General features: G+C 54.8%; 51 protein-coding genes (1 of these 51 only partly in view). 21 read left to right on the top strand and 30 right to left on the bottom strand.

What is annotated here, in order from left to right; genetic code table 11:
• Window positions 1-49 precede the first annotated feature (49 nt).
• The 3 genes from disA to F556_RS0126845 form a co-directional block, all read right to left on the bottom strand.
• Entirely contained in the window at window positions 50-1,126 is a 1,077-nt protein-coding gene (gene disA, locus F556_RS0126855) for a DNA integrity scanning diadenylate cyclase DisA (protein ID WP_020620107.1), read from the bottom strand.
• 10 nt (window positions 1,127-1,136) lie between these two features.
• A complete protein-coding gene (gene radA, locus F556_RS0126850) occupies window positions 1,137-2,504 on the bottom strand; it encodes a DNA repair protein RadA (RefSeq protein WP_026297518.1) in 1,368 nt (455 codons plus the stop codon).
• Between the two features lie 128 nt (window positions 2,505-2,632).
• Complete coding sequence (locus tag F556_RS0126845; RefSeq protein ID WP_020620105.1) at window positions 2,633-4,186, bottom strand: ATP-binding protein; 1,554 nt, start codon at window positions 4,184-4,186, stop codon at window positions 2,633-2,635.
• A gap of 198 nt (window positions 4,187-4,384) precedes the next feature.
• On the opposite strand from F556_RS0126845, the gene F556_RS0126840 reads away from it, so the two are divergent.
• Together F556_RS0126840 and F556_RS0126835 are read left to right on the top strand one after the other, a co-directional pair.
• On the top strand, window positions 4,385-5,281 hold the full coding sequence (locus tag F556_RS0126840) for a manganese catalase family protein (protein WP_020620104.1): 897 nt from the start codon (window positions 4,385-4,387) through the stop codon (window positions 5,279-5,281).
• Window positions 5,282-5,626: 345 nt separating this feature from the next.
• A complete protein-coding gene (locus tag F556_RS0126835; protein WP_020620103.1) occupies window positions 5,627-5,845 on the top strand; it encodes a hypothetical protein in 219 nt (72 codons plus the stop codon).
• 54 nt (window positions 5,846-5,899) lie between these two features.
• Here the strand turns inward: F556_RS0126835 and F556_RS35360 are convergent, their stop codons facing one another.
• The 3 genes from F556_RS35360 to F556_RS36680 form a co-directional block, all read right to left on the bottom strand.
• Entirely contained in the window at window positions 5,900-7,237 is a 1,338-nt protein-coding gene (locus F556_RS35360; RefSeq protein WP_020620102.1) for a putative bifunctional diguanylate cyclase/phosphodiesterase, read from the bottom strand.
• 138 nt (window positions 7,238-7,375) lie between these two features.
• Complete coding sequence (locus tag F556_RS0126825; protein WP_026297517.1) at window positions 7,376-8,086, bottom strand: response regulator transcription factor; 711 nt, start codon at window positions 8,084-8,086, stop codon at window positions 7,376-7,378.
• Window positions 8,087-8,209: 123 nt separating this feature from the next.
• Window positions 8,210-11,329: a response regulator gene (locus F556_RS36680; protein ID WP_020620100.1), complete on the bottom strand. Its 3,120-nt coding sequence runs from the start codon at window positions 11,327-11,329 to the stop codon at window positions 8,210-8,212.
• A 158-nt stretch (window positions 11,330-11,487) separates the two neighbouring features.
• Here F556_RS36680 and F556_RS0126815 point away from each other — a divergent pair, with 158 nt between their 5' ends.
• The 3 genes from F556_RS0126815 (at window position 11,488) to F556_RS0126805 (ending at window position 14,252) form a co-directional block, all read left to right on the top strand.
• Window positions 11,488-12,414 (top strand): DoxX family membrane protein, encoded by a 927-nt coding sequence (locus F556_RS0126815; RefSeq protein ID WP_245583143.1) that lies wholly within the window; start codon window positions 11,488-11,490, stop codon window positions 12,412-12,414.
• A 99-nt stretch (window positions 12,415-12,513) separates the two neighbouring features.
• Entirely contained in the window at window positions 12,514-13,392 is an 879-nt protein-coding gene (locus tag F556_RS0126810; RefSeq protein WP_020620098.1) for an aldose epimerase family protein, read from the top strand.
• A gap of 101 nt (window positions 13,393-13,493) precedes the next feature.
• A complete protein-coding gene (locus F556_RS0126805) occupies window positions 13,494-14,252 on the top strand; it encodes a tryptophan-rich sensory protein (RefSeq protein WP_040718398.1) in 759 nt (252 codons plus the stop codon).
• A gap of 227 nt (window positions 14,253-14,479) precedes the next feature.
• Here the strand turns inward: F556_RS0126805 and F556_RS37355 are convergent, their stop codons facing one another.
• The 6 genes from F556_RS37355 to ftsE all read right to left on the bottom strand — a co-directional run bounded on the left by F556_RS37355 (window position 14,480) and on the right by ftsE (window position 20,872).
• Window positions 14,480-14,782, bottom strand: a complete 303-nt coding sequence (locus F556_RS37355) for a hypothetical protein (protein WP_211222643.1) — start codon at window positions 14,780-14,782, stop codon at window positions 14,480-14,482.
• A gap of 40 nt (window positions 14,783-14,822) precedes the next feature.
• Window positions 14,823-16,115 (bottom strand): PDZ domain-containing protein, encoded by a 1,293-nt coding sequence (locus F556_RS0126800; RefSeq protein ID WP_157272978.1) that lies wholly within the window; start codon window positions 16,113-16,115, stop codon window positions 14,823-14,825.
• A 160-nt stretch (window positions 16,116-16,275) separates the two neighbouring features.
• Entirely contained in the window at window positions 16,276-17,748 is a 1,473-nt protein-coding gene (locus F556_RS0126795) for a S41 family peptidase (protein WP_020620095.1), read from the bottom strand.
• A 216-nt stretch (window positions 17,749-17,964) separates the two neighbouring features.
• Entirely contained in the window at window positions 17,965-19,269 is a 1,305-nt protein-coding gene (locus F556_RS0126790) for a murein hydrolase activator EnvC family protein (protein ID WP_020620094.1), read from the bottom strand.
• A 12-nt stretch (window positions 19,270-19,281) separates the two neighbouring features.
• Window positions 19,282-20,196 carry a permease-like cell division protein FtsX gene (gene ftsX / locus F556_RS0126785; protein ID WP_020620093.1) on the bottom strand — a complete coding sequence of 305 codons (915 nt, stop codon included), beginning with the start codon at window positions 20,194-20,196 and terminating at the stop codon, window positions 19,282-19,284.
• Window positions 20,186-20,872, bottom strand: coding sequence for a cell division ATP-binding protein FtsE (ftsE, locus tag F556_RS0126780; RefSeq protein ID WP_026297516.1), 687 nt, complete (start codon window positions 20,870-20,872; stop codon window positions 20,186-20,188). Before ftsE ends, ftsX begins: the two co-directional genes overlap by 11 nt.
• 201 nt (window positions 20,873-21,073) lie before the next feature.
• Here ftsE and F556_RS0126775 point away from each other — a divergent pair, with 201 nt between their 5' ends.
• Window positions 21,074-22,534, top strand: coding sequence for a VanW family protein (locus tag F556_RS0126775; protein ID WP_020620091.1), 1,461 nt, complete (start codon window positions 21,074-21,076; stop codon window positions 22,532-22,534).
• A gap of 107 nt (window positions 22,535-22,641) precedes the next feature.
• Here F556_RS0126775 and F556_RS35350 read toward each other — a convergent pair whose 3' ends face one another.
• The 3 genes from F556_RS35350 to F556_RS0126760 form a co-directional block, all read right to left on the bottom strand.
• Window positions 22,642-24,456, bottom strand: coding sequence for an LTA synthase family protein (locus tag F556_RS35350; RefSeq protein ID WP_083938147.1), 1,815 nt, complete (start codon window positions 24,454-24,456; stop codon window positions 22,642-22,644).
• 399 nt (window positions 24,457-24,855) lie between these two features.
• Complete coding sequence (locus F556_RS0126765) at window positions 24,856-26,736, bottom strand: LTA synthase family protein (RefSeq protein WP_020620089.1); 1,881 nt, start codon at window positions 26,734-26,736, stop codon at window positions 24,856-24,858.
• Between the two features lie 85 nt (window positions 26,737-26,821).
• Window positions 26,822-28,276, bottom strand: a complete 1,455-nt coding sequence (locus tag F556_RS0126760) for a PDZ domain-containing protein (RefSeq protein ID WP_020620088.1) — start codon at window positions 28,274-28,276, stop codon at window positions 26,822-26,824.
• Between the two features lie 233 nt (window positions 28,277-28,509).
• Between F556_RS0126760 and F556_RS0126750 the strand changes: the two genes are divergently transcribed.
• Complete coding sequence (locus tag F556_RS0126750) at window positions 28,510-28,833, top strand: LytTR family transcriptional regulator DNA-binding domain-containing protein (RefSeq protein ID WP_020620086.1); 324 nt, start codon at window positions 28,510-28,512, stop codon at window positions 28,831-28,833.
• Between the two features lie 114 nt (window positions 28,834-28,947).
• Here F556_RS0126750 and F556_RS35345 read toward each other — a convergent pair whose 3' ends face one another.
• Complete coding sequence (locus F556_RS35345) at window positions 28,948-29,892, bottom strand: DMT family transporter (RefSeq protein WP_020620085.1); 945 nt, start codon at window positions 29,890-29,892, stop codon at window positions 28,948-28,950.
• Between the two features lie 247 nt (window positions 29,893-30,139).
• Here F556_RS35345 and F556_RS0126740 point away from each other — a divergent pair, with 247 nt between their 5' ends.
• From F556_RS0126740 to F556_RS0126725, 4 genes are read left to right on the top strand one after another with little or no spacing between them, the layout of a single operon-like run.
• A complete protein-coding gene (locus F556_RS0126740; protein ID WP_020620084.1) occupies window positions 30,140-31,303 on the top strand; it encodes a Gfo/Idh/MocA family protein in 1,164 nt (387 codons plus the stop codon).
• 32 nt (window positions 31,304-31,335) lie between these two features.
• On the top strand, window positions 31,336-32,409 hold the full coding sequence (locus F556_RS0126735) for a Gfo/Idh/MocA family protein (RefSeq protein ID WP_020620083.1): 1,074 nt from the start codon (window positions 31,336-31,338) through the stop codon (window positions 32,407-32,409).
• A 15-nt stretch (window positions 32,410-32,424) separates the two neighbouring features.
• Complete coding sequence (locus F556_RS0126730; protein ID WP_020620082.1) at window positions 32,425-33,297, top strand: sugar phosphate isomerase/epimerase family protein; 873 nt, start codon at window positions 32,425-32,427, stop codon at window positions 33,295-33,297.
• A gap of 37 nt (window positions 33,298-33,334) precedes the next feature.
• Window positions 33,335-34,192 (top strand): helix-turn-helix transcriptional regulator, encoded by an 858-nt coding sequence (locus F556_RS0126725; RefSeq protein ID WP_157272977.1) that lies wholly within the window; start codon window positions 33,335-33,337, stop codon window positions 34,190-34,192.
• An 87-nt stretch (window positions 34,193-34,279) separates the two neighbouring features.
• Here the strand turns inward: F556_RS0126725 and F556_RS0126720 are convergent, their stop codons facing one another.
• Together F556_RS0126720 and F556_RS0126715 are read right to left on the bottom strand one after the other, a co-directional pair.
• Complete coding sequence (locus tag F556_RS0126720; RefSeq protein ID WP_020620080.1) at window positions 34,280-35,095, bottom strand: undecaprenyl-diphosphate phosphatase; 816 nt, start codon at window positions 35,093-35,095, stop codon at window positions 34,280-34,282.
• A gap of 127 nt (window positions 35,096-35,222) precedes the next feature.
• Window positions 35,223-36,131 (bottom strand): LysR family transcriptional regulator, encoded by a 909-nt coding sequence (locus F556_RS0126715; RefSeq protein ID WP_020620079.1) that lies wholly within the window; start codon window positions 36,129-36,131, stop codon window positions 35,223-35,225.
• Window positions 36,132-36,318: 187 nt separating this feature from the next.
• On the opposite strand from F556_RS0126715, the gene F556_RS0126710 reads away from it, so the two are divergent.
• From F556_RS0126710 to F556_RS35340, 4 genes are read left to right on the top strand one after another with little or no spacing between them, the layout of a single operon-like run.
• Window positions 36,319-37,419: an extracellular solute-binding protein gene (locus tag F556_RS0126710; RefSeq protein WP_020620078.1), complete on the top strand. Its 1,101-nt coding sequence runs from the start codon at window positions 36,319-36,321 to the stop codon at window positions 37,417-37,419.
• A gap of 12 nt (window positions 37,420-37,431) precedes the next feature.
• Window positions 37,432-39,120 (top strand): ABC transporter permease, encoded by a 1,689-nt coding sequence (locus tag F556_RS0126705; protein WP_020620077.1) that lies wholly within the window; start codon window positions 37,432-37,434, stop codon window positions 39,118-39,120.
• Window positions 39,121-39,157: 37 nt separating this feature from the next.
• Window positions 39,158-40,285 carry an ABC transporter ATP-binding protein gene (locus F556_RS0126700; protein ID WP_020620076.1) on the top strand — a complete coding sequence of 376 codons (1,128 nt, stop codon included), beginning with the start codon at window positions 39,158-39,160 and terminating at the stop codon, window positions 40,283-40,285.
• Window positions 40,286-40,303: 18 nt separating this feature from the next.
• Window positions 40,304-40,948: a metallophosphoesterase gene (locus tag F556_RS35340; protein WP_020620075.1), complete on the top strand. Its 645-nt coding sequence runs from the start codon at window positions 40,304-40,306 to the stop codon at window positions 40,946-40,948.
• 4 nt (window positions 40,949-40,952) lie between these two features.
• On the opposite strand, the gene F556_RS39120 is transcribed toward F556_RS35340, so the two are convergent.
• A complete protein-coding gene (locus F556_RS39120) occupies window positions 40,953-41,084 on the bottom strand; it encodes a hypothetical protein (protein WP_281167924.1) in 132 nt (43 codons plus the stop codon).
• A 76-nt stretch (window positions 41,085-41,160) separates the two neighbouring features.
• Between F556_RS39120 and F556_RS0126690 the strand changes: the two genes are divergently transcribed.
• Both F556_RS0126690 and F556_RS0126685 read left to right on the top strand, forming a co-directional pair.
• Window positions 41,161-42,057 (top strand): aldo/keto reductase, encoded by an 897-nt coding sequence (locus F556_RS0126690; RefSeq protein WP_026297515.1) that lies wholly within the window; start codon window positions 41,161-41,163, stop codon window positions 42,055-42,057.
• 109 nt (window positions 42,058-42,166) lie between these two features.
• Window positions 42,167-43,147: an aldo/keto reductase gene (locus F556_RS0126685; RefSeq protein WP_020620073.1), complete on the top strand. Its 981-nt coding sequence runs from the start codon at window positions 42,167-42,169 to the stop codon at window positions 43,145-43,147.
• 983 nt (window positions 43,148-44,130) lie between these two features.
• On the opposite strand, the gene queF is transcribed toward F556_RS0126685, so the two are convergent.
• The 5 genes from queF to F556_RS0126660 form a co-directional block, all read right to left on the bottom strand.
• Window positions 44,131-44,613 carry a preQ(1) synthase gene (queF, locus tag F556_RS0126680; protein ID WP_020620072.1) on the bottom strand — a complete coding sequence of 161 codons (483 nt, stop codon included), beginning with the start codon at window positions 44,611-44,613 and terminating at the stop codon, window positions 44,131-44,133.
• Between the two features lie 159 nt (window positions 44,614-44,772).
• The gene (gene queE, locus F556_RS0126675; RefSeq protein WP_026297514.1) at window positions 44,773-45,501 is read right to left on the bottom strand and encodes a 7-carboxy-7-deazaguanine synthase QueE; all 729 of its coding nucleotides are present in this window, start codon (window positions 45,499-45,501) and stop codon (window positions 44,773-44,775) included.
• Complete coding sequence (locus F556_RS0126670; protein ID WP_020620070.1) at window positions 45,498-45,932, bottom strand: 6-pyruvoyl trahydropterin synthase family protein; 435 nt, start codon at window positions 45,930-45,932, stop codon at window positions 45,498-45,500. Before F556_RS0126670 ends, queE begins: the two co-directional genes overlap by 4 nt.
• Window positions 45,929-46,603 carry a 7-cyano-7-deazaguanine synthase QueC gene (queC, locus tag F556_RS0126665; protein WP_020620069.1) on the bottom strand — a complete coding sequence of 225 codons (675 nt, stop codon included), beginning with the start codon at window positions 46,601-46,603 and terminating at the stop codon, window positions 45,929-45,931. The genes F556_RS0126670 and queC overlap by 4 nt, the downstream gene beginning before the upstream one ends.
• A gap of 224 nt (window positions 46,604-46,827) precedes the next feature.
• The gene (locus tag F556_RS0126660; RefSeq protein ID WP_020620068.1) at window positions 46,828-48,294 is read right to left on the bottom strand and encodes an MATE family efflux transporter; all 1,467 of its coding nucleotides are present in this window, start codon (window positions 48,292-48,294) and stop codon (window positions 46,828-46,830) included.
• A 163-nt stretch (window positions 48,295-48,457) separates the two neighbouring features.
• On the opposite strand from F556_RS0126660, the gene F556_RS0126655 reads away from it, so the two are divergent.
• Window positions 48,458-49,363, top strand: a complete 906-nt coding sequence (locus F556_RS0126655; protein WP_020620067.1) for a helix-turn-helix transcriptional regulator — start codon at window positions 48,458-48,460, stop codon at window positions 49,361-49,363.
• A gap of 21 nt (window positions 49,364-49,384) precedes the next feature.
• On the opposite strand, the gene alr is transcribed toward F556_RS0126655, so the two are convergent.
• The 4 genes from alr to infC form a co-directional block, all read right to left on the bottom strand.
• Complete coding sequence (gene alr, locus F556_RS35335; RefSeq protein ID WP_020620066.1) at window positions 49,385-50,548, bottom strand: alanine racemase; 1,164 nt, start codon at window positions 50,546-50,548, stop codon at window positions 49,385-49,387.
• Window positions 50,545-51,960: a UDP-N-acetylmuramoyl-tripeptide--D-alanyl-D-alanine ligase gene (locus F556_RS0126645; RefSeq protein ID WP_020620065.1), complete on the bottom strand. Its 1,416-nt coding sequence runs from the start codon at window positions 51,958-51,960 to the stop codon at window positions 50,545-50,547. The genes alr and F556_RS0126645 overlap by 4 nt, the downstream gene beginning before the upstream one ends.
• Window positions 51,957-53,024, bottom strand: a complete 1,068-nt coding sequence (locus F556_RS0126640; protein ID WP_020620064.1) for a D-alanine--D-alanine ligase family protein — start codon at window positions 53,022-53,024, stop codon at window positions 51,957-51,959. The genes F556_RS0126645 and F556_RS0126640 overlap by 4 nt, the downstream gene beginning before the upstream one ends.
• A 358-nt stretch (window positions 53,025-53,382) precedes the next feature.
• On the bottom strand, window positions 53,383-53,871 hold the full coding sequence (gene infC / locus F556_RS0126635) for a translation initiation factor IF-3 (protein ID WP_020620063.1): 489 nt from the start codon (window positions 53,869-53,871) through the stop codon (window positions 53,383-53,385).
• A 321-nt stretch (window positions 53,872-54,192) separates the two neighbouring features.
• On the opposite strand from infC, the gene F556_RS37350 reads away from it, so the two are divergent.
• Window positions 54,193-54,378, top strand: a complete 186-nt coding sequence (locus F556_RS37350; protein WP_083938144.1) for a cold-shock protein — start codon at window positions 54,193-54,195, stop codon at window positions 54,376-54,378.
• A gap of 66 nt (window positions 54,379-54,444) precedes the next feature.
• Here the strand turns inward: F556_RS37350 and hprK are convergent, their stop codons facing one another.
• Window positions 54,445-55,359: an HPr(Ser) kinase/phosphatase gene (hprK, locus tag F556_RS0126630; RefSeq protein ID WP_020620062.1), complete on the bottom strand. Its 915-nt coding sequence runs from the start codon at window positions 55,357-55,359 to the stop codon at window positions 54,445-54,447.
• Window positions 55,360-55,606: 247 nt separating this feature from the next.
• Between hprK and F556_RS35330 the strand changes: the two genes are divergently transcribed.
• Together F556_RS35330 and F556_RS0126620 are read left to right on the top strand one after the other, a co-directional pair.
• Window positions 55,607-56,596 (top strand): hypothetical protein, encoded by a 990-nt coding sequence (locus F556_RS35330; protein WP_020620061.1) that lies wholly within the window; start codon window positions 55,607-55,609, stop codon window positions 56,594-56,596.
• Window positions 56,597-56,678: 82 nt separating this feature from the next.
• Window positions 56,679-57,086 (top strand): organic hydroperoxide resistance protein, encoded by a 408-nt coding sequence (locus F556_RS0126620; RefSeq protein WP_026297512.1) that lies wholly within the window; start codon window positions 56,679-56,681, stop codon window positions 57,084-57,086.
• A gap of 540 nt (window positions 57,087-57,626) precedes the next feature.
• Here F556_RS0126620 and F556_RS35325 read toward each other — a convergent pair.
• Window positions 57,627-57,671 carry the 3' end of an N-acetylglucosamine-6-phosphate deacetylase gene (locus F556_RS35325; protein WP_020620059.1) on the bottom strand. It continues 1,140 nt past the right edge of the window, so 45 of the gene's 1,185 nt are visible here — the last part of the coding sequence; its start codon lies off the right edge, out of view — the gene reads right to left on this strand; the stop codon is at window positions 57,627-57,629.

Genomic DNA, 57,671 nt, shown 5'->3' with positions numbered 1-57,671 from the left:
TTCGGAATTGCCAGCAAGCACACGAAAGCATTCTAATATTGTATGGGAATTAAATTTGTCTGTCAATCAATACCTGCTCTTGAATTCGTTTCAAACCTTCCTTGATGGCACGTGCCCGGACCTCGCCAATTCCGTCTACCTCATCCAATTGCTCAATGCTTGCATTGACCACATCAGGCAAATGCTTGAAGCGTTCGACCAGGTTATGGATGATAATGATCGGCAGTCGCGGAATTTTGTGCAACAGCCGATAGCCGCGCGGAAGGATCGCTTCATCTGCTATCGTATTGGTGTAAGGGAAGCCTAACAGCCTGACGATATGATGAATATCCAGCAGCTCCTCGGAGCTCATCTTCTTCAATCCCGCCCGAATCTCGCGGATCCGTTCGTCCCCGTTGTCCCTTGCATAATCTTTGAGCAGGAACCACGCATCCTCCTCTACACCGCCGACCAACTCATCCATCTGCATGCTGATGAGTCGTCCTTCAGTGCCGAGTTCATTGACGTATCGTTTGATCTCCGTTTTGATACGCAGCACCATCTCTACGCGTTGGATGACAGCCGCCACTTCCTGCAGCGTAACCAGTTCCTCAAACTCGGCAGCCGACAGATTTGTCAGCCCCTGGCTTAGTACCGCTTTATATTTTTCGAGCGTCTGAATGGCCTGATTGGCCTTGGTGAGAATGACGCCCATTTCCTTCAGCGAATAACGGAGCTGACCCTGGTACAAGGTGATGACATTGCGCCTCTGCGAGATGGAAACGACCAGTTTGCCCGTTTGCTTGGCCACGCGTTCTGCCGTCCGGTGACGGATTCCTGTCTCGATGGAAGGAATCGAACTATCCGGAATAAGCTGTGTGTTCGCAAACAAAATGCGGCGCAGATCTTCACTCAGGATGATAGCGCCATCCATTTTGGCCAGTTCATACAGGTAGTTGGGCGAGAAGTCACAGTTGATGGAGAAGCCGCCGTCCACCACCTCCATCACTTCAGGGCTGTAACCGACGACGATGAGCGCACCCGTCTTGGCACGCAGGACATTCTCCACCCCCTCGCGAAATGCTGTACCGGGTGCGACCAGCTGCAGCAGTTGATTGGTGATGTCTTGTTGGTTGGTTTCTTTCATATGGCCTCCTCTAGCCAAGCGCTGCCGAGAGCGCTTCTGAGACGGTATTCACGCCGATGATTTCAATTCCTTCGGGCGGCTTCCACCCTTTCAGACTTTTCTGCGGCATGATCACACGCCGGAAGCCGAGCTTTTGAGCTTCCTTAACCCGTTGTTCTGCCCGTGACACCGCACGGACCTCTCCCGTAAGCCCGATTTCGCCAAAGGCGACGTCGTACGGGCGTGTCGGGACATCTCGAAAGCTGGACGCCAGCGAGATCGCCGCCCCCAAATCAACGGCTGGTTCGTCAAGCTTGACGCCACCCGCGACATTGAGGTAAGCATCTTGATTCTGCAGAAACATGCCCATGCGTTTTTCCAATACTGCGATAATGAGTGCCATTCGATTATGATCGATCCCGGTCGTTGTACGGCGAGGGGACGGGAAATTGGTCGCCGTCACAAGCGCCTGCAATTCAATAAGCATCGGCCGCGTGCCCTCCATGCTCGCCACAACCGTGGAGCCCGCGACACCCAGCGGCCGTTCGGAGAGAAACAGCTCGGAAGGATTGGTCACTTCCCGCAAGCCAGCTTCCTCCATCTCGAAAATACCGATCTCGTTGGTCGAGCCGAAGCGGTTCTTGACCGCACGCAGCAGACGATACGTGTGATGCCGTTCCCCTTCGAAATAAAGCACACAATCCACCATATGCTCCAGCAGACGCGGCCCCGCGATCGCCCCTTCCTTGGTCACATGACCAACAAGAACGGTAGCGATGCCTTTTACTTTGGCGATCCGCATGAAATGCGCTGTGCACTCCCGAACTTGAGCCACACTGCCCGGCGCGGATTGGACATTGGGTTCATAGACCGTCTGAATGGAGTCAATGACGAGAAAATCGGGCTTGGTAGCTTCGATTGCATCGCTGATGTGATCGAGACTGGTCTCGCACAAGACATACAGTGTTTCGGTCAACGCCCCCAAGCGATCAGCGCGCATGCGAGTTTGTCTGACCGATTCCTCACCTGACACATATAGTACTGTTAATCCCTTGGAGGCGAGGGCATGCGAGGTTTGTAACAGCAACGTGGACTTGCCGATGCCCGGATCGCCGCCAACCAAAATGAGGGAGCCCGGAACTACGCCCCCGCCCAACACGCGGTTCAACTCATTCAGCTTGGTGGCGATGCGCGGTTCCTCTTCCCCTTTAATACTTATGATCGGAAGCGCTTTTTCTTTCGCATGAAGATTCGACAAGCCGATTCCCTGGGTGCGGACAGTGGTTTCCTTCTCCTCTACCATCGTGTTCCAAGCCCCGCACCCTGGACACTTGCCGAGCCACTTCGGAGACTCGGTCCCGCATTCCGTACAAGCAAACTTGATTTTTATTTTAGCCATCACAGGCTCCTTTAATGTGTCAGATTACAACTTCCCTAGTTAACCCATCATTAAAAGTGTACCATTTCCTCCCCTGGTGAGGAAGCCCCATAAGTAACGAACCTCATATTCCCCCTTCCTAACTTGGATCACGATTGATTCTCTCGAAGCGGCAGCCTTAGCGTAAATGTACTGCCCTCGCCGCGCCGGCTGTGAAGCGTTAGCGTCCCCCCTAGCAGATGGGCAAGCTGCAGACTGATCGACAGACCCAGTCCGGTCCCCCCGTATTTGCGCGTGGTCGCTCCGTCAGCCTGCTGGAATGCCTCGAATATTTGCTGCTGCTTCTCTTCATCAATGCCAATGCCCGTATCCTGAACCGCGAACACAATCCATTGTTGGGGCATCACTCTCTGCAAGACATCGGATTCCGTACGCTGCCCCCGCCGAATGGCCCGGTTGACTGCGGAGTTGAAGCCACCATACCAAGCCGCATTGTTCCATGAGAGAAAGCGGCGCTTGTTCATGCGCAGCGGCTTTCCTTCCTCCTGGGAGCTGTCTTCGACCGACACTTGCAGGGTAACGCCCCCCTCCTCCGTGAACTTGAACGCATTGACCAACAGATTACGCAAAATCTGATTGACCCGAAGTGCATCAATATACAGCCCGCCTGGCAAATTCTGACCAAGCATCACCTCGAAGTGCAAACCTTTTTGCTGGGCCAGCGCCCTGAATTGATGCTCCGTCATCTGCAACAGCTCGTCCATCGCAACATATTCAATGTTAATATCCATTTTGCCAGCTTCTACCTTGGACAGGTCAAGGATATCATTAATCAGATAAAGCAAATCATTGCCAGCAGCCAGGATGATGTCGGCATAATTAACCTCGCCTGGTGCATGTGTCTGTTTCTCTTCTTCGTTTTCTTTCATCATTTGGGAGAGCAAAATAATGCTGTTAAGCGGTGTTTTTAACTCATGCGACATGTTGGCCAAAAACTCGGACTTGTACCGGGACGCTTGCATCAGTTGTCTGGCCTTCTCTTCCAGTTCGCGCTTGGCGGTACGCAGCTCCCGCGTCTGTCTCCGCAGAATGACATTCATATTGCGAAGGTCCTGGACCCGCTTCCGTTCCTTCTGAAAGTCACGAATGATGAAGATGAACAAGCCGCTAAGGATCAAGCCGAGCGGGTAGGTATAAATAGCGATTTGCGTAAAAAATTCGTAAACCGGGATGATACCCAGCAGCGCAATGTTAATGATATTTAACGTGTTAATTGTCAGGATAGCAATGAGTGCCTTACAGCGGTAGGACCAATCCCGGTCCCGGAACCAAATCACCAGCAGACTACTGGCGATCCCCAGAATAATCATGTTGGCAAACCCGGCCCAGGCTGCAGCATTGATGCCAAAAAACAACCGTCCTGCGCCGATTCCCAAACCAATTAGAATCAAGGTTGCTGGCTTGCGGAACACAAGGGCTGCAAATAAAATCGGCACATAACGCAGATCAAACAAAATCGTCTCCGTCAACTGCAGGCCAAACAGCATGGCAAGCCAGCCCGAGCAGATGAACAGCACGGGAACCAGGCCCGTCTGCAGCGTGCTAGCTGTGCGGACAAATATATATTTATAGACCAGATTAAAAATATATCCGATGGTAATAAGCAAGCTAATGTTTGTTAGAAAGGCCTTGTAGAACTGCAAGACTCTCCTCCCTTCCGGCAAGCAGAACAACTGCTGTCTTCCGATAAATGCACCTTCTTATTGTACACCATTCCTTCTACACCGTTCCACATGCATCGACCGGATTGTTGCGAGGCCGGCGCTTATTCTGATGGTCTGCCCGCCAGCGGGTGCGCATACACTTGGAACTAGTGAATTGCCAAGAGAGGTGGAGCACAAATGTTTACCCGGATCAATAAGCTTCAGATCGAACTACCAGCGTCTACGTTTGCCGACGCCAACGCTGCGGCCGCTGTCCAAGAGCTGCTGGGCGGCAAATTCGGTGAGATGTCGACATTGAATAATTATTTGTTTCAGTCCTTCAACTTCCGCGGCAAGACCAAGCTCAAGCCCTTCTACGATCTGGTCGCCAGCATCACGGCCGAAGAGCTGGGCCACGTCGAGCTGGTCTCCACTGCAATTAATCTGATTCTGACCGGCACAACCAGTCCTGGCAAGCCCGATTCTACACCGCTCCACGAAGGGCTCAATAAACGCAATACCTATCATTTTATCGCAACTGCCCAGACTGCCCTTGCAGGCGACTCTATGGGTCAGCCCTGGCGCGGAGATTACGTCTTCAACAGCGGAAATCTGGTGCTCGATCTGCTGCATAACTTCTTCCTTGAATGTGGAGCTCGCACGCACAAAATGCGGGTCTATGAAATGACCAACCACCCCGTCGCCCGCGAGATGATCGGATACCTGCTGGTGCGAGGCGGTGTCCATGTGCTTGCCTACGCCAAGGCTCTGGAGATTGCCACCGGGGTAGATATGACCAAGCTGATTCCGATTCCTGATCTGAGCAACCAGCAGTTCGATAGTGCACGCAAATTTGAAGCGATGGGATTCGGACGCAAGCTGTATACGTTCAGCTATGATGATTATCGGGATGTCGACCAGATTTGGAAAGGCACCCATCCCGAGACCGGCGGCAAGCTGGAGGTCATTGTCGGCACGCCAGAGGGTTCCCCTATCCCCGAGCTGCGCGAGCTTCCGGAGGAGTTTGCTCCTGGTATTACAGCAGACGATTACTTGGAAATCGTCAAGCGGCTCAAGCGTTCCGGCAATCTGTAAACTTGATATGGCAAGCAGGGCCCCTTCTTGGCGGCCCTTTCCTGCGTGGTGGACAAGCCTTGTCGCCCGTACTGCTTTAAGATTACAATGACGTAAATTTTTTTTACATTTTTGATTGAAGGGAAACCAAAAGCTCCGTTTGCACGTATAATATAATGGTTGTACAATGGTTGTACAGTGTCCGTCAATGAGGCGGCTTTATCTCAACCAGGCACAGGCCTGATTCCACTGGTCAGCTCTAATTATTAAAAAAATGTTAGCAAATTAAACAATGGCCTGACGCCTCCTTTATAACCATCTAAAATCTCTGGGATAAGATGATAAAAAAGAGCGGAGGTGCGTGCGATGATGAAAGTCGTTACGTTCAAAAATAAATCGGTCCCTGTATACTATCCATCTGAACATAATCAATATTATGACCTATTGCATGCCAAGCTAGCCGAGCTCGCGCTGGACTTCGAATTCTATAAGCGGTGGAAACGGATCAAGTCCGTGGAAATCATTCGTGACGTGGCAATCTTTCAGTACAATGACGGCACGAAGCTGTATTTGGAAGTATCCTGACCCACACCTACACATAAGCAAAAGAAGCCATCTGCGGAAGATGGCTTCTTTTTTTTATTGCATTGAGCCTCCGTACGTCTGCGAGAGCATGGCATCCAGCTCCACCCCTTCAAGCGGACGGCAAAACAGATACCCCTGTACTGCATCGCAGCCCCAATCTTTGACACGCGCCAGCTGTTCTTGATTCTCCACGCCCTCTGCCACAACCTCCAGCCCTAGCTTGCGGGCCATCCCGACAATACTCTCCGCAATCAGCCAGCACGTCTGATCTTCATCATGAGGCTGCACAAAAGACTTGTCGAGCTTCACGACGTCTGCGGGCAACTGTGACAAGTAGCTCAACGAAGAATACCCGGTTCCAAAATCGTCCAGAGCAATTCGCACTCCGTTCCCTTGCAAATGAAGAAGATTCTGCTTGGCCAATTCCACTTCCTGCAGCAGGAAGCTCTCGGTCAGTTCGAGCTCCAGACATGCTGGAGGCAGCTCCAATTCATCCAGGAGCAGGATGATTCGTTCGGCAAAGGTGGGATCACTGAGCTGTACTGCGGACAAATTCACAGATAGCCGGAACGGCTGCCCGCCGCTCACAAACTCACGAAAGCGTGTGAATTGCAACCCCGCAGCGCGGATGACCCACTCCCCAATACCACGGATCAGCCCTGTCTCCTCTGCAATCGGTACGAACTCCGCGGGTGAGATGGACCCCAGCTCCGGATGTTCCCAGCGCAGAAGCGCTTCTACGCCGCGCAGCTCCCCATTCTCTGCCTGATACTGCGGCTGGAACATCACCCGCAGTTCACCCAGCTCCAGAGCCCGCCGCAGTCCGCCTTCTACCACATTGCGGCGGCAAGAAGCCCGGCCCAGCTCAACAGAATAAGAAACACTAGCTGTTGTGTAGTGCAAGGTTTTGGCCTGGTGCAACGCGGTATCACTATGACGCAGCAGCTCAGGCGCGTGCTTGCCGTGGTAGGGAGCCTGGGCAATTCCGCAGCTGACAGACAGCTGCAGCTCCCGTTGCTGCACATGCAGGGGCAGCTCGGCTATCTTGCGAATCCGCTCAGCCTGGGCTTCCACATCTTCTTCATCCAATACAAAGAGAAACGTGTTCCCGCCGTACCGGCAGATTGGGTAGCCGCCCAAACCTCGTGCTTGGAGCAGCCTCTCGGCGAATGCCGACAAAACGGCGTCTCCAAAGTCTATTCCGTCACTCTCGTTAATTAGATAAAACCGATCCAGGTTGAGCAGCATCACTGCAGCTGTCTTGAGACTGCCCAGCGCTCCCTCAATGATAGGTATGGCTGCTTCGCGGGTTGCCAGACCGGTCAGCCGGTCCAGCAGCCGCTGCTCGATCTCGCCCCGGACATAGCCAGGCATTTGCCTGAAGCTCTCCATCCTCGCGCCTCTCCTCCTGCCATTGTATTCTCGGTCGTCTCAGGTTGTCTGAGATAGTATGACAGAAAGCATTTAGAAAAGTAGGGGATTCCCTTTAGGAGAATGTTAGCTTTTAGAACAGTGTTAGCCCGGCTCGCACTAATCAGGCTGAACGATATACTTGTAACCTACGCCCCATACCGTCCGGATAAACCGTGGCTCCCGGGGGTTTTGCTCAATCTTCTTGCGGAGATTAACCACATGAACATCAATAGCTCGGTCGGTAACGAAGGAATCAAAGCCGCGAATAGCATTGATCAGATCCTCCCGGGAGAATACTTTGCCTGGATGCGCCAAAAACAGCTTCATAATTTCAAACTCTGAAAAAGTCGTATCCACCGGTGTCCCCCGCACCTTCAAGGAGCGGCGGTCGATATCCAGCTGAATCGGCTCGGCAGGCGGCGGCTGGACAGGCTCGCTCTGCCTGAGCTCGGCGGGCCGGCTCATCGCCTGCGTACGGCGAATGAGCGCGTACACACGTGCCGTCAGTTCATGCATGCTGAACGGCTTGCAGAGATAATCATCTGCTCCCGCTTTTAGAGCATGTACCCGTTCAGATACCTCCGTCTTCATGGAGATAATCATGATCGGCACCTGAGAGGTCACCCGAATCTCCCCGCACAATTCCATCCCGTCACGGTCAGGAAGCATCAGGTCTAGCAATATGATGTGAGGGTCGAATTCCTGGAGCAGTCGCATGCCATCAGCGGCTGTCGGACCCAGCTTGACCGAATAGCCTTCTTCAGCCAAATACATGGACAGCATGTCCCCCATAATTATGTCATCTTCTATGACTAGCACTCGATACATAACCCGTCCACCTCTATCGTTTAACTCATGTCAACCAGCGACTGATGAATTTTGTCGAATGTAATGCTAGTATTCATGATACTATAGAGATTTGGAGTCAACAATACAATTGTTAGAAAATTGTTAGGATTTTTTCATTTGTTTTCGCACCTGGATGATTTCTTCCACCAGCAGCTTAAGTCCATCCCCGAGCGCCTTCTGATCTGGCCGTTCCTGTTGCAGCTGTTCTTCGAGGGCAGCGCTGAGTGACATGAGCCGTCGGGCAGCGAGACTGCCCGCAACGCCCTTGAGCGTGTGCGCCAACCGATGAGCGAGTTGGTAATCTCCTGCTTGCAGGGCGACGCCGAGGCGCATACCGAAGTCTGCATACTCTTGGTCGAATAACTGCAGCATGTGCTGCAGAATGCGCTCCTTTCCATTGAGCCGCGCCAGCGCTTCCTCGTAACAGAATGCCCCATCTGCCGGGCGCTCCGCCTCCTGCTGTGCAGCCTCGTCGCTAAGCGTTGGCACAGCTCGCCCGCTCCACATCAGCTGAGGGAGCCAGCGCTCGATAACGGCAAAGAGCTGCTCTTCATCAATCGGCTTCGTAATGACAGCATTCATGCCCAGTGCGAGATAATGCTGGTGGTCTCGACTGAGAACATTGGCTGTGAGCGCGATGATCGGAAGCCCTGCACATGTCGGATCCATTCGTATGCGGCGGACCACCTCGGTCCCGTCCATCTCCGGCATATGAATATCGAGCAGCACCAGATCCCATGAATCGCTGGCCATCAGATCCAGCGCCTGCATCCCATTCTCGGCGACGCCCACCTCGAAGCCCCGGCCTCGCAGCATGTCCACTGCAACCAACTGGTTAATTTTATTATCCTCTGCCAGCAGAATACGCGCCTGCCTCCCTGCAATCCGCGCAGGATCTTTGGGAATGGACCCTGCATCTTGTGTATCAGGCTGAAGCGCGCGTTTTTCAATCAATGGCTGCAAGCACTGATATAGGCTCAACCTGCTGACCGGCTTGACGAGAAGCGCGTCGGGACGAGAGTGTTCCGACAGCCGCTGCACTTCTTCCCGGCCATGCACTGTTGTGAGCATCAGCGTGCGGGCACCCGCCCGCTCGGCGGCGGCATGACAGGCCAGCCACGTGTCCTCCCCGTACATATCCGGCATTTCCATATCCAGCATAAGCAAGTCCGGCTTCTCGCCGGCCTCCAGATCCGTGAGCGCTGCTGACCAGCTGTCATAGGGACGCGGCTGCAGTCCCATCTCGCTCAGCGTCGAGCACCAGTGCTCACGCATCCGCACATCATCCTCGACAACCCAGACGGATTTGCGCGCTGTTTCATTTGTACCCGTCAGCGAGGTTGTGCCGACATGCCGTTTTTCCCGTTGAATCAGACGCAGCGTAAAGCGGAAGGAGCTGCCTTTCCCTGGCTCACTCCATACCTCCAGTGTACCGCCCATCTGTTCGATGAGACCTTTCACGATAACAAGTCCCAGCCCGCTGCCGCCATATTTGCGGCTCGCCGTTCCGTCGGCCTGGGTGAAATGCTGGAACAGACGGCTCAGCTCCTCGGGCGCGATGCCAATTCCAGTATCCTGTACGCAGAAGGTCACTTCCCTGGCGCCTTCTCTTAGCTCGGCAACTTCCAGCTTCAACTCCACCCGTCCACTAGGTGTAAATTTAACAGCATTCATACACAAGTTCAGCAGAATCTGCTCAATACGCTGACAGTCCCCAATCAGACTGGCTGGCAATTCAGCGGGTGTATCCACCAGAAACTCCAACTCCTGCTTGTGGCCCAGATAGAGGCTCATGGCGTCACACAAGCGCACGAGCATCATGCCGGGATCAAATGGCGCTTCTTCCAGCGACAGCTTGCCCGCCTCGATCCGCGAGACATCGAGCACGTCATTAATGAGCCCCAGCAGCGTTTGAGACGACAGGGACAGATTGTCCAGATACTGCCGCTGCAGCACGCTTAACTCGGTTTTTTTCATCAATTGCGTCAGTCCGATAATCCCATTGAGCGGCGTCCGGATCTCATGGCTCATTCGCGCCAGGAAACGGCTCTTGGCCTGGCTCGCTTCGAGGGCCTCGCGCTTGGCCTGCTCGCTCTCCGCTTGGGCCAGCTTCTGACCGGTAATGTCACGGGCAATAATGGAGTAGAACATCTCTCCTGCCTGTTCCTTGTGATGGACCACGACGATCTGGGAGACATGAACGATGCGCCCGTCGCTTCGTTCATAGGAGGATTCCGTTTCCCAATAGCCTTGATTCCGCGCATAAGCCAAGCCCTCGTGCAACGGCGAGAATAGCAGCGGGTGGTCCGCCACTTCTCCTGTTATGGTCTCCTCTTCTGAGAGCTCGAGCAGCGCCATCCCCGCCGGATTCATATAGATGAGTCGCCCCTGCGGATCAAAGGTTGCGACGAGGTCCTTGGCTGCCTCCATGACTTCCAAGAGTCGGCTCCGCGCTTTCTCCGAATGCTTGAGCTCGGTAATGTCGCGGGCGATGCCAATCGATCCGGCGAAGCCCCCCTCCCGATCCTTGAGACCGTTGGAGAAATGCTCAACCGGAATCCGGGTTCCGTCCTTATGCACAAACGTCCATTCCCGGCTGTAGGTGAGCTGGAGATCCCTCAATTCGTGGAACAGGGTGAGATCAGCCGGAATAGGGCGCCCCAGTTGCTCTGACAGCTCCGCTGCTGCAGCCTGCACATCCTCTGACGCAATGAAAGTCAGCGGCGTCGCCAGGTGGAGCACCTCCTCCGCCCGGTAACCGAGCAGACGTTCAGCTGTTTTGCTGAAATACGTCACCTTGTAATTTTGATCCATGACGATAAAGGCAAAGCCATTTTGGTTAATAATGGTTTCAAGCTTCTCGAACATTTCCCTTAAATGATCAATCATGCCGTTCACCGACCCGGCCAGCTGGTCAATCTCATCCCCACGACCTACAGGTATTGGCGGCACATCGAACTCGCCCTCAGCGACCTTTTCCGTCACCTGCAGGATACTGCTGATTCTTGCGATCAACCGATTGAACAGCATGAGAATCAATCCGAAGATTGTCAGCTCCGCCAGCATAATAAAAAACACGGTCCGCCACAATATATGCAGAACAGGCGCCCCGGCAACCTCCCGGACGGACAAATAATTGGCGATGCCGACAATTGTCAGCGGAATTAGGGTAACAATCAGGATGAGCACAATCATCCGGGTGCGTAGCGAAGTAATATTCACGGTAAGTCCTCCCGGCGTATATTCTTTCAAGCTTGCTTACGATCATGGAATAAACAAATGACCAATAAAGGGGCTAAGAAAACATGCAAAGGTTTTTCTGCACGGTCGCTATCCTGTTTGCTGCATGCCTTCTACTACCGGTTGCGGCGCATGCTCACGTGAAATGGTTCACGGAAGTTCAGCCTGTCAAAGAGGACATAACGACGATTCTGTCTCCCTTTTTTATGATTCTGGCGATTGTGACGGCTGTCATTCTTGCCGGGCTCACCCAGGTTGTTGGCCGATTATCCACTTGGGGCGTGTCAGAGCGGATCGACACCGGTCTGGATCAACTGCGCGGCTATCTGCCGATGCTATTGAAGTACGGAACGGCCGCGGCGTTGATTGTGCAGGCCATCTCTGGCTCTATGTTCGCCCCCGAATTCGCGATTGAGCACACGATCGAACGCGTGCTGATGTGGACAGCGATCCTGCTCTTGCTCGTCCCCTTCAAATTCGCATCCAAGGCCGGCGCACTGGTACTGCTGGGTCTGCTTATCTATTTAACCTCCTCCGTCGGCTGGTTCCACATGCTGGATTACGGTTTTTATTTTGCTGTCATCGGCGTGCTTGTTCTGGAGCGTACTCGGGAATCCAAGCTGGGCTTCCCGCTGCTCTACCTCGGTACGGGTCTGTCCCTGTGCTGGGTGGCTGTGGAGAAATGGGTGTATCCCATCATGGCTGAAGATATTATTGCAAATCATAACGTGCCGACCTTTGGCTTTGCTCCTGGCACTTTTATCGTGATGACAGGCTTCATTGAGTTCGTGGTCGGCTACCTGCTGGTTGTCGGCATTCTCAACCGGCTGCTTGCCTTCGTTCTTACCTTGATTTTTATATCGACTACGATGCTGTTCGGGATAACAGAGTTGATCGGACACTTCATGATACATGTTGTTCTATTGATGTTTATCATTGAAGGGACCAGCTTCTACAAACCGCCTGTAGCAATCCATAAATCACGGACGGATCAAATGATCTTTGTCTCCCTTAATTTTCTATTTGTGCTGTCCACGTTCCTGCTCTTCTACTATAGATTCGCCTGATTCACTCAAAATTCAAGCCCTTTGGTTCGGATATGGTATGATTCTAACAGTGTATGTTCAACTACCACTCTACCTTCAGCTACTACTAAGGAGGCCTTTATGTCAACCAACATGAATTACAGCGTCGTGCAAGTCCAAGATGTCTTTCCCGTTTATGAACTGCGAGATGCTGCCAGCAACTCCCTCGCACGCATCTGCCCAGAACGCGGAGGAATCATGACTGAGCTCGTGCTTCACGGCCAATCGCTCTTCTATCTTGACGAAGCGACCTTTCGCGATCCCGCGGCCAATATCCGTGGCGGCAACCCGATACTGTTCCCGATCTGCGGTCAGCTCCCAAGCAAGCAGTATGAATGGAATGGCACGGTCTACCCTATGGCCAACCATGGCGTAGCCCGGGTGCTGCCATGGGAAGTCGTCTCCGTATCGGAATCTTCGGAGGCCGCACTGACCATTCGGTTGACGAGCAATGAGCAAACGCTGCAATCCTATCCGTTCGCCTTTGAGCTGCTCTTCACCTACCGGTTGAAGGAAGGACAGCTGCACTTGGAGCAGCAATATATTAACCATTCCGACGAGCCGATGCCGATGGTGGCGGGCTTCCATCCGTACTTTGCCACCGACAGCAAGGCTATTGTCTATGATACGGATGCTACGCAGTACTTGGATTACAACGACAATCAGGTCAAGCAGGTCTCGGGTGCCATCGATTTGAGCGAGTTGGTGGAATCTGTCGCGCTGCTGGATGCGAGCGAGCAGCAGATCGCCTTCCCCTTGTCCGAGACATGTACGGTCAGACTCACTTACAGCGACTGCTTCAAGTATGTTGTTCTGTGGAGTGTGCAGGGCAAGCCCTTTGTATGCGTGGAGCCCTGGATGGCCAAGAACGAAGAATTAGTGGTCCGCGAGGAGCTTCCGCTTGTTGAAGCGGGTGCGACGTTGGCGGCATCCCTCACCTTCGCCTGTGACATTCGCTAGTTCGTTTGAATAGCAGGACAATGGGTGAATATAATAGCATATCTAACAACCGATGACAGTCCGTCAGGTAGCGACTGACTCGGCCAAGAGGAGGAAGCAATGTGCGATCTCACCCTTACCGTTGGTTGAATGTGCTAGGTCTCATCGCTGTCCTGGTGGTTAACACACTGGCGAATACACTGCCCATTGCCGGCAAGACAACTGGTGAATTATCCGATCAATATCCGGTTTTGATTACACCGGCTGGCTATGTCTTCTCGATTTGGAGCCTAATCTATGTGCTGCTCATTGGCTTTATCATCTACCAGGCGATGCCCCGCACCATGAACCGGGACAGTGTGCAGCGCGTCGGCATTTGGTTCCTGCTCACCTGTCTATTTAACTGTACGTGGATTATTGTGTGGCACTACGAATTGCTCCCCGTGTCCGTAGGCGTCATGCTGGCTCTGCTGCTGTCGCTGATTGTCCTGTACACGCGGATTCGGACCTCCAGTGAGCCCAAGACTCTCGGAGAGCGCATATTTGTCTACCTCCCCTTCAGTATCTACATGGGCTGGATCAGTGTAGCGACCATCGTGAACATTACGGTTCTGCTTTATGATGCCGGCTGGGAAGGCTTCGGGCTTGGCGATACGACGTGGACGGTCATTCTGATTGTGATTGCAGTGGCGCTAGCGGCCATTATCGGCTACCGCTTCACGGATGCCGCGTTCATGCTCGTCTTCGTCTGGGCGCTGATCGGCATCGGCGTCAAGCAGCAGGGAGCGAATGAGACGGTCGCGCTCACGGCCTATTCCGCGGCTGGAGTCGTGGCGCTGCTCCTTCTTGGACTCCTCTTCTTTAGACGGAGAGTGCAGTAGATAAAAAATAGGAACCTACGGTCACGGATCGATCTTCCGATCGCTATTGTCCCCAGATTTCTTTGATTTTTACCCCATTTAGGGGTGAAATCCGGGGACAGCGTATGCTTTCGAAGCTAGCTTTTCTGCGAAAAGCTTTCAGGCGAACGCTCCGCAGTTTATGCTCCCGATGTCGCTTTCTTTCAGAAAGCGTTGACCAGATTCGATTCCGTGCCTCTCCGGCCCTTTTAAACAGACTGAAGTACGGATAGAACAACACGCACAACCAGCAGGTTGCCGAGCAAATAAAGGAACAATGGTGCGTTACAGCTCACAACCAGCGGGCTACCGAGCAAATAAAGGAACAATGGTGCGTTACAGCGCACAATCAGCGGCCCGTCGAGCAAATAGAGGAACAATGGTGCATTACAGCTCATAACCAGCGGGTTGCCGAGCAAATAAAGGAACAATGGTGCGTTACAGCGCACGACCAGCGGGTTGCCGACACATCCTAAATTTCTGAACGATAGAAAAGAACCTTCAAGTTCCATGTCGCCATGAACTTGAAGGTTCTTTGGGTTGATTAGCTACTCAGAATGAGAGAGGATCCGGGGTATCGCGCTTGCGCCGTGGCTTGCCTCCGCGCAGCAAGCGCCAGAGCGAAGGTTGGGCTGCGGGAGCGTACTGGTCGGCATATTCGTCAGGCGCCAGGATGATGCCCAGCTGATGATGCTCGCCCTCATAGCGGGCACGCTGCAGGAACTTGCTCTGTCCCTCCAGATTGAGCACCTCCAGCTTGCAGAACGCTGCACTGCTGCGGGCCAACGACTCGTGCAGTTCCGCCTGCGTTCGCACGCGAAGCCCATTCACCTTGTAGAGCACCTCGCCGGTAACGATCCCTAGCTCCGCAGCGGGGCTTCCTGGCACGACAGCGAGCACCCGCAGGCCGGGACCGTCGTGAACATAGTACGGACTGCGAGTCGACTCGCGCCAAGCACTGATTAGGGTTAACACCTCGTGCAGTACGAGCGCGCACAGGGCGGCAGCTACGGTCAGCGGCGGCCACCAGGCAGCTAATGCAGCTACAACGCCCAACAGGAAACTGTAGAGCAACAGCTGCCGCGCGCTTTGGCGTGCTTTCTGTGCGGGAAGCAGCGAACGGGTCAGTGCCGTAAACCCGATAATGACCGGCAGCCCGACGATCGTCCAACCGCCCCCCCACTCACCGCTGTGCAGGAGCGGGGTCCAGGGCAGCACGGCATCTGCTGCCTGGAAGCCTCCCGCCGCAGGAGTGACCAGCAGCAGCGGTACGGGCCAGTATCCCTGCTGGCGGTAAGCTCCAACCAGCCGCCCTCGCTTGCCGCTAAGTACCAGCGGACTGGCCAGACGAGCACCTTGCCACCCGGTCAGCAAGGCCTCGGCCACGTGTAGGAGAGCCACAAGCAACAGCAGGCCGGGGATATCGAGCGCTCCCAGCGACGCGACCAGCCTCGTCGCAAGCGGATCAAGCGTCTGTGGATCCAGCCAATGTACGGCTCCCTGCAGCAGACCTAACAGGCCCACACTGTAAGCGAGACACAACCATCGGATCCTAAGCAACAGCAATAGGCCGGCTGTCCCCCACACCCACAGGGCGGTGTCCGGCGTGAGGCCTACACCGATAAAAGCGGCCACCACGGAGACAAGCAGACCCACAGCTACACCACCAGCCAGGGAGCGGCCGGTCTCCAGTAGCCACGGATGCAGCCGCGCATGAAACAACCGCTGCTCCACCTGCATCTGGTAGCGGTAGATCAGAATAATCAATCCAAGTGCGATATAAAAAAACGGCTGCATTATCAGCTGCAACACGGCGGCTCCCAGCTGGTACAGCACCTCAGTCACGACTTCCAATTCACGGTCACTTCCTCTCGCGCCAGCACCCATCAGGACTTAACATAGCAGAAGGCTGACTTCCGCCGCATGGGCGATCGCCAGCCTTCTACCCATTCGACGCCCAGACGCCGAATTCCTGCCCTCGCTCCCATCCAATCAGACCCAGCGACTAGGACGAAGCGTCCAGCTTTTTCTGCAGTTCTTCGACTGCCGCTTTGAGTTGATTGTCGTTGCTATCATCGCGGATCCATTCAATCAGCTTCTCTTCTAGCCGCTCGGCGGTGGCTTGATCCATTTCACCGCTTGCCGGCAGAGATACGCTTTGCTGGAATGCCGCTACCGCCTTAGCAGTTTCTTCGCTATAGTAACCGTCTTTACGTCCGGTGCTGTAGCCCAATCCGCTGAGCATTAATTGTGCGCTGCGAACTTCTTCACCCAGCATATCCCGCTTCAGCGTCTGTTCCTTGGACAACCGCGGTGCGTTAAAGAAGTCCGGCGGCAGCACTTCCACATCCGGTTCAATCCCCGTCTCGTTAATCCAGTTGCCATCAGGCGTCAACCATTTGGCAATGGTCATCTTCACCAGGGAACCGTCGCTCATCACTTTATTGTAGCTGACCTGGACTGTGCCCTTACCAAAGGTTGTCTCGCCCACAATTGTAGCGTCTGCCCGCTCGCTGAGCGCGCCAGCCAACACCTCTGAAGCACTGGCACTGCCTTTGTTGGTCAAGACAACCAGCGGATAAGGCTTGCCGGCTCCCTTGGAGACCGTCTGCTCCCGATCGCCGTTCCGATCTTCAATCTGGACAATTGGCTCGCCCGAACGAATGAACGGCTCGGTCACGGAAACGACTACCGGCAGTACGCCGCCCGGATTGTTCCGCACGTCAATAATGAGCCCTTTCATGCCCTGTTCTTCTAGTGTCGCCAGCTCTTCACCGAAGCGATCACCCGTGTTCATAGCGAACTGACGGATTTCGATTTTACCAATTCCGCCCGGCAGCATCTCTGAGAATACCGTCTCCACATCGATCTCGTCGCGCACGACCGTCACTTGGATCGGCTGTGCCCGTTGTCCGCGCTGGATCTGCAGCTCGGCCTTGGACCCCTTGGGACCACGCACCTTGGCAACCGCTTCGCTCAGCTGCAAACCATCGAGCCGCTCGCCGTTTACCGACAGAATTATATCCTTGGGCAGCAGGCCCGCGCGCTCGGCCGGCGAATCCTTGATGGCCGAGACGACAATGACCTGTCCGTTCTCCATCGATACTTCGGCACCAATGCCAGTGAAGGAGCCTTCAATGGATTCAGAGAAGTGCTCGGCCGCATCATGCTCCATGTAGACCGAATAGGGATCTTCAAGGACCCCCATCATTCCATTGAGGGCACCACTGACCACCTGTTCCCGGTCAACCGGCTTGTAGTACTTGGTCTCAATTAACGACAATACCGTATTCAGTTTGGTCAGTTCTTCCTGCGTCAGCTTCTCCGTAATCACCTGGTCACCCTGAGCCGTCACGAGACCTGCCCGACTACTGAGCTCCTGCAGCAGCGACCGATCCACGACCATCAGCGTCAACAAGACCGTTGCCACGATCGTCAGTGCGATATAGGCAGCTACCGTTCTGCCTTTGAATTGCATTCCCTCACCACCTTACTTTTTGAACAAGCTCTTAAACAGTGTATGACAAGCTTACAGCTTTTATTAAACTTGCTTGACCGGTGTGACGCGAGGTTCCCGGTCGCTACAAACAGCGGATGCCGCCCCGTGAAGGGCGGCTTGTAAGGGGTAGTATACCGTTTTACGGGAAGGATCGCAACCCGGTGGTGTACCGGGCAGGTTAGGCATCCATTCCCCTTAGCGCAGATAATTCACAGGGTTAACGGGCTTTTCGTTGATCCGCACCTCAAAGTGCAAGTGATTGCCTGTGGAGCGTCCGGTGCTGCCCACCTCTGCTATTTTTTCACCGCGTTTCACTTGTTGACCGGCCTTCACCTTGATGCCGCCATTGCGGATATGGGCATACAAGGTCCACATGCCGCCCCCGTGGTCAATAATGACGGTATTGCCATAGCCGCTTGTCGACTGGGCTACAGTTACCACGCCCGACTCCGCCGCGTAAATCGGCGTGCCAGCCGGTGCTGCAAAATCGACGCCGTTATGCATTCTGCCCCGCTTTCCCGTGATGGGGTCGATCCGGGGACCGAATTGCGAGTTCATGCGATAAGAGGAAGAGATGGGACGCAGCAGCCTGCCCCCTGTATCCTGATATTGCGATTCCGCTCGCGTTTGTGCCTGCATTTGCTGTTGTTTTTGTTGCTGCTGTTGCTGTTGTTGCTGCTTGAGCTTGCGCTGACGCTCCTCCTCACGGAGACGCTCCTGCTCCTTGCGCTGACGTTCAAGCTCTGCCGTTCTTTCCTTTTCCAATTCGGAGACCTTCGAGGCCAGGCTCATGAGCAGTGCTTCCTGCTCGTCTGAGATTCCCTCCAGCTCTTCCAACTGATCATTATATTGAAGAATCATGACTTCTTTTTCTTTCTCTTTGGCCAGCAGTTGAACATGATAGTTTTCCAAACGTCCGTAGAGGTCTTTAACCTCATCCAGCTTTGTCTCAATTTCCGCCTTCTTGACCAGGATGAGCTCCTTATCCTTGCGGTGCTCCTCCAGAATATCCTTATCCTGATTCATGATCGACGAGAGTGCATCCACACGATCCAGAAAGTCGCTGAAGCTCGTAGCGCTCATCAGCACATCCATATAAGATACAAAACCGTTCGTATACATAAGCCGCACTCTGGAATCCAGAAGTTTGTCCCGCTCTACAATACGGGCCTCCGTGTCTTCCAGGCTTCTGCCTGCATCGAGCAGTTCACCTTCCGTTGTCACCAGTTGCATTTGAGTGTTCTGCAGGTTTAGCGAGACGTTATCGATCTCATCCAGGATCTGATTAATCGACTTTGTCGTCTCTTCCTTCTGCATGGTTACGGCATCGTGCTCTTGCTCTGCCTGCTCTTTGTTGCTCGTTGCTTCCTGCATTTGCGAGCGGACTTTGTTCAGCTCCTGGTTGATCCGGTCAACCTCTGAAGCGGCTTGTCCGCCCACCGGTTGCAAGACGACGACCGCTACCAGCAGAAAAGCCAATGCGGCAAGTGCTTTCTTCACGAATCTCTTCACCTACACTTTCAAATACTTTCGAATCGATATCGTACTGCCCCACACGCCAATCAAGGTGCCGATGCCGATCAGCAGCGCACATACCAGCAATGCGGATTCCTGAACGGTTACCAGCCGGATCATCATCAGACCCAGTTCGAATTGCGAGAAGGACACGAGCTGTGAATAACCAAACATAACAATCGAAGACGTCAGAACCGAACCTATAAATCCTATCATTGCACCTTCAATAAAAAACGGCCAACTGATAAACGGGTTGGTTGCTCCAACCAGCTTCATAATCTTAATCTCCCGGCTGCGCGAGAGAATCGTAACTTTGATCGTATTGGAAATCAGGAACATCGCCGTAAGCGCCAGACCTGCTACAATAACCAGTCCAATATTGCGCACGGCCGTTGTCACCTTGAACAAGGTTTCCACGGTGCCCTGACCGTACTTGACGCTACTGATTGGTGCGTCATTCTCCGTATTGATGGCATCAATTTTCTTGGCCACGAACCCGATTTCCTGCGGATTAATGACCTCGACGGTAAAAGAATCCGGCAATGGATTATTAGTTTCATCGTAGCCATCGAGCAGCTCACGGCCATCATCACCCAGACTGGTCCGCAGCAATTCGAGCCCCTCCATCTTCGAAACGAAGACGACACTGCTGACCTCCGGCATGTTGCCGATGGTCGTATGAAGTTCATCCATCTTGTCCTGCTCCGTGTTCAGCTGCATGAACACCCGAATCTGTACCTGGCTCTCAATCTGCTCCGTCAAGTTGTTAACGTTGAGGGCAAGCAGCATAAAGACGCCCAAGATAAATAGCGAGATACAGATCGAACTAATGGAGGCAAAGGTCATCCAGCCGTTGCGCAGCAAGCTTTTGCTGCCTTCCCGGAGATGACGGAGCATGGTGCTAAATTTCATACCCGTACTCCCCTCTTGCCTCATCCCGGGCAATAAGCCCTTCCTCGATTGCAATCACTCGCTTGCGCTGGCGATTGACGATCTCGCGATTGTGGGTTGCCATGATGATTGTCGTGCCCCGAAAGTTGATCTCCTCCAGCAGATGCATGATTCCCCAGGAGGTATCGGGGTCCAGATTGCCTGTTGGTTCATCAGCGACGATAACCGCCGGGTTATTGACGATCGCCCGGGCAATCGCCACGCGCTGCTGTTCGCCGCCTGAGAGCTGGGCCGGCAGGCTGGCATGCTTGTCCCGCAACCCGACCAATTCCAGCACTTCCATGGTCCGTTTGCGAATCAGCCGCCGCGGCGCTTCGATTACTTCCATTGCAAAGGCCACATTCTCATAGGCGCTTAGCTTGGGCAGCAGTCTGTAGTCCTGAAAGATCACGCCGATATTGCGGCGTACGTACGGAATCTTGCGTGGCTTCAGCTTGCCGATGTTGAAGCCATTCACGGAGATTTGTCCCTTGGTCGGGACTTCCTCCCGATATATCAATTTCATGAACGTCGATTTGCCCGCACCGGAAGGCCCGACCAGATAGACGAACTCATTACGATCTATAAGGACGGAAACGCCGCGCAGAGCATGGGAGCCGTTCGCGTACGTTTTCCAGATGTCTTGCATTTCTATCACATTATCACATCCTGTAGAGAGTCAGCTACTAGACATTCGACAATAAGTACGCAATTCCTTCCATTATCCGGCCAATCGACAGGATTTTAATAATTCTCATTACAAGGAAGAGGGGACTTGCAATCGCCTAACAAGCCCTAATTATAATGTCGGCATGTCTTGCATATGTATGAAGCAAGACCATGCGAGGTGATTCAAGCGATGAAAAAACTGCATCTGTCTCTTATTGCAACCATAGCTGCGCTGCTGCTTGTATCCACCGCCTGGGGGCTCATGATGAGCTATGCTACCCAGGATACGGTACCAGACGGAACAGTTGTGGATGGAGTGCCCATCGGCGGGCTGCAGATCGATCAATCCATCGAGCAGTTGGAAGAGGCGTGGACAGCGTTCGAAGCGACGGAACTGACCATTACGGCGAATTTGACGAAGGACAAGCAGCAGACCTGGTCCCTGGGCGAGCTCGGCTTCCGCGTCAATCGCGAACCGATCCTGCAAGCCGTGCAGAGTTTGCGGGAAGGCAGTCTGCTAAAGCGCGCGCGCTACCGCTTCACCTTCCCCCGGGAGCATCGGATGAAGCTGGCCTGGAACACCAAGCAGTTCGAAGCACGAATCCGGCATCAATGGGGCTGGCTGGATCAGAGTAAGACCGCGGATGCCACCCGCCGGATTACTGCAGAGGACAAGATCCTCTACTACAATCACAGAGAAGCGTACCGCATCGACATGCCGGTGTTATCAGAGCATGTCCGCAGTTGGACTGCCGAGCTGTGGCAACAGTTGAGCACGGACAGCTCAGACTCTGATCCTGCGGCGGATCGCACCGCATCCCTGAAGCTTCCGATCCGGATCGTTCAGCCCGAGCTCACCCTGCAGAAGCTAAAGGCACAGGGCGTTGAACGCAAGATTGCCTGGCACACGACAGATTACAGTGCCAGCCCGGTGGGACGGGCCTTCAATGTAGAAGCGACAGCACGTACCCTTCAGGATTGGGTATTGGCTCCCGGCGAAGTATTCGATTATGACAAGGTCATTGCTTCGGCGCAGGCCCAATATGGCTTCCGCGAAGCGCCGGTCATCCTGAATGGCGAACTGGTGCCCGGCATCGGTGGCGGCATTTGCCAGGTATCCAGCACACTCTATCAAGCCGCTCTGCTCGCGGGACTGGAAATTGTGGAACGGCGCAATCATTCTCTGCCTGTCTCCTACATGCCGCTTGGCCAAGATGCTACGTTCTCTGAGGGCGTCATCAACTTCCGCTTCCGCAATACAACCGGCAAGCATCTGGTCATCCGCACAGAAACCAAGAATCGCAAGCTGACGATCAAGCTGTTTGGTACCCTGCCCTCGAACATCACGTACCGAATCAGCTCCAACACCGTGAAGACGATTGATCCACCAACCCGCGAGGTCCCAAGCGCCAAGGCTCTACCTGGCCGTACCGTCCGCCTTACCGAGGGTAAGCCTGGTTATATAGTGGAAACCTACAGGACAATGGTACGCGATGGCAAGGAAGTCTCACGGGAGCGTATTTCGCGCGATACCTACAAAGCTACTCCACATACGATTGGAGTAGCTGGCGATGGCATCAGCGAGAATGAAACCACTATCGCCCCACCCGCAGAGATGCTGCTGGAGGACGGCATTGGGTTAGCTCCTTAGAGCCGCAGATAAAAGGACACCTTTTAGAATATACAACAAGCAAGGCCGAGTACGGGCTTAATGCCCATGCTCGGCCTTGCTTGTGTTTCTTTCTATTATAATATGTCTTAGTTTGACGAATCCTTATCCTTCGCAGGTGCACGATCCGGCAGTTGACTGACATAGCTGTCTGAGAGGTTCAACAGCTCCAGCGCCCGGTTGTACTCGTCTTCGCTAATGCTGCCTCCATTACCACCTTCACCGGCCAGCGGGTACTCTGTCCCGTCATCATATCCAGCGCCCGGAATAAGCAGCGCATCATCGCTGAGCAGTGAACCCGATGGCAGATAATAACGCTGTGGCAGCAGGTTATACGTCTGATTGACGATATCCTGGCCGAAATAAATTCGGTCCTCGATTGATACGCCAAGCAAATTAGCTACGGTTGGTAGGATATCCACTTGCCCACCGATTTGCTCGAATACGGCTGGATAGCTCATGTCCTCCGCAATGATGGCTAGCGGAATATTAATCATATCGGTATAGCTGTATTCGCGGCCATAGATCTCTTCCATGAGTTCCTTGTCACTACGAGTCAGCGAGTAGATCGGCAAGCCCAAATGATCGCCGTATACGACAACCAGGCTATCCTGCCATACGCCGCTTTCCTTCAGCCGTTCAATGAACTCGCCCAGTGCGTGGTCCGCGTAGTTCTGGGAACGGATGTAGTCACCCACGAAAGTCTTCTCATAGCGTTCCGGCAACGTCATCCGGTACTTCTCTTCCGGAATCGTAAACGGATGATGTGCGGTCATGGAAATGACTTGTGCATAGAACGGTTCACCCGACTCATGCATGCGGATGAGCTCATCAGCTGATTTATCATAGAGCACCTCATCGGAAGCACCAAAGAAAATAGCGTCTTCTGTACCGAAGTACTCCTCATCATAGTAACGGTCAAAACCTAGCGCTTGGTACATCTCACCACGGTTCCAGAACTCTACCACATTGGTATGGAACGTCGCGCTGTTGTAGCCCTGCTCTTTCAGCAGCTTGGGCAGACTTGGCAGTTGTTTGCCAGAATACACGCCTGAGGCTGCACCGCGTGGCGGGATGTAGAACGAGGTGTTCACCACAAACTCCGCATCGGAAGTATTGCCCTGACCTACCTGTTGGTAGAAATTCGGGAAATAGAAATTCTCATTCATCAGGCGGTTCATGTTCGGTGTGATCTCCTGACCATCAATCTCCAGGTTGATAAGGAAGTTCTGAAACGACTCCATCTGGATAATAATCAGGTTCTTGCCTTGGGCTGCAGCCGTGTAATTGGCCTGCTCCAGGGCCTGTGTCCGCTTCAGACGCTCGATCTTCTCCCGGCTGATCTTATCAGGTTCAACCAGTTCCTTCTCATCCTTGGCGAAGATCGTGTAAGCTTCATAATTGAGAATCCCCATATCCTCCGCCTTCTTGATCTCGTTCATACTCGCCCGGTTTGGCATAATATTGACGAAGCACAGGACAACGGAGAGTGCGAACAAGCTCATGACCAGAGCTTTGCGGCGCGGCCGCGGCGTGTTGTTCACCTTCGGCGTGCGCTTGCGGAACAGCATGATGCTGAACACAATGATGTCAATAAAGATGAGCAGATAATACGGATGCATCAGCGACCAGACGCTGTTCTTGACAGCCGTCACCTGGTTCACCTGATCCAACGCATGATACGTCACAATGACACCATAATACTTATAATACATAATGGCTGCAAAGAAGATGGCTGTAAGTAACAAATTGACGATCAGATAATACAGCAGCTTGCGCTTGGACGCGAACCATTCAATCAGGCAGAACAATGCCCAGACAAATGGAATCTCGGTCATTAGCGGCATCAAGGATAAGCCATTGTCAAAGATGACCAGATAGGCCAAGCAGCTCTTGAGCAGCATGATGATTGAAAAAAAGATAAATGGCTTTGCGCGCACGGCGTTCAAAAACCTGGACAAGCTCTTCCCCACCTTTCTCTATACACGGACCGCGGACCAAACAGGACGAATCCCGGATCCGTCCGTTTGCTCGATGTTAATATAACGAATTGGTTTTCAAAATAGTTTCAAAACCTGGGTGTCAATCTTCAAATGTACAAAATTGGAACGGGATTCGGATATCTATTAATACCCCGTAAAATCACATTCAATCAGAAGCGATAAAGCATATTATGCTACGGCATTTACAGAAAGTCAAAAGTCAGGGAATGTTATGGCTGCCTTAATCTGTTCTGGAATTGGCGAAAAATGAACAAAAGAAAAGCCATGCTCACGAATCCGCGATTCTGCGAGCTCTGGCTCTCATTGACTGATTTTGGTATCCGGTAATTGGCGGGTGTAGCTGTCCGAGAGCCGTAAAAGCCGGAGTGCATGCTCGTAGGACTGTTCGGAAACGGGGCTAGTGCCGCCAAGAGTGCGCTGCTCTTGGCTATTGATCGGGTACAGCGTGCCGTCCGCGAACCCTCCTCCGGGGATGAATACGCCGGTATCCGTCACAAAGGATCCGGAAGGGAGGTAGTAGCGCTGCGGCAATAGATTGTGCTGCCCATTAAGGAGGTCCTGTCCAAAATAGATCTCCCTCCCCACATCCAACCCGAGCAGATTCGCTATAGTCGGCAATATATCGACCTGACCGCCGACCTGCTCCAACTGGCGCGGTTCAGATTGTCCGGGAAGCGACAGCACCAGCGGGATATTCAACATATCCGGATAGGTATAGGGTCTGCCGAGCAAAGTGTGCAGCAGGTCTAATTCCTCCTCGCCTAGCGCATACATCGGCAATCCCAGATGGTCGCCATATACGGCTACCAGACTCTTCTCCCATAGGCCGCTGCGCTTCAGTTCTTCAATAAACTGGCCCAGCGCATAGTCCGCATAATGTTGTGCAGTTAGATAATCGCCTACCAACGTATCGACAAAATTCGACGGCAGCTGCAGCTGCCGCTTGTCCTCCGGCAGTCGGAAGGGATGATGAGCCGACATCGAGATGATGTGTGCGTAGACCCGTTGGTCTTGTCTGCTCTGCTGCACAAGCTCCTGCGCGGTTCGCCGGTACAGCACTTCATCCGATGCGCCGAAGGCAATCTTGTCCTGCTCTCCAAAAAAAGCCTGATCATAGAAAGCGTCAAAGCCCAGGGCACCATACAGACGGTCCCGATTCCAGAACGCTACATCATTCGTATGGAAGGTAGCCGCGTAGTAACCTTCTTCCCGGAGCATTCGGGGTAAACCAGGCAGCTGCTTGCCACCGTAGACATCGGTGGCAGCACCGATAGGCGGAATGAATAGCGAGGTGTTGACAACGAATTCGGCATCAGAGGTATTCCCTTGGCCCACTTGCTGATAGAAATGAGGGAAGAACAGGCTTTGAGCTGCGAGCCCGTTCATGACGGGGGTAATAGCCTGCCCATTGATCTCCTGATTGAGCAGCAAGCTCTGGAACGCCTCCAGTTGAATGAGGATGACATGGCTTCCGTGTGCCTGCCCCCTCAGTTGCGGGGATGAAGCCTCTACCGTTCCCTTCAGCTGCTTGATCGCCGATGGCGTAATCTCCTCAGCCGGTATGAGCGGCGGTGGGCGATCCAATGCGATGTGGTAAATTTGATAATTCAGCAGCCCCATGCCTCTCGCTTGCACCAGCTCATTGATCTGCTGCCGGTTCCAGGCGATCTGACCGCCGCATATGGCCGCGAGCATCAAGGCCGCTGCTGCTGTCGGCAAGGCCGGCAGCTGTCGCGATGTGCTGCGCCGCCACGCACGCAGCCGACGGCTGGCGAACAGCCCCCCACCGATTAGAATGATATCGGTGTACAACAGCAGATATTCCGGGTGCAGCAGCGAGAACACGCTGTCTTTGACAGCTGTCACTTGATTGATCTGCCCGAGCGCGTGATAGGTCACAATGACTCCATAATAATGGTAGTACATGATAGCCGAGAAATAGATCGTTGTTAGCATCAAATTAATGATCAGATACCAGATTGCCTTGCCCCGAACGAATGCCAGCTCCAGAATGGCCAGCAGCAGCCACAGTGTAGCCAGATCGGTGATGAGCGGCCTCATACCCGCCTCTGGACCAAAAATAGCCTGCCAGGCTATGAGGCTTTTCACCGCCATCACTATCGTCATCATGACAAACGGCTGCCAAGCCCAAGCTCCCGAACGTGTCGATTGACCTTTCATCTCCTTCATGCCTCCCGCCGGGTGGAATGGTCTCCATAGTATGGACCAATTGTATGGCGGTTAGCCTGGCTATGCTGATAGGTGATTAGCGAGGATTGGCTTTGAGCCAGTCCAGGATCTCTCGGAGTGTCTGTACGGGAACAATATTCAGCTCTGGCGCACCGAGCCTCGCTTCCTGTGCCTGACCGTAAGGAACGAAGAAAACATCGGCCCCATTGCGATAAACGGTGTAGGCTTTCTGACGGATACCGCCGATCTTGCCCACTGTCCCGTTGGCGTTGATCGTGCCGGTGACAGCCACCCGGTTGCCGAAGGTCACCCCGCCTGGCGTCAGCTGGTCAATCAGCGTAAGTGCCAGCGCCGCCCCGTGAGAAGGACCGCCCTCATGCGCGAAGTAGGACCGGAAACGAACGTCCATCGGCAGATCGAGCATCAGCGCGTCATCGACTGTGATCCCCACTGCAGGACGGTTCTCGTCCTCCGGATGCACGACCGTATTCAGGCGCACCGTCATCGGTTCGTTATTACGCAGCAGCCGGACCTCAATCGGATCGCCGGGTTCGATGAGGCGCATCACATTGGTTAGCGTAAGGGAAGAGGACACGGCATGGGTGTTAATGCGGATAATGATGTCCCCCGGGCGCAGTTCTCCATAGGCAGGGCCGCCAATCTGTACGCTCTGGACCTGGGCGCCGTAGGCGACCGCCCCATCGCCCACCCCGGCCAGCTTGAAGCCTACAGCGCTGCCCAGATCATTGGCTTCCATCTTGAGGTTATGAACCAGGTTTTCATAAGAGCCGATAGACATCCCCAGCTTGCGGATTTCCCGGAATTTATAATTCGGGAACAGCTCGGCATACAGCCAGTCAATGGGAAAGGCCGGTCGGTCAAACACGAGTACCCCCATGATCTGTCCTCGTCCGTCTCGACCTTGGTCTCCCTCCGCCACGGCGTAACGGTGCATGTTAACGGAGAGGCCGGGATAGGTGACCATGTACGGCATCGGGTAGAACAAGGCAAACAGGAGAGCCACGGAAACAACAAAAGCCACCACCGATCGCTTGGGGAACTTGCCGCCGCGGCGCCTGCGCTCCAGCACGAGCAGGTCCCATAGCGCAATCAGCCAGGACGCTAAGAGCAGTCCTGCGATTGCGACCATCAGCATCAATTGCATCTCACCCGTTGCCGCCATCCAGCTAATGAAGACGGCCGCCACCAGCGAAGTCAGCACCAGCAGCCCGCGGCGCAGCACATCCAGATACAATCCCACGCTATAGCCCCGTTTACGGCGTGCTTCATTTCGTCCCTCCAGGCCAGCACGCAACGCCTCCTTGCGGGCATGCACAATGCCACCCACCGCCGCTACCAGCCAGACCAGCGGCACGACCGCAAGTAAGTAGACCATTCCATTAAGAAGATCAATCCAATATAACGAGGAGCCGATATGTATAGGATCCGGGATCCAGATCAACTCTCCAATAATACAGAGCATGATGGCGAGCACCATTCCGATGAGGTACATACGCTGCCAATAGGCCATGGCTGCCGCCCCTTTCGTGTCGGTCTCGGCTGTTGCGAAGATAGCCGGAAATCATTTCATCTATCATACCAGATGCATTGCCTGCGTCGCGACTGTGCAGAAGCAGCTTAAAAGGCTCCAGACAGCCTTTATGTTTTTTTATTGCTTACCCCCTTTAAATCGCTTCAAAAACATGATATAATGTAAGCGCTATCAATAAATCGGCTTTGCAATCTCTTAAGGGGGGAATTGGAATGGCAGGTTTAGCAGTGCAATCCCGCAATGTATATGAGGATTTCGAGGTAGAAAAGGACATTTTGTTCTTCAAGCTCGGATCCCACGGACAAGTGAGCTTTCACGGTCAGAATTACAACATTAAAAAAAGAATGTCTGCTGATGAGCTGCAGGCGCTGACCCGGCATGCGAGCTTCGTTCAAATCAAGTCGGATTGTTATGTTAACACAAGCAAGGTAAGCTCCATCGAGGATGACCAGCTCTATTTTGGTGCCAAAGACGCCAAGTCGCTACCAGTGTCCAGACGCCAGCAGCAGCTGGTTCGCAATCATCAGAGCCGTTAGGGATTGTGCTGAGTGCATGATTTCTCCTGACACAACAATAGCCGGGTGGTCTGCCCTTCTCTCCAATGGGAGGGATAGGCAACACCCTGCTGTTTTGTGTTGGACGGATTGACTTTATTTTATCGGTGCCGCTCCCTGTTGAACACTTGTCTGAGACGGCAGTGGCGCAGCCTGTTTGCGCTCTACGCTGATCCAGACCAGACCGCCCGCCATGCATGCCGCGCCGGCTAGCTGCAGCCACGTCAGCTGCTCCCCGAACATCAAGTACCCCGCGACGACGGCTGCGGCCGGTACGACATAACGGAAAAAGTTGGCCCTGGCTGCGCCGACTTGATACATGCATGCATTCCAGACAACAAACCCGATGACAGTACAGAAAAGAATATTGTACAGCAAGATACTATAATGGGTCGCTGTCAGAGCGCCCCACTGTACTTGTCCCCACGAGCCCCAGGTTAGCGGCAGCATGAATAGACTGCCGAACAGAATCATCCAGCTGCTGACCCGCAGTGCAGAGTACCGCCGCATGAACGGCATACAGGCAAGATTGAATAATGCGCCCAGCAGACTGACCCCGAGCGCCAGAGCGTTACCGAGCATTTGGTCACCAGCCAGCGAGAAGCTATCCCCGCCGCCAAGAATAACAAAGCAGACACCGACCATGGCTGCGCCACCGCCAACCAGTAAACGCGCGGTAATGACTTCTTTCGTAAACAGAGGAGCCAACAGCGCCGCGAAGATGGGCCATGGTGCAACGTTAAGCAGAGATGCATTAGCCAGCGAGGTATATTTAATCGAGTACATAACCATGATCTCCAGCAAAGCAATTCCGAACAGGCCGATCGCTGCAAGCGCCAGCCCCACCCGCCACGGAATGCCAACGCTCCCCTCCCGCAGCTTCAGCAGAATAAAGAAAAACGGCACGGCCGAACAAAACCGCAAAAACGTAAACAAAATAGGGTCAAAGGCATCCATTGCAAACCGGGACAAGCCAAAATTAGCTCCCCAGATGGCAGCCACCGCAATTAATCCACTAATATACAACCATTTTCTATCCATGGGATTCTCTACACTCCATCGTCTGATTCAGCCTGCGCCTGTATCGCAAAGCAATGATAGTATCATATCACGAACCCATTTCAAGTCAATGCACACTTTTCCTAGTCTTGCTACCTGTACCTGTTGGCTCTCTAGTACAACCACAGTCAAATGAATGTCCTGGATTGATAACAGATAGTGAAGTGTTAAGCGCTCTCTCATGCTACAATAAGCATATCGTTTATAATATAGGGAAGGAAGTGTGCATGTGGAAACGGTAAGAATCGGAATCATCGGGCTCGGCAATATGGGGACCAGTCATGCCAAGTATTTGATCGCAGGTGAGGTAAAAGGCGCCAAGCTAACTGCGGTATCCGATATTCGCCAGTCCCGTCTGGATCTTGCAAAGGAAGAATGGGGCGACGATGTAAAGCGCTTTCTTTCGCCAGAGGAGCTCTATCGCTCCGGAGAAGTGGATGGCGTCCTGATCTGCACACCGCACTATGAGCATCCCGAACAGGCCATTGCCGCGTTCGATCACGGCTTGCATGTCCTTGTGGAGAAGCCGGCCGGCGTATATACCAAGCAAGTTCGACTCATGAATGAAGCGGCAGCCCGCAGCGGCAAGCTCTATGGCATTATGTACAATCAACGCACCAACCCGATGTATGCCAAGCTGAAAGATCTGATCGCCTCCGGGGAGCTCGGGGAAGTGCGGCGGACGAATTGGATTATTACGGATTGGTACCGTTCTCAGAGCTACTACAATTCCGGTGGCTGGCGGGCAACCTGGGCTGGTGAAGGCGGCGGCGTCCTCATCAATCAGGATCCCCATCAATTGGATCTGTGGCAGTGGACGACAGGGCTTATGCCCAAGCGGGTCCGCGCATTCTGCTCCTTTGGCAAGCACCGTGACATTGAGGTAGAGAATGACGTTACGGCCTATGTCGAATATGAGAATGGCGCCACTGGCGTATTCGTTACCTCGACGTTCGAGGCGCCGGGTACCAACCGGTTTGAGATTTCGGGAGACCGCGGGAAGATCGTCATTGAGGATGGCAAAATCCGTTTCTGGCGCACCCGTGTGCTGGAGTCCGAGTTTAACCGTGATTTCCAAGGCGGATTCGGTCAGCCTGAATGCTGGGCGATTGATATTCCCGTGTCAGGCGGCGGCAATCAGCACTCCGGCATTACCCAGGACTGGGTGAAGGCGATTCAGACCGGGTCTCCGCTGCTGGCTCCTGGTGAGGAAGGCATCAAGGGATTGATGATCTCCAATGCCATGCTGCTCTCTACCTGGACAGATAACTGGGTCGACCTGCCGATTGATGAGGAACTATTCTACAACAAGCTGCAAGAGCAGATTGAACGTTCGAAGAGCAGCAAAAAAGCCGATGACTACCAGACGTTAGATGTTTCGGGTACGCACTAATTACGATACTACGTTCTTAGGAGGGACTATTCATGAGTAAACAGGACGGCATGAATTACGCACCAAAAGGCAAGCCTCAACCCGTTGTCACCGCAGGAGAATTTTATTTTGCAGCCAGCCGACTGGATCACGGACATATCTATGGCATGACCAATGGCCTTGTCGAGGCGGGTGCCACGCTGAAATGGGTCTATGACAACGATGCGGACAAAGCGCAAAAGTTCGCAGAGCAGTATCCGGGAGCCCAAGTCGCCGAGTCCGAGGAACAAATCCTCCAGGACGCAGAGGTGCAATTGGTTGCTTCCGCTGCCATCACATCGGAGCGTGGTCCTTTTGGCGTGACCGTATTGAATCATGGCAAACATTATTTTGTCGACAAGGCTCCGTTCACGACGCTGGAGCAGCTGGCTGATGCCCGTGAAGCAGTGGAACGTTCAGGCAAAAAATATGCAGTTTATTACAGCGAACGGCTTCACGTCGAGAGTGCCGTCTTCGCAGGTGAGCTGATCAAGGAAGGGGCAATTGGACGCGTTGTTCAAGTGCTCGGCCTTGGGCCGCACAGACTTAATGCCCCGTCACGGCCGGAGTGGTTTTTCGAGAAAGAAAAGTATGGCGGCATCCTGTGCGACATCGGCTCACATCAAATTGAACAGTTCCTGTACTATACAGGCGCTCAGGACGGCGAAGTGCTCCACAGTAAAATCGCGAACTATCACAACAAAGATTATCCTGAGCTGGAGGACTATGGCGATGCGACGCTGCGCGCCGACAACGGAGCCACCGGGTACTTCCGGGTCGACTGGCTGACACCGAGCGGTCTCTCCACCTGGGGTGACGGGCGGACGACGATCCTGGGTACCAAGGGGTACATCGAGCTTCGCAAATATGTCGACATTGCCCGCTCCAACCAAGGCAACCACTTGTATTTGGTTAACGAGGACGGCGAGCAGCATATGGAGCTGAGCGGCAAAGTCGGTTATCCTTATTTTGGGCAACTGATCTTGGACTGCCTGAATGGCACCGAGCATGCAATGACCCAGCATCATGCGTTCAAAGCTGCGGAACTGTGCCTCAAGGCGCAGGCGCAAGCAATCCGGATCGAATAAAGGAGCGAGTATCAGATGAAAATATCCATTTTTACGGTAGCTACTCCCGATCTAACGCCAGAGGAGCTGGCCACAAAGGCCCGCGAGCTGGGAATCCAGGGGATTGAATGGCGGTATAAGGATACGTCTGAGGAGGTTGCCAAAGAGGAACCATCCTTCTGGGGCAATAACCTGTGTACCCTCCCCCCTTCTGGCGGCGACGAGGCCATCGCGCGCTTCAAGAAGGCGGCTGAAGACGCCGGCGTTCCTACCCTTAGCGTGACGCCTTATCTGGCCTGCGGTGATCTGGAGGGCACAGAGCAAGTATTGGCTGCTGCACGCGAGCTTGGAGCCAAGTTCATCCGTCTGGGCGTCCCATCGTATAATCGAACCCGCAAGTTCCCAGAGCTGTTCGAGGAAGCACGAGCCTATCTGAAGCAATCCGAAGCACTTTGCCGCCAATACGGGGTGAAGGGTCTGGTTGAAACGCATCATGTGACGATCGCACCGAGCGCTTCTTCGGCTTACCGTCTGCTGGAGGGCCTCGACCCTGACCATGTAGGCGTCCTCTACGATCCAGGCAACCTGGTTCATGAGGGATTCGAGAACTACCGCATGGGTCTTGAGCTTCTCGGGCCTTATCTGGCCCATGTTCATGTCAAGAATGGCGGCTGGGTAGCTGACAAGGAACCAGTGAGCGAGCTGCGCGAGATTCGCTGGTCTTCCAATTGGACCGGGGTACGGGAAGGCATTGTACCATGGGGACAAGTGATTGCCGATTTGCAGTCTGTAGGCTATGATGGCTATCTGGGGATTGAAGATTTCAGCAATCAATATGGCACCGATCAGATGCTGCGGGAAACCGTGCATTATCTGAAGGCGCTGCTGGGCGAGAGCAACCGTGCCTAATTCCCGCTAATCTTAACCTATCCGGATGGGAGTGATCATGATGACGACAGCCAAGGATCTTCGGGGGATGATCTCCTATGGATACCGTAGCAGCAGCAGGCTGGAGCCGAAGATGCACTCCCATCCTTTTTATGAGGTGTATTACTTTCATGAGGGCAAGGTCAATTATCTGATTGGCGACAAAATTTATACCCTTGCTCCTGGCGATCTGATTCTGATGTACGGCATGACGCTGCATTCCGCCAAGGTGGACCTTGCGCATCCGTACATTCGGTCGATCGTCCATTTTGAGCCCTCACTCGTACAACCTTTTCTTGATCTGCCTGGTGCGCTCAATGTGCTGCAGCCCTTCCAGGAATTCAAGAACCATCGGCTCTGTCTGCGCGGTGAACACAAGGAAGAAGTCGAACGGATCCTCCTGCGCATGCATGAGCTGCAGCAGTGTCAGGATGCGACAGGCGACTGCAGATTGCAGTTGGCGTTTATCGACTTGCTGTATTTCATCCATGATCGCTGCATGCAGCCGATGCACCGGCCACGGGACTATTCCTCCGACAAGGAGAAGCACGTCCAGGGCATCATTTCTTATATCGAGCAGCACTACCAGGAAGCCATTACGATGGAACTGCTCGAAGAGAAGCTGCATCTGACCCGTTCCTATCTGGCCAAGATTTTCAAGGAAGTGACGGGCGTAACCATCTTCGAATATATTTACCAGCGGCGGATTAACCAGGCGCGCGTTCTGTTCTTGCTGGATTCGGGTCTCTCTGTCACAGAGGCAGGCTTTCAAGTAGGCTTTAAGCATCTGGCCCATTTCAGTCGCCTCTTCAAGCAACAGGTAGGCATGACACCGGAGACGTATCGCCGCCGTATTCGCGAGGAAACAACACTTTAAACAAACCCGAACAGTCCGGGTGCCCATGGTTATCAAAAAAAAGCTCCGACTCAGGCGAATTGGCCCAGTCGGAGCTTTCTTTGCGTGCTATAGCAGGTGGCTGAGTACGATGATCGTACCCACGGTGAAGGCGTACCACGAGAAATACTTGAGGTTGCCGCGCTCCATAATGCCCATAAACCACCGCAGGGCAAAATACGAAGCGACCAGCGACGTCAGGAACGCAAGCGCATAGGGTACGGCCAAGCTAGCAAGTTGCGGATCGCGGATCATATCCTTCCCCTCCAGTACCATCCCGCCTACACTAACTGGAATGAACATGAGGAAGGAGAAGCGGAGCGCCGTAGTCCGGTTCAGACCCAGTCCCATCGCGGCAACAATCGTCGCTCCCGAACGGCTGATGCCGGGGATCAGTGCGACTGCCTGCGCCAGACCAATGATGAGGGCATCCTTCAAGGTAAGCTGGGCATCCTTCTTATGTCCTCTCATATTGCGGATGAGCCATAGCGCCAGACCTGTCACAAGCAGCGTAACACCGACCGTGAACAGACCTTTTAGATTGGTGAATACATCATTCAGGAATACGCCCGCCAGACCGGCTGGAATGGTCGCAATGATCAGATAAACCACGAATCGGAAATCTGCTCTGGATGCCTCATCCCTATGGCGAATGTAGGACAGGCTTCCCGCAGCCAGTCGCAGGAGATCCTTACGATAAATGAGTAAGACCGCCAGCAGAGAAGCGAAATTGACCAACACCTCGAAACTGAGCCCATGAATTTCCATCCCCAGCAGCGATTGCGCAATAATCAAGTGACCGCTAGAAGAAATTGGGATCGGCTCAGTCAAGCCCTGCAGCAACCCAAGGAATGCATACTCAAACCATAACCATAAATCATTCATATCTATCAATTCCCTCCTTAGCTTGCCTCACAATCATTCATCGCCTATGTAATGAACATTTTAAGAGTATACCAGATTCATAGCGACCCCCGCCAGCTAACGCGACCGGGATCGACGGGAGAGGAGCTCAGGTGTGTGCCCCGCCCCCGAGACCATCGCGCTGCAGCATCGCCAGAAACTGTTGCATGGCCGGGCTGAGCAGCTTCTTCTTATGATGCACCAGGTAGATGCGTCGCCCAAACGAAGCCCCCGGTAGACGCAACCCTACAAGCGTCCCCTGCCGAATCTCTCGTTGAATACTCAGCTCGGAGAGAATGCCGATCCCCAGTCCGCTGCGAATCATCTCCTTCATCGTCTCGGTCGAGGAGACCTCCATGGCCAGATGCATGGCAATCCCGGATTGTCTTGCCCATCCGTCAATAAGACGCCGGCTTACCGATTCCGGCTCATGCGATACGAAGGGATAGGCGGCGATGCGCTCCGGACTTAGCTGTTTCTCCATGGACAACGGGTGGTCCGGCGGACAGACGAGGATCAGATCATCGCGCAGCGCCGCGGTCACCGCCAGCTCATTGTCCTCCAGCTTGTCATAAGAGACCAGCCCGCAATCCAGCTCGTAATGCCGAATTTTCTCCAACAGCACAGGCGCCGTCTTGACCTCCAACGCGATCCGGACGCCAGGCAGCTCATGCTTATAGGCCTTGAGCAGCTCCGGCAGCAAATAGGTAGCCGGTGTATGTGTGGAACCGATGGCGATCACGCCGCCAGGCTGCTGCCTGTAGCCCTCCATCATCGCTTGCATATCATGGGTGAGCGCGGTTACCTGCTGCGCATAACGGTAGAGCGCCCACCCTTCCTCTGTCGGCTGCAGCACATGGTAGGACTGCGTAATAAACAACGGCACGCCACAGGCGTCCTGGAGCTTGTTGAGATGAAAGGTCACGGTCGGCTGCTTGATCTCCAGCTCCGCGGCTACCAGAGAAAGACTCTTTAGCTTAACGGCAAGAACAAACACTTTCAGCTGCTGCAAATTCATCTTCGGGACCTCCCCTATTTGAACTATCTTTATAGATTTTACTGATAGTTGGATAGATAACATAGATAAGATTTTATGAAGCTTTGACAATCCATTAATCTTGCTCGTACCTTCCATTGATACAGTAGATACCAAGAAGTGCGATGCCGACGCATCCACTCAACCGATGATGGAGGTTCGATTGAAGATGACAAGAATCCAACAGTGGCGCAAAGGCCTCGTGCCCGCGCTAACCTTATCGTTGATGCTGGCCGGATGCGGCGGCGCTGCACAGCCCGGGACGAACGCGAGCACTGGTGCAGGAACATCAGGGGAGAATGCTTCCGCAGGAACCGAGCAGACATCGGCTCAACCGGAGCAACAAAAGCCGTTGATGCTGTACGGCAATGACTTTGTAGATTTTATTGCCCCCAAATTCCAGGAGGCGACCGGCTACGCCATTGAAGCGGTCCATTACGGCGGCGGTGAAGCGCTCGCCAAAATTGAAGCGGAACGCGGCAATCCCCAATGGGATATCGTTATGATGGACGGGCACGGGTCGATCCGTGGTCTCGCCGAACGCAACTTCCTCCACACCGGCTATGAGGCCAAGGGCGAAGCGCTGCTCAGCACATATGGCCAAGAGGTGATGCCGGAGGACCGGGCCTATTACCCTATTGGCATCCATGCGTCCGCCGTCATTGCTTATAATACGGATGTGATCGCACCGGAGAACGCACCTGCCACCTGGGAAGAATTCTTCGCGCTAGAAGAGCGCGTCGGACATGCCGACCCTGCCGTTGCCGCACCAGCCTACCCGCTAGTCTCCGCCTTCTTCTACAAGTGGGGTATGGAGGAAGCCCAGCAGGTCTACAGCGACCGCTTCAAACAGGGGTTCTCGATTTATCCAAAGAACGGTCCTGTTGGCAATGCACTGGTGAGTGGTGAGATCGCTGCTGCAGCACTGCAAGAGCATAATGCTTACTCCCTAAAGATGGATGGATCCCCCGTCGAAGTCATCTGGCCGGAAGAAGGCGCGCCGGGCTCCCTGCGGGTCGTAGCCATCAGCAAGGATACAGCTAACCTGGAGGCCGCTCAAGCTTTTGTGGAATTCATGATGAAGCCGGAAACTCAGAACCTGCTTAGCTCGCTGGAGTCGAACGACAGCTTCTTCACTCCGCTTGCCGAAGGCACGACCTCCCGGCCGGAGCGGAATCCGAACGGCACCTTTATTCTGCCTCCCGACCGTTGGGCGGCTGAGCATGAGTCCGAGATCAAGACCTGGTTCGCGGACCAGAATGTGCAATAAAGGAGCCTGGCAATGAGATCCAACGGTTTCTGGGCAGGCGGAGCAGTGCTCCTCCTGCTCTTCCTCTGCATGCTCTACCCTCTGCTGGCTGTCATTACGAACATCTTTTTGCCCGGCTTGTTCTTCGGCGAGGTAAACTACACCGGCTTCGGCTTGCTCCTGGAGCTGTTCGACCGGCCGCTGTGGCGGCAATCACTGACAAATTCGTTGACCCTGGGCCTGGGAACAGCCTTCTTGGGTACGCTATTGGGTTCTCTCTTGGCCATTCTACGCAGTCAGTGGTCCTTTCGGGCGTCACGGCTGCTTGATGTGTCGGCCTGGGTCCTGTTGATTGTTCCCTCATTCATGATTGCTCAGGGCTGGGTGCTGTTCGCCGGGTCGGGGGGACTGGCCAACCAGTGGCTGGGCTGGACGTGGTTGACCGAGCTGATCTTTCAGCCGTTCGGGCTCATTCTCGTCATGTCACTGTGCAAGTTTCCGCTTGCCTACCTGGCAGTCACGGCCGCGCTGGAGTGGAATGTCAGCCAGTATGGCGATGCCGCCAAACTGAATGGCGGCGGACCGCTGACCGTCTGGCGGACGGTGCATCTGCCACTTAGTCTGCCTGCCATTACAGCCGGCTGGACGCTGGTATTTATGGACACGATCGGAGATTTTGGCCTGCCGGCTGCGCTGGCGACCGTTTACCGCTTTCCGACGCTGCCCTATTCGATCTATACAGCTATCTATCAGTCGCCGGTCCGCTTTGATATGGCGGGTGTACTAGCGCTCTATCTGGTTGCAATCCTCGCTGTCGCAATGGCGATTCTGTTCTTCGCTTTGCGCAAATCTCGGGTTGATTTCCTGACTTCAAGAGCGGTCGTCCAGGCTCCCAAACCGAGCCGTTACAGCGGTCTGATGAGTGCCGTCGTCCTGCTCGTTCTGGTTGTAGCCGTAGGTATCCCTGTGGGCACCAGTATCTCCACGTCCCTCCTCAAGCAGTTGGGAGGCGGACTGACATGGGCCAACCTGACATTGGATCACTATATCAGTCTGTTTCGGGTCGACCCCGGCGAACATCGGACCCTGCCGCTGTTAACGGGCATGCGGAATTCGTTTTTGATCGCTGGCATGGCGGCCATCATAAGTATGGCTCTCGGGTTCCTGACTTCCTATGTCGTCACCTTCACTCGTTTTCGTTTTAAGAGTCTGATCCATCTCTCGACAGTGCTGTCGCTGGCTGTCCCCGGGGTTGTGCTCGGCATCGGCTATATCTTCGTCTGGAATCAACGTTGGTTGGAGCAGGTGGGTCTTCATCTGTATGGCACTCCTACGCTGCTAGTGATGGCAGCCATTGCTGGTGCGATCCCGTATGCAGTCCGCCTGCAGATTGGCGCGTTCGCCAAGATTCCCGCCAGCATGCTGAACGCTGCAGCGATGCAGGGCGCAGGTACCGTCCGGCGGATGAAGGATATTCTGCTGCCACTGGTACGAGGCGGTCTCCTGACAGCAACGCTCGCTTCCTTCGGGACAAGCGTCTACGACCTGGCTATCGCATCGATTCTGAAGCCACCGAATTATACGCTTGTGCCGCTGGTGATCGACAAAGCCTTTGAGTTTTCCCAATATGGCTACGCAACTGCGGCGACGGTATTCAGCGGCACCATCGTCATTCTTCTATTGCTGCTAGGCAGCTGGCTCGGCAAACGCTGGCTCTCCTAAATTTATTTAAGTTGACTAAAGCGAGGTAATGCCTATCATGACCGTTACATCCCCCTACCTGCTGGATATCCGGCAGTTAACGAAAACCTATGGCTCGCACCGGGCGCTGAACGACCTGTCTCTGCAGATGAAGGAAGGCGAGGTCATCAGTATTCTGGGCCCCTCAGGCTGTGGCAAATCGACCCTGCTTCAGTTGGTCGGCGGCCTGCAGAGCTGTGACAGCGGCGAGATTCATCTGGACGGTCAGCTCGTGACCGCTCCCGGCAAGGATGTCCCGCCCGAGAAACGACAGTTGAACATGGTATTTCAAGATTATGCGCTCTGGCCGCATATGAATGTAACTGGCAATATTGAATACGGGTTGAAACGCAAGAAGCAAAAAGCGGATGAACGTGGACGCCGGGTCGACCGCGTCATGGAGCTGCTGCGGCTGCAAGGGCTAGCCGGTCGACTGCCCTCCCAGCTCTCCGGAGGTCAACAGCAACGTGTTGGTATCGCCAGGGCGCTGGTCACTGAGCCCAGACTGCTGCTGCTTGATGAGCCGCTCTCCAATCTGGATGCCAAGCTGAGGCTGCAGATGCGGCATGAGTTGTCGTATCTGATTCGCTCGCTGGGCATCGCTTCGTTGTATGTTACGCACGATACATTGGAGGCTTTTGCTTTTGCCGACCGTATCCTCGTTATGCGCGAGGGCCGGATTGAACAACTGGATGAGCCGACGCACATCTTCGAGCGGCCCGTATCGCCCTGGGTCGCCGAGCTGATGGGGTTCCATAACCCGCTTCGGGTTGCGCTGGAAGCCCCGACCGGGTTTGTGCGAGCAGGCGCGTCAGCGGTCGTGTCTGCGGCCGGTGAGCGTTTGAGCGCCGCCGTGCCTGCTGATTTTCAAGCAGAGGGTAAACAAGCGCTGCTCCTGCTTCATCCCGACAATCTGCGTCTGCTCACGGATGAAGGACCACACGCCCCTGCTGCTGATGGCTCTCTTAATGTACTGCGCGGCACAGTGGTCCATCTGGTCTATGAAGGCAACCACTGGCGGCTGATGGTGGAGATCGGTGATGGTCAACGCGTGCATCTGACGACGCCGGACAGAGTCGAGCTGGGGCAAGCCGTCACCGTGGCCTTCCCAGCCGAACGCTCGCTACTCTACCCCGCCACAACCTAGACGAAAGAGTGCATGCCCGTGAACCGAACATTAGTCGTATCTGATATTCATGGCTATACCGATTGTCTCCACCAGCTGCTGGCATCGGCACACTATGTGCCCGGCTGTGACCAGCTGTTGTTGCTAGGCGACTACGTCAACAAAGGTCCTGATTCGAAAGGGGCGCTCCGGCTTGCCAAAACGCTTGCCGAAGCGGGCGCCATCGTGCTGAAGGGGAATAATGAAGACAAGCTGCTGCGGCGCCATGCCGCCGATCCAGGTGCGATGCCCTGGCTCGATGATGAGCTGCTCCGCTTCACCCGGGAGCTTCCCTTGTGGCACGAAGATGATCACCATATTTATGTTCATGCCGGCATTCGTCCCGGCATCGCACTGACCAGTCAGGCCCCTACAGACCTGCTCAGCATCCGCAATGTATTTTATAACGCTCCCGCTGTCTCGGATAAGCTTGTCGTGTTCGGTCACACAGCGACGCACGTCCTCGGGGCCCCTGCAGGACACATCTGGGAAGCCCCGGGCAAGCTGGGCATCGACACCGGCGCCGGGCATCAGCTGAAGTTATCGCTTGTGGATCTGACCGGCGGTCTGGTCTATGCCTGCGATGTGTGCTCCGGGCGGTTGAGCAGCTACAGCCTGGCTGGCTGGCGCAACCAGGCCCAATAACAGCTCAAGAATCCGATGCTGAACGCTCCGCTAACGTCCCGATGAGGGGCGGAGCTTCTTTGGCTGCGGACAGGCCCAACGCTCCCTGCTTCGCACCTACGACGAGCGGGGCTTCGTTGGCTGCGGACAGATTCACTTTGTTCAACCCTTTTCATGTTGGGTAAACATTACGTATACTTACAAGTGAGACAATTCAGAAGGAGTGGATGCATGTGGAACTGCGATCGTATGGGAAAACGAAGATGAATGTAAGCGTACTCGGTTTTGGCGGAGCAGAAATCGGTTTTCAGAACGCTTCGGTGTCCGATGTCGACCGGCTGCTGGGCAGCGCCCTTGATGCGGGACTGAACCTGATCGATACCGCGGAATGCTACGCTGACAGCGAAGAACTGATCGGCAAGACTGTGGCGCACCGTCGCGGCGACTATTACCTATTCACGAAATGCGGACATGCCTCCGGACTCGACTTCGAATCCTGGGACCCCAAGCTGTTGCAGCTTAGCATCGACCGCAGCCTGCAGCGTCTCAAGACCGACTATGTTGACGTGATCCACTTGCACAGCTGCAGCGAGGAGATTCTCCGTCAAGGGGACGTCATTGAGGTGTTGAAGAAGGCCAAGGAAGAAGGCAAAACCCGCTATATCGGCTATAGCGGCGATCATCAGGCTGCACTGTACGCTGTACAATCGGGTCAATTTGACTCCCTGGAGACGTCACTGAACATCGCTGATCAGGAAGCCGCCGACCTGACAATTCCCAAGGCCATTGAGCAAGGAATGGGCGTTGTCATCAAGCGACCGATTGCCAATGCCGCCTGGAAGCATCAGACCAAGCCCGACGACAGCTATGTCCAGCCCTACTGGGACAGACTGCAGCGGCTGGACTATGACTTCCTGTCAGGAGACATGCAGGATGCAGTCAGTACGGCCCTGCGTTACACCCTGTCAGTCCCAGGCGTCCACTCCGCGATCGTCGGCACTGCCCGGCCGGAGCGCTGGGTTCAAAATGCAAAATTACTAGAGGCGGGGTACCTGCCGGAAGCGCAGTATAACGCCATTAAAGCCCGTTGGGCCGAGGTCGCTCAGGAAGATTGGATCGGCCTGCAATAATCAAGCAAGGACAGGCATGGCGGATGGGACGTATGGTCCGGGTCCGTCATGCCGCATGTTTTGGCGCTCATGAAAGCGTTCACTATGAAGAGAGAGGAAGATGTATTTCATGTCCACTATCCCCTTGAACCGCCATGGATTCGAAGCGAGCAGACTTGTGCTTGGCTGCATGCCATTCGGCGGCGGCTGGAACAGCGAGCCCCTGACTGAGGAGCACTATTCCCAGGGCCAGGCTGCGGTCGAAGCGGCGCTGGCTGCCGGCATTAACATGTTCGACCTGGCAGATATCTATACACGGGGCAAATCGGAGCGTGTCTTCGGTGAAGTGCTGCGCCGTCATCCCGGCCTGCGCGAGAAGATCATTCTCCAGTCCAAATGCGGGATTGTCCTAGAAGAGCCGGGTATCACGAACCATTTTAATTTCTCGGCAGACCATATCCTTAGTAGCGTAGACGGCAGCCTCGAACGATTGGGCGTAGACTATCTGGACATCCTGCTGCTGCATCGTCCCGATCCGCTGATGGAGGCGGAGGAAGTGGCGGGAGCCCTGCGTCGCTTGAAGGAGTCGGGCAAGGTTCGGCGCTTTGGCGTCTCCAACATGAGCATGGGGCAAATCAAGCTGCTGCAGACGTATGCGGACGAACCGTTCATTGTGAACCAGCTGGAGATGAGCCTGGCGCGCACCGGCTTCGTCAACACCCAGGTCTATGTCAATCAGGACAAAGGCAAGGATAACATCTTCCCAGAGGGAACCCTGGAATACTGTCAGTTAGAGAACATTCAGCTCCAAGCCTGGGGCCCGCTGGCGCAGGGTCGCTTCTCCGGCCGCTCGCTGGACGACGAGAGCGATGCGATCCGCCAGACGGCACAAATCGTCGGCCAACTCGCCGAAGAAAAAGGCGCGACACGTGAAGCGATCGTGCTCGCTTGGCTGATGAAGCACCCGGCAGGCATTCAGCCGGTGATCGGCACGACCAATCCCGCGCGCATCGCAGCCTGCGAAGGCGCCGAGCGTGTAGAGCTCAGCCGGATCGAATGGTACTCGCTGTACAACAGCTCCCGCGGACTGCCGCTGCCGAAATCGAAATAACTGCCAGGTGGCTGGTGCTCCGGCTGCCAGCGCCCTGGGCCGACTGTGGAGGAATTAGCTACCGTTTGGCAACTAATCTGGCGCTTGTGCCCGATACGGGCGGATCAAGCTGCCGTTTGGCACTATTGCGGGGCTGGGGCTGGCTGGGGGCGGATTAACTGCCGTTTGGCAGTTAGTGCGGGGCTGGGGTCCTATGCGGGCGGATCCAACTGCCGTTTGGCAGCTATTGCGGGGCTCGGAACGGCTTTGGGAAGTAGTTGGTTGCTCTAACGGCCACAGATGCGCTTATTTGCTCCTTTTTAGGGGTTGTCCGATTCTAACGGCCACAGATGCACCTATTTTCACAAAATCACACACAAAATGACCACTTCACGAACAATAGGAGGCTATATGGCCGTTAGAATGTGAAACCATCGATTTTGACCGAAATAAGCGCTGTGGTGGCCGTTAGCGTCGAAATGTGCAACCAGCCGAAGTGGATTGTCCCTACAGAAACCAATTTAGTCTACTCTGAGCCCATCATAACAGGATAATCAAGTTGTGGTGTTCTACATAAAATAACCAGTCTCATGATGTTGCGTCTTTGGCGTCTTTGGCGGTACTGGCGCCATGTACGCACTTGTTTGTAATTTAATAAGGTCCCCAGCAAAATAGCCGCTGCCTTGCCAGGTCTAGTTTACCTTGGCAGATAGAGTGGCTATTTTGCTGTGGGGGGATTTTATACGGTGGCCGCATTCGGCGCACTACTCCATATGCACAGGTTCGGCAGCATGACGGTGGTCCGGAGACCAAGCACAGGTGGTACTCCAGACGGTACCACGCCACCAAACACCAGCGATTCCCGAGCGGCGTCACACCAGCAAGCCCCGGGAGGTTCCACGGGAGGCATCACACTACCAAACACCGGGCGTTTTCGGTTTGGTGTGGAGCAGCTGGGAGTCGTCTTCCGCCACCGCTACGCATATCAAGTCATCTAATGCCAACTACTTCAAATTCCGGTTCAACAGCCGATGCTCAGCCATCGCCACAAATTTGGTATCCGGGCGTCCCCAGTTGCAGTAAGGATCGATGGAGATGCCGCCACGCGGGGTGAACGTGCCCCACACTTCGATATAGCGGGGATTCATCAGCGCGATCAGATCATTCATAATGATGTTGACACAATCCTCGTGGAAGTCGCCGTGATTACGGAAGCTGAACAGGTAGAGCTTGAGCGACTTGCTCTCGACCATCCGCTGGTCCGGGATATATGAGATGTAGATGGTGGCAAAATCCGGCTGCCCCGTCATTGGACACAGACTGGTGAACTCCGGACAATTAAACGTAACCCAGTAATCACGATTCGGATGCTTGTTATCAAACGCCTCCAAGACACCTGGATCGTATTCGTATACATAGGAGGTGCCCTGGTTGCCCAAAAGGCTGACTCCCTGCGACTTCAACTCGTCATTGCTTCTTCCTGCCATGTTGTTGCTCTCTCCTCTGTCTGATAGGCTATAGCGCTCGCTTACTTGCTACTCGCATACTTTACTTGTGACTGGCTCACAGTCTTATTTAAGAACCTTGCTTTGCTAGCTTCATTTCTCTGCGTACAGCTTGGCCGTTCCACTTCCCTTGTCGCCTGCCTACACGCCGCGCTTGTTGCCCCACAGCCACGTATGCAGCTGCGGCAGCACACGCACCTGACGCAGTGCCGTTGATCCCATCACAGCCTCCACCAGCCACTCATATCGCGCTGCTAGATACGGCAGCATCCGCTGGGGCTCTTGCTCTTCCAGCTCGCCGTTGCCAGGCTGCACGATCATCGCCATCTCAGGATAGCGGGCGTGCACATCTGCGGCATAGGCCAGATCGGTCTCGTCGAAGACGACGACCTTGAGGCTCGTATGCTCATGACGGTCCTGCAGCTCAGCCATGATGGCGTCCAGCTTGGCCCAATCCGTCTTCATCCCCGAACTGGGTGGCTTGGGCGAGAGCGTCAGCTCGTCGACCTCGCGGAACCAAGGCTGGTACCGGCTGCCCTGCGTCTCCAACGCCACGGTGATGCCCTGCTCATGCAGCAAGCCGATGAGCACCCCCAATTGCGGCAGCAGCGCCGGATTACCGCCGGAGAGCGTGACGTGACGGAACGTAGCGCCGCCCACCTTGGTCAGCTCGTCCAGGATAGCTTGGGCCGGCAGCATCCGGATGGACCCGGCAGCCGAGCCGTCCCAGGTGAAGGCCGAGTCGCACCAGCTACAAGAATAATCGCAGCCTGCGGTGCGGACGAACATCGTTTTCTGACCAATGAAGCGACCCTCACCCTGCACAGTCGGTCCGAAGATCTCCAGCACCGGAATCGGCTTGTCGCTCATGTCCGCTCCCTCCTCGGCCGGTAGATGACGTAGCTGCTCGGCGTCTCCCGCAAATAAACCTGCAGGCATTGCGGCCGGTTCGGGAGCGTATTGAGATGCGCCTGCACCATCTCACACACGACCCGTGCCACCACCTCTGTCGTTGGCTTCCGCAGCTCCGGCTTGCCGCCGAAGATGGCGTGATTGTTAAGCAGTGTATGATCCAACTGGTCGTGGACCAGCCTTTTAATCGTTGAGAAATTCACCAGGAACCCCGCATCATCCAGCACGTCGCCAGCAATTGTGAGATCAGCAAAATACGTGTGACCGTGCATCGTCTGGCAGGCCCCTGCCGACTCATGAGGAATGTAGTGCGCCGCGGCAAAATGCAGATCTTTGTGCAGCTCATATAGATAATCATGGGCAGGTGAAGGATAAATTTGCTGGATCATCGGATCACTTCCTCCTCCTGGCCTTTGGCCGCAAGATACGTATCCAGCCCTTTCTTGCGCAGCAGACAGGCCGGACATTCGCCACAGCCCGCCGCCGGGATGCCATTGTAACAGGTCAGGGTACGCTCCTGTACATACGCCAGACCGCCCAGTTCATCGGCGAGTGCCCAGGTCTGGGCCTTGTCGAGCCACATGAGCGGCGTTTCAATGACGAAGCTGTAGTCCATGGATAGATTGAGCGTGACATTGAGCGACTTGATGAAGACGTCCCGGCAATCGGGATAGCCGCTGAAGTCGGTCTCGCAGACGCCCGTGACGATATGACGGGCACCGATATTTTTGGCCAGTACTGCGGCAAAGGTCAGGAACAGCATGTTGCGTCCATCGACAAACGTCGTCGGCAGGCTGCCCTCCTCATGTTCAATCGCAATATCCTGGCGTGTTAACGCATTGGGGGCCAGCTGACTGAGCAGCGACAGATCCAGCACATGCTGGCGTACGCCGAGTTCTTCGGCGATGGAGGCCGCACATGTAAGCTCCGCTGCATGGCGCTGGCCATAATTGAAAGTGACGGCTTCTACCGTACCAAATTCACGCTTCGCCCATAGCAGACAGGTCGTGCTGTCTTGGCCACCGCTGAACACGACGACGGCTTTTTCTTGTTGTCTCATCGTTTACCTGCTTTCTGGAATACAAAAAACGGCACACCAAGGCATGCCGTTCATCCTTAGTATTTTTATAGAGGGGGGGTCGCGAACCTCTCCCGGTTCTGTGCCAAGGCACAGCTCCGGTATCGATATGCAGTTCGAGGATACTATAACACAGTCCGCGGACCTTGGGAAGCGTTCCATTCAGGCTGGAAGCGATTGGCCCCCCACTAGCACCCCATTGCAGCCTAGACCTCGCCAGCAACCGGGGCCGGCAGCGTCGCCCCGCCACCGGACGGTCTTCCGCTGCGACCCGGATCATCCGTACCGCCAGGACCATCCGCAGCCTGCTGCCGGGCTTCCGCCTTCCTCAAATACTTCTGTGACCGCCAGCGCAAGAAAGCCAGGATGCCACGTACATATTCATCAATAATCATGCACACATAAATGCCCATCAGTCCCCAGCCCCAGTGAATTCCCGCCACATACGACAGGCCGGTGGCGATGATCCACATCGAAGTCAGCGACGTAATCATGGTGAACTTGGTATCGCCCAGCGCATTAAGCGAGCTGCCCATAGCCATATTGAGCATCTTGCCCGGCTGCAGCAGGAGATTGAGCGCGAGCAGCGAGACCCCCATGGCTACAATCTCGCGGTCCGAGGTGAACACTCCCAGCAGCCAGCCACCAGACAGCAGCAGGAGCAGCGATCCCGGGATGACGATGCCAATCCCAATCCAGAGTGCCCGGTAAGCCGCCTTATACGCTTCCCGTGTCCGCCCCGCCCCGAACAGATGAGCAATCTGGATCTGGGCGGCCATTGCGATCGCTTGCCCCAGCATGAAGCAGGTGGACTCCAGGGTGTTCATGTACGTCCGTGCCGCCAGCTCCTTGGCCCCTAGCATCGCAATGAACGTAAAAATGGCTAACTGGGTCAGCACCCAGCAGGACATATGCACGCCGAGCGGCCAGCCGATCCGCACCACCTCGCCGAACAACCGGCGGTCGAACACCTTCATGTCCCGCAGAACAATCCGGCGGTCAAACGCCCCTACATACATCATGAACAGAAGCACGGTGGCCAGCAGACGGCTGACGACAGTAGAGATGGCCACGCCGGTCAGTCCCCACTCCGGGAATCCAAATGCGCCATAAATAAAGGCATAGTTCAAAAACAGATGAATCACATTCATACCAATCGCCGTGTACATCGGTCCCTTGGTATTGCCCGTATTGCGAATAACCGTACTGAGTGTGGACATCAGCGCCGTCAGCAGCATACCGCCCCCGACGATTGAGATATACACCTGTGCCATTGGCAGTAGCTCCGAGGGCAGCTGCAAGGCGGACGCAATCTCGCCAGGAAACAGGTACAGGACCACGCTGAGCAGCAGCCCTACAATGGACGTCACACTAACGGCCATAATGGCCAGCGTTCGCGCATCCTCTCTTTTGCCCGCACCAATTCGCTGGGCAATCAGAATGCCGGCTCCGCTGGCAACCGTCACGAAGAGCGTGGTCAACGCCGCGAACAGCTGATTGGAGAAGCCGACAACCGCGACGGCATCATCCGAGATTTTGCTGACCATCAGCGTGTCGGCAGCCCCTAACATCAATTGCAGGAACAACTCAATAAAAACGGGCCACGCCAGAGCCCACAAGGTGTATTTCTTCAACGGGTTGGAGCCTATGCTATCTATTGTCTTGGCTGTCATTACTGTTACTCCTTTAGTACACCCTCCGCCTTCCGGAGCTGGTGCTCGTGTAATCTCGGAAACATATCCACATCACATTATAGATGCTATACTGGACTCCATGTATCAGTGGACCAACCGAAACTATCACAATTCCAACCTGTCTGATCTGGAGGAGGACCTTATGCGTTTGTGTTTTGAAGCGCCCCCGCTGCCTTATTACATCGTCTCCGGTGCCGCCATAATGCCGACAGGACGTAAGCATCCCAACCGCAGGGCATTTGGCGTTTTTGATCTCATTATCGTCCGGGAGGGCTGCCTTTTTATTGGAGAGGCAGATCAGCATTACAAAGTAATACCAGGTCACGCCTTGGTGTTGAGGCCGGACCTCCATCATTTCGCCACCCGGCCCTGCGAGGAGAATACGTCCTATTACTGGCTTCATTTTCATACGACAGGCCATTGGGAGGCCGTGGAGAAAGAGGTCTGTTCCCCTGCTTGGGCTCTATTGCCTGAGGGCGGCAGCGATACGCCCCATGCCAACGATTCAGCTCGGGCCAGTTACACAGAGCCAACCTTCCCGATCACGCTCGCTCAGTTCACCGCTTTGCTCCAGCCCCGCAAGGTATACGAACGTATCGATGAGCTGATCAGCCTGCAGCAGCGTAGTCACCTGGGGCGTGTACGCTGGCAGCAGCAGCAACTGTTTCAGGAGACACTGCAGCTGCTGGCGGACTCACTGGAATCACCACCGCCGTCGGCATCTGCCCTCTGTGCCGAGGCCGCAGCCTCTTATATCCGAGAGCATTACCGTGACGGTTTTACGGCACAGCAAATGGGCGAAAGCCTGCGCTTTCACCCGGTTTATATTGCCCGCTGCATGCATCGCCATCTCGGCTGCGCGCCATCCGAATACCTGCTGCGCTTCCGCATCGAGCAGGCCAAGCTGCTGCTGCTGCAAAGCGATCTGCCGATCTCGCGAATTGCTGAAGCGGTTGGCTTCAATCAGGCGGCTTATTTCACGGCGAACTTCACCAAGCTGGAAGGACTGTCGCCGCGCAGCTTCCGCCAGCGCTTCCTTCACAACTAGGCATCACTGCTGCAAGCTTGCTTAAGACAGAGCGCGTATATCGTTTGAGAGGCTTGACACCTGCATCATCCGCGGCACCCGGCTGCCGAGCATCGTGAGCACATGCTGTGGAATCGTCCCGCTGTGAGCCGCCAGCTCGTCCAGCGTAATCTCGGCGCCGTCTGAGCGTCCGATCGCGGTTACGATCGTACCGACCGGCACCCCATGGGGCAGACGGATCATCACCTGATCCATGCACACTCTGCCCAGAATCGGTGCACGCCGACCGCCGACCAGCAGATAGAAACCGGCATAACTCCGCGAGTACCCATCCGCATAACCGAGCGGTACCGTCCCCACCCACTCGTCTTGTTCCGCACGGTAGGTACAATCATAACCTACATACTCCCCGGCACGCACCCGCTTGACGTGTACGATGGTGGAATAAAGCGAGAGGGTTGGCTCCAACTGCAGCCCCACCTGCTCCCGAACCGCGGGGTCGCACGTGTCGATACCATAAAGTGCCGCGCCAACTCGAATCATTGCCATGCCATCTGCTGCTTCCTCCGGATACTGTATGGCTGCTGCACTGTTGCCGCAATGGGCGGGGACATCCGCCCATCCCTCCGCAGCCAGCCAGCTCCGCATGTGCGCAAAACGTTGCAGCTGCTGGCGGTAGTACGCCTGATCGGCTTGGTTTGCTGTCGCCAGATGCGTATAGACGCCAGCCACTACCAAGTCGGCGGATCGCAGCCAGGGCGCCATCGCAGCCAGCTCCTCACGGCTCCTTAAGCCGATTCGGCCCATCCCTGTATCCATCTTGATATGCAATGCCAACGGCTCACTCGTCCGTCTGGCCGCCCGCATCTCGCGCAGCCAGGACGCCTGGAATACCGGCACGGCGATCCGGTAACGGGCCGCCCGGTCAGCTTCCTCGGGATGCGGAGGTGTCAGCGCCAGGATCGGGACGCCGATGCCCACTTCACGAAGGCGCACGCCTTCCTCTAACTGACTGACCGCGAGCTCATCCGCTCCTGCCTCTACTGCCGTCCTAGCCGCTTCGACCAGACCATGCCCGTAGCCATCGGCCTTGACCGCCGCCATGAATCGGATGGCTGCCGGCAGTCGCCCGCGCAGCAACCGGACATTGCGCGCCAGCGCGTCCAGATGCACCTCGGCCCAGGTCCATGTCCCTGAGCGGCTCATCGTGCAGCCTCCCGCTCGCGCACCTCTGACAGCAACCTCTGGACCACTTCTTCCAGCCTCAGCGACCGCGATCCCTTCACGAGAATAATACAGTCATGATCTGCTTCTGCCAGCAGCGCGGCCGCCAGCTCCTGACGCTGTGTCTCATCGTACGTCATCACTGCGCCAGCAGGATAGCGGGGGGCTGCTGCTGCTGCAATCCGCGCCGCAGATTCACCGATCGTCAGCACACGGTCGATCCGTTTTGGATCGAGCGCCTCGCCGATTGCAGTGTGCAGCGCATCGCTCTCCTCACCCAGCTCCACCATGCTGCCGATGACTGCAATCTTACGCTTGTGCGGCTGCAGCGACATCAGCGTATCAAGAGCGGACCGAAGACTCGGCGGATTGGATTTGTAAGCATCATTAATAATCATCAGCTTGCCAGCATAGGCAACCTCCTGACGCATCCCCGTGGCTTCGACACGGAGCAACCCCTGCCGAATCTGCTCGGGTGTTAGACCCAGATGGCGGGCCGCTGCAATGGCACCAAGCGCATTAGATAGCTGGTGCTTGCCAATCATAGGCAGGAACAAGTTGTCCAGTTCCGTATCATTGACTGCAAAAGCAATCCCCGCTTCACTCATCGTCCAGCTCGTTGCATGCAGATCATGCGACTCACGCTCGCCAAAGGTAAGCCTGGCTACTCCGGGCTCCAGCTCTGCTATCCGCCCGGTAAGCAGCGGGTTGTCGGCATGATAGATGAACAGCCCGTCCGCAGCCAGCCCCTCCAAAATCTCCAGCTTCGCCTCCACAATTCGCTCCCGGGTGTGCAAATCCGCCAGATGCACTTCACTGACACTGGTGATCATGGCAATATCGGGGCGCGCCAGCGAGGACAGCAGCGCAATCTCGCGAAGACCGGACATCCCCATTTCGACCACGGCCATTTCCGTATCTTCCTCCAGCGCCAGCAGCGTCAGTGGCACTCCAAGCTCATTGTTCAGGTTACCCGCTGTCTTCTGTGTCCGGTAGGCGGTGCCGAGCAGACCAGCGAGAATATCCTTGGTTGACGTCTTGCCGTTGCTGCCGGTAATCCCGACTACACGCGTCTTCAGCTGACTCCGATAAACAGCGGCCAGTTGCTGCAGGGCAGCCACAGTATCCCGAACGAGCAGGAGTGGGACGCCAGTCGGCGCATTCGCTTCATCCGCGCCCCAGAGCGCTGCGACGGCTCCCGCAGCTATAGCTTCCCGCACGTAGTCATGTCCATTGAAGCGGGGTCCCCGGATCGGGATATACAGGCTGCCTGGGACAATTGTCCGCGTATCGGTAGAGACGCCACGAATTTGCACATTCGGCTCCACGTCTTGCAGCTGTCCACTGCCCAGCCCCAGCATCTCTGCGACCTCTCCCAGTGTTCTGCGAATCATGACAGCACCTCCTGGCGGCGAGCTCCCTGACGCTCTCGTGCCAGTTCAATCAAGCTGTCGATCAACTCACGGTAGGCTGTACCGTCCGTCTCCCGCCATAGGGCGGGGTACATGCTGATGGCTGTGAAGCCTGGAAGCGTATTGACTTCGTTCAGATACGCGATCCCACCGTCCGTGACAAAGAAATCCACGCGCATCAGACCAGCACCATCCAGCGCTCGGAAGGCGCGGAGGGCCGTTTCCCGCATCGCTTCATCAAGCTGAGGGGTTAAGACGGCAGGGATCTGCTGGACCAACCCGCCCTGCTTGTACTTTTTGTCATAATCAAAGAAATCCGGTTCCCGTACAAACTCACCGCCAATCGAGCAGCGCGGCTGTTCATTGCCCATTACCGCATATTGAACTTCGCGGCCTACTACCTCGGCCTCAATCACCAGTTTGACGTCATAACGCAGGGCGAGTTCAATGCCAGCCCGCGTCTCTTCGACATTGGCACATCGGCTAATTCCGATGCTTGAACCCATATTGGCCGGTTTCACATAGCATGGATAGCCAATCTCCTGCTCCAGTAGGGTTATCGCCTGCTCCGGTGCGGTCTGCCAGTCGCGCTGCTGCAGCTCGATATAGCGCGCTTGCCGGATACCATGCGCCTCCAGAATTCGCTTCGTCATCAGTTTGTCCATGCCCACCGCCGAGGCAAGCACGCCGTTGCCCACATAAGGTACGCCAGCCAGCTCCAACAGGCCCTGGACCGTACCATCTTCGCCACCCGGACCGTGGAGCACCGGGAACACCAGACTATCGCCCTCAGCCATTGCTGTCAGGAACGCTCCGATGGATGCTGCCTTCGAATCATGGGACGGCTGTCTGCGCAGCTGCTCGGGTTCACGCAGCTCGTCCTGCGCGATCCATGGCTGACACCAGATGCCCTCCCGCGTAATATAGATCGGTTGTACCACATATTTATTCTTGTCGACTGCATTTAGCACGGTCAAGGCCGTCTTCAGGGAAACCTCATGCTCGGCGGATTGACCGCCATAGAGAAGATATAATTTCGTCGCCATTGTGCTGCGCCTCCCATACTGTTCAGTAAGGGCAGCCGCTGATGGGCTGCCTGTCTGTACTCAGTATGGCGCTGTCTGTTTAAGACCCCGATAAGGAATCTTAATTTATTTCTTATGAATTCCTTAATCCCTTATGAACATGGATTTAAAAGCGTGGTGAAAAAGAGAGCCTGCGGGTGTGTGAATCGTTCTTACGATCGCTGTTGTTCCCAGAATTCTTGATTTGATAAACTCTATAGAGGTTGAATTCCGGGTACAAAGGCGAGCGCTACACGCTTTCTGCAAGAAAGCGACTTCGAAAGCATACGCTTTTCTCCAGAACCGATTCACACCTCTTCGTCAGTTTTTCACCAATCTTTTAAAGATTCAACGGCTCTACAACAACGGCGGCTTGCTTGCCGCTGACCTGAATGCCTGTCTGTGCCTTGCCTGCCTCTCGGAGGTCAGTGATCAAACGCTGGAGCAGCGCCTTGGCCTGGTCGCCCTCGCCCCGCCGGCCCTTGAGTCGGACCACGAGCTGCGCCGACTGACCCGACTGCAGCAGCTTCTCGATCTGGCGCTGTTTGGTCTCATAGTCGTGTTCTTCGATTTGCGCCGTTAATCGAATCTCTTTGGTTTTCAGCGCACCGCCCTCCGCTTTTTTGGCCAGCGGCGCTTGGCGTTTCGCCTGTCCTCTTGCCGCCAGCCTGCATAGTGGCGGACTGCTCATCAGCGAGTCGCAGACCAGATCAGCCTTTTCCTTTTTGGCGAGTGCCAGCGCTTCTTCCCGGGACACGACGCCCAGCGGCTCACCGCCCAGTCCAGTTAATTCCACCTCGGAGGCTCGGATCTTTTCATTCATTAACATTATTAACGACTCCTCTCACGGACAAATATTAAGTAATAAGCCTGGTCGATCTTGGATAAACTAACAGATAGAGTCCAACTATCAGGCTGCGCTCAAAAGTGCCGGAGAGGCACGGAATCGAATCTGGAGAAGCAAAGCGTTCGCCTTTGTCCCCGGATTTCAACCGCTAGAGCGGTTAACAATCGAGAAATCTGGGGACAACAGCGATCGGAAGATCGATCCGTGACCGTAGGCTCCTATTTGAGGGCAGCCTGAACTGTGGCCATGACGAGCTGTTATTGTGCAGCGGGCCGTACCTTATCATGATCAGGAGGGGTTGTTATCTACTATTCCAAGAAGAGTGCCGAACCCACGCCGGAAGAACAAACATCGATCTGGTCTTGTCTAAGCGACGGCTGCGAGTGCTGGATGCGGGACAATTTTTCATTTGATTCGAACCCGAACTGTCCCATCTGCGGCTCGGAGATGCTCGCGGATTCCCGGATGCTGCCTGTGCTGAAGAAATAACTTGGTAGTCTCTGTTTACAACAAAGGCGGTACAGGGCTGATGTCCACTGTACCGCCTATGCTGCGTTAATTGAAGTCTGACTCCAGCCGTTTCATGAAATCCTCTGCCGCGCTATAGCCTTGCTGCCGCAGATACCAGTTGTTGGCGGCCGCTTCGATCAGACCCGCGACATCCCTGCCCGGCTGCAGCTGCACCTCGATATGGGGCACCTTGACCCCCATATAATCCGTAAATTTCTCCACGAGCTCCAGGTCATTATTCAGCGCATCGTCTTTCCACTTCGTCAGTTCGATGTCGAGTGTGATGCGGGTTTCCTCCTGAAACGCTTTGCGTCCGTATAGACGCGAGACATTCACCAATCCGATGCTGCGCAGCGCCAGAAACTCCTTGGTAGACTCGTTATGCGTCCCCAGAATCGTCTGAGGACTGAGCTTTTTCAGCACCACGATATCATCTGCCACCAGACGGTGTCCACGCCGGATCAGCGTATGGGCGGTCTCGCTTTTGCCTACGCCTGATTTGCCCCGCAGCAGAATGCCAATCCCCGAGACATTGACACAGACGCCATGAATGGAGATTTCCTCCGCCAGATGCTTCACCAGAAAGGCATCCAGCCGGGCGATAAATTCGCTCGTCGCTGCACCCGTCCGCAGCAGTGGAATGCCCTCTAACTCACAATACTTCGTCAAGTACTTGAGCCCATCCTGATTACCCGTGACTACGAAGCAAGGCGGATGGTATTTAACGATGTTACCGATATGATGATTGCGTTCCTCTTCGCTTAGCGTATGGAGATAGTTGATCTCTTTTTTGCCCAGAATCTGGACATGCTCCTGCGGAAAAAAATCAAAGTACCCGACAAACTCCAGCCCTGGCCGGTGCGGTCTGGCTTTTGTAATCCGGCGATGAACCTGCTCCGCTCCAGCAAGGATCTCCAGGGAGAACCGCTGGGCGAGCTCTTGCACCGTAATGGCTTTCACTTTCCTGCTGCCCCCTCTCCAGACTACCTGGAACGCATATTCTAGTGCATGTTCAAAAACCTCTTATAAAAGAATTTATTCTACACGAGAATTGAATTCCCTTCAACCTGCCTTTTACCCAGGTTTACTATCGCTGAAACTACCATTATACTTATAGTTAATCGGGTAAATAAGATGGTTTGTTAAGAGTTTCCAACTCGCGGCCATTTGAGAAAACGAATACATGCAGATTGAGGTGACCCCAAGAATGGACTTGAAACAAGCCTATACCATCCTCGGCCTGCCCGAGGGTGCCGACAAAAAAGCCGTCGAGGACCGCTACACCATACTGATGCGGCAGTCCCGTACGCAGCAACGACGCGAGGAAGCCGGCGAAACGGTGGTCGATAAGCTCGATATCCAGGTCGTGAATCAAGCGTACAAGCTCGTGCTTGCCCATGAAAACCAGAAGGACGTCGAGGCCTTCAACGCCGATAAATACGGCAAGTACAAAGGGATGGCCGGGTCTGCGGAAAAGGCCGATCATTTCTTCCATTATTACAAATGGCATCTGATTGTTGGCCTTGTTGTCATCATTGGTATTATTTATGGCATTAACAGCTATCTGGATCGGCAGGAGGAAAAACGCCTGGAGGCGCTAAGGCCGCCGATCGATCTGACGTTCATGCTCTACGGCAACTATTTCCTGGAGGACGGCGGGCAGGACATCGTTCCTCTGGAGGAAGCTATGCTCGCTAACTTTCCGGAGTGGAAACGCGTCAGGGGCGTACTGACTTACCTTCCTGGCGAGCAAGGCTCTGCTCAGGATGCGGCTCTGGTCCAGAAAGCCTATATCATGCTAATGACGGAGAAAAGCGATGTGTATATTATTGACGAGAACAGCTTCCCGATGCTGGCTGCCCAAGGCCTGCTGGAGCCACTGGATGCCGAAGTCGAGGGACGGCTCGCCCCTTATGTGACGGAAGACATGCTCCGCACAGGAGTTACAGAAGATAATCCGGAGCCGCAAGTGTATGGCATCGCGCTCGGCGAGACGGAGCTGATGCAAGACCTGCCGCTCTACTACAACGATATGGTTGTGGGGGTCCGCAACAGACAACTGGAGCCGGAGAATCCCGAGCATGCCATGCTCTTCCTGGAGCGTTTCCTGAGCGGTGAAGTGCCGGATATTCCTCCTGCCTCGGCGGAGGAGTCAACGGATCCGGAGGCTGAGACAGAAGCCCCGGCTCAGCAGTAGAATGGCACTTAATCGATCCGATTCGTATGCAGCCCCCAAGGGTAATGGGAGAAGGAATGCATACGAGAGGAGTCGATGAATGATGAAAACCATGTACAAGACGGAGGTAACGTCCCAGGGCGGCCGTGACGGTTCGGTTCGTTCCTCAGACGGTATTCTGGATCTGCAGGTGGGCATGCCGGGTGGCGGCGGCCAGGTCACCAATCCCGAGCAGCTGTTCGGTGCAGGCTTCGCAGCCTGTTATCATAGCGCCCTCAAAGCCATTGCCCAGGGCAAGAATATGGATACGTCAGACTCCGAAGTGACGGCACATGTGTCGCTTCACAAGGGAGATGACGGCTACATGCTATCCGTCCTGCTGGAGGTCGCCATCCCGGGACTGGACGAGCCCCAGATCATGGAGCTGGCAGAAGCTGCGCACCAGATGTGTCCATACTCCAAAGCCACGCGCGGCAACATTGCCGTCGACCTCAAGGCCAAGACGGCCTGAAGAAAAGCTGGAAAAAGCCTGTCCGATGTTGAATTGGACAGGCTTTTTTGGTGTCTAGAGATGTCTATTTTTTGAGGCACGCCTCCCCTTGCTCAGACGACCGCCCTGGTGGGTTACAAGTGGCCGATCGTCGGGTTACCTGGCTGTGAGCTTTGAGCGCCCTCCCTCTATAACGGCCACCAGCGCACTTATTGCAGCCTTTTCACTTGGTTCGTAAACCTAACGGCCACCCGTGCAGTTATTTCAGCGAAATTAAGCAAAAACAGGCATCGACAAGGCAAATAGGTGCTTATATGGCCGTTACAATGTCAAACGATTGATTCAGAGTGAAATAGCGGTCATGGTGTCCGTTAGAGTGCAAGCTCCATAGGTTCCAAGCGACTCCAAGCGACTCGAAGCGGCTCCAAACTGTTCTGAACACTAGATGCACGAGCTCACCTTAAGCACAGCACAGCCCGGACGCTCAGCCCGAGAATGGGGTCGTCCGATATCCGTCATGCCACCGACACTCACACGCTGAGAGCTGCGCGCGGAAAGAAATCAGCTCCCCCACTCCGCCTGTCGGTACACACTGATGCCGCTCTT

This window comes from Paenibacillus daejeonensis DSM 15491 (genome assembly GCF_000378385.1).
Lineage (GTDB): Bacteria > Bacillota > Bacilli > Paenibacillales > Paenibacillaceae > Paenibacillus_D > Paenibacillus_D daejeonensis.
Note: the sequence above shows the minus strand (reverse complement) of the source record. Positions and strands in the feature narration are given on the sequence as shown.

Coding starts and splice junctions, on each gene's coding strand:
- disA (WP_020620107.1), bottom strand. CDS start 1,126: ATGAAAGAAACCAACCAACAAGACATCACCAATCAACTGCTGCAGCTG.
- radA (WP_026297518.1), bottom strand. CDS start 2,504: ATGGCTAAAATAAAAATCAAGTTTGCTTGTACGGAATGCGGGACCGAG.
- F556_RS0126840 (WP_020620104.1), top strand. CDS start 4,385: ATGTTTACCCGGATCAATAAGCTTCAGATCGAACTACCAGCGTCTACG.
- F556_RS0126835 (WP_020620103.1), top strand. CDS start 5,627: ATGATGAAAGTCGTTACGTTCAAAAATAAATCGGTCCCTGTATACTAT.
- F556_RS35360 (WP_020620102.1), bottom strand. CDS start 7,237: ATGGAGAGCTTCAGGCAAATGCCTGGCTATGTCCGGGGCGAGATCGAG.
- F556_RS0126825 (WP_026297517.1), bottom strand. CDS start 8,086: ATGTATCGAGTGCTAGTCATAGAAGATGACATAATTATGGGGGACATG.
- F556_RS0126810 (WP_020620098.1), top strand. CDS start 12,514: ATGTCAACCAACATGAATTACAGCGTCGTGCAAGTCCAAGATGTCTTT.
- F556_RS37355 (WP_211222643.1), bottom strand. CDS start 14,782: ATGGAACTTGAAGGTTCTTTTCTATCGTTCAGAAATTTAGGATGTGTC.
- F556_RS0126795 (WP_020620095.1), bottom strand. CDS start 17,748: ATGCAATTCAAAGGCAGAACGGTAGCTGCCTATATCGCACTGACGATC.
- ftsX (WP_020620093.1), bottom strand. CDS start 20,196: ATGAAATTTAGCACCATGCTCCGTCATCTCCGGGAAGGCAGCAAAAGC.
- F556_RS0126775 (WP_020620091.1), top strand. CDS start 21,074: ATGAAAAAACTGCATCTGTCTCTTATTGCAACCATAGCTGCGCTGCTG.
- F556_RS35350 (WP_083938147.1), bottom strand. CDS start 24,456: ATGCTGCTCAAGAGCTGCTTGGCCTATCTGGTCATCTTTGACAATGGC.
- F556_RS0126765 (WP_020620089.1), bottom strand. CDS start 26,736: ATGAAAGGTCAATCGACACGTTCGGGAGCTTGGGCTTGGCAGCCGTTT.
- F556_RS0126760 (WP_020620088.1), bottom strand. CDS start 28,276: ATGGCCTATTGGCAGCGTATGTACCTCATCGGAATGGTGCTCGCCATC.
- F556_RS0126750 (WP_020620086.1), top strand. CDS start 28,510: ATGGCAGGTTTAGCAGTGCAATCCCGCAATGTATATGAGGATTTCGAG.
- F556_RS35345 (WP_020620085.1), bottom strand. CDS start 29,892: ATGGATAGAAAATGGTTGTATATTAGTGGATTAATTGCGGTGGCTGCC.
- F556_RS0126735 (WP_020620083.1), top strand. CDS start 31,336: ATGAGTAAACAGGACGGCATGAATTACGCACCAAAAGGCAAGCCTCAA.
- F556_RS0126730 (WP_020620082.1), top strand. CDS start 32,425: ATGAAAATATCCATTTTTACGGTAGCTACTCCCGATCTAACGCCAGAG.
- F556_RS0126725 (WP_157272977.1), top strand. CDS start 33,335: ATGATGACGACAGCCAAGGATCTTCGGGGGATGATCTCCTATGGATAC.
- F556_RS0126720 (WP_020620080.1), bottom strand. CDS start 35,095: ATGAATGATTTATGGTTATGGTTTGAGTATGCATTCCTTGGGTTGCTG.
- F556_RS0126715 (WP_020620079.1), bottom strand. CDS start 36,131: ATGAATTTGCAGCAGCTGAAAGTGTTTGTTCTTGCCGTTAAGCTAAAG.
- F556_RS0126710 (WP_020620078.1), top strand. CDS start 36,319: ATGACAAGAATCCAACAGTGGCGCAAAGGCCTCGTGCCCGCGCTAACC.
- F556_RS0126705 (WP_020620077.1), top strand. CDS start 37,432: ATGAGATCCAACGGTTTCTGGGCAGGCGGAGCAGTGCTCCTCCTGCTC.
- F556_RS0126700 (WP_020620076.1), top strand. CDS start 39,158: ATGACCGTTACATCCCCCTACCTGCTGGATATCCGGCAGTTAACGAAA.
- F556_RS0126685 (WP_020620073.1), top strand. CDS start 42,167: ATGTCCACTATCCCCTTGAACCGCCATGGATTCGAAGCGAGCAGACTT.
- queF (WP_020620072.1), bottom strand. CDS start 44,613: ATGGCAGGAAGAAGCAATGACGAGTTGAAGTCGCAGGGAGTCAGCCTT.
- queE (WP_026297514.1), bottom strand. CDS start 45,501: ATGAGCGACAAGCCGATTCCGGTGCTGGAGATCTTCGGACCGACTGTG.
- F556_RS0126670 (WP_020620070.1), bottom strand. CDS start 45,932: ATGATCCAGCAAATTTATCCTTCACCTGCCCATGATTATCTATATGAG.
- queC (WP_020620069.1), bottom strand. CDS start 46,603: ATGAGACAACAAGAAAAAGCCGTCGTCGTGTTCAGCGGTGGCCAAGAC.
- F556_RS0126660 (WP_020620068.1), bottom strand. CDS start 48,294: ATGACAGCCAAGACAATAGATAGCATAGGCTCCAACCCGTTGAAGAAA.
- F556_RS0126655 (WP_020620067.1), top strand. CDS start 48,458: ATGCGTTTGTGTTTTGAAGCGCCCCCGCTGCCTTATTACATCGTCTCC.
- alr (WP_020620066.1), bottom strand. CDS start 50,548: ATGAGCCGCTCAGGGACATGGACCTGGGCCGAGGTGCATCTGGACGCG.
- F556_RS0126645 (WP_020620065.1), bottom strand. CDS start 51,960: ATGATTCGCAGAACACTGGGAGAGGTCGCAGAGATGCTGGGGCTGGGC.
- F556_RS0126640 (WP_020620064.1), bottom strand. CDS start 53,024: ATGGCGACGAAATTATATCTTCTCTATGGCGGTCAATCCGCCGAGCAT.
- infC (WP_020620063.1), bottom strand. CDS start 53,871: ATGTTAATGAATGAAAAGATCCGAGCCTCCGAGGTGGAATTAACTGGA.
- F556_RS35330 (WP_020620061.1), top strand. CDS start 55,607: ATGGACTTGAAACAAGCCTATACCATCCTCGGCCTGCCCGAGGGTGCC.
- F556_RS0126620 (WP_026297512.1), top strand. CDS start 56,679: ATGAAAACCATGTACAAGACGGAGGTAACGTCCCAGGGCGGCCGTGAC.